Source organism: Streptomyces sp. NBC_01445, from assembly GCF_035918235.1.
In the GTDB taxonomy this organism is placed as follows: Bacteria; Actinomycetota; Actinomycetes; order Streptomycetales; family Streptomycetaceae; genus Streptomyces.
Window position 1 is genome coordinate 5155169 of record NZ_CP109485.1, and the last position, 57671, is coordinate 5212839.

Genomic DNA, 57671 nt, shown 5'->3' on the forward strand with positions numbered 1-57671 from the left:
AACCGGAACGAACACCTCATGCTCCATGCCGCCCGAGCCTACCCACGCCCGGCCCCACGCGTCCCGTGTTCGGCCCGTACTCAGTCGGCGTACCGCGGATGAACCAGGGTCGACGGCGCGAGTCCGGTGATCCTCGAGCGCTCCGCCGCCCGCACCTGCTCGCGCGGCACGGCCCCCTCCGGCAGCGGTCGCGGGCCCGCGAGCTCGAACCCCCAGTCGCTGGGCGCCCGCGTCCCGTCGAGCGTCCGGTCGGGCCCGTCGGCGATCCCGGTGAGCCGGTCCCACGCCCCGTGCTGCCGCCCGGCCGGGGCCGGCGGTTCGCCCGTGCCCACCCAGTACGGCACCGTCCGCAGGCCCGCCGCGCGCAGCGTCGTGTCGACCGTCCAGAACACGCGGGGCCGCGACGACAGCGACCCGGCGTGCACGGCCAGCCGCCCGTCCGGCGCGAGGACCTGGGCCGCCAGGCCGTAGAACTCCTGCGAGTACAGCTTCGTGCTGGCCGTGATCCCGGGGTCGGGCAGATCGGAGATCACGACGTCGTACGGGGTGTGGGGCCCGCGCAGCCATTGGAAGGCGTCCCCGGTCACGGCCCGCACGCGCCGGTCCTCGTACACGTGCCCGTTGAGCGCGCTGAGCGGCGGATCGTTTCTGGCGAGGCGTACGACGCCCGGGTCGATCTCGACGATGTCCACCTGCCGCACCCCGGGGAAGCGCAGGACCTCGCGGGCGGCGAGGCCGTCACCGCCGCCGAGGATGAGCACGCGCGCGTGCGGCCCGGTCATCGCGGGCCGCACCAGGCCCTCGTGGTAGCGCTGCTCGTCCCGGCCGCTGACGCGCAGGCGCCCGTCGAGGTAGAGGTCGAGCGGCTCGTGCCTGCCGCCGGTGAGGACGACCTCCTGTACGCCGGTCTGGACGGCGACGCGTACGTCCCTGCCGTACATGGCCTGCCGGGCGGCCCGCTCGAAGTCGTCCACGCGGGCCGCGGCGCAGGCGAGCAGGCCGAGCACGACGACGTTCGCCACGAGCAGCGTCCAGCGGCCCCGGCGCGTCAGGTCCCTGCGGAACAGGCCGAGTACGAGGGCGCCACCGGCGAGCGCGTTGACCGCGCCGGTCAGCAGCGCGCCCGTCAGCTGCCCGAGCATCGGCAGCAGAAGGAAGGGAAAGGCGAGCCCGCCGACGAGCGCGCCCACGTAGTCGGCGGCGAACAGGTCGGCGACGGCGCCGCCGGGGTCCTGCCGCCTGATCCGCTGGATGAGCACCATCAGGAGGGGCACTTCGGCGCCGATGAGCACACCGATGGCGAGGGAGAACCCGACGAGCATGTAGCGCGAGCCGCCCGCCCAGGACCCGCCCCAGTCGCCGGTCCACGCGAACACCGCGTACAGCGCCATCGCGCTGCACCCGCCGACCAGCGCGAGCGCGGCCTCGACCGCGCCGAACCCGGCGGCGGCACGCAGCCGCAGCCGCTTGGCCCCGAGCGAGCCGATGCCCATGGCGAAGACCATCACGGACAGCACGACGGACGCCTGGGTGACGGAGTCGCCGATCAAGTACGAGGCGAGCGCGACCAGTTCGAGTTCGTACACGAGTCCGCAGGCCGCGCAGAGGAAGACGCCCGCGAGGACGAGGAACCGCCCCGTCGCCGGTTTCACGGGAAGGGGCGCCACGGGAAGGGGCGCCCTGTCCTCCTCGCTCCGGGCGCGCGGGACGCCGGTCTGGACGGGGGTGCGCGGCTCGATCACCTTGCGAACGCTACGTCACCACACCACTCCGCCCAGTCACCCACACGTGTGGAAGTGGGTCCGCGCGCGCATGAGTTGCAGCCCATGGCGTCACAGCACCGCAGCCGGGGTCCGCACGCCCACCCGGGTCCGGGTGACGACGAGTTGACCCTCCTGCGGATAGGCGTGCCAGGTACGCCAGTGCACCTGGCCCTCCTGCCGGTGGGCGAGCAGTGCGGTGAAGGCGTGCGGGCTGCCGGGGAACACCCCGGCGAGACCGTTGGGATGGTCGGACACCAGCGCGATGAGCTCCTGGGCGCGGCCCGCGAACGAGCCCTTCGAGAGGGTCTCGACGTGTGCCGCGAATTCGTACTCCCAGTCGCCCATGCGCTTGGCGACGCCGAGCGGCAGCGGGGTGCTGCTGCCCGGGATACAGGCGACGGTCTCGGAGCAGGTGCCGCGCTCCTCCTCCAGGAGTACCTGGTGCGAGGCGCCGAGGAGCCTCAATTGGAGCTGGGCACCGGCGAGTTCGAGGTCGAGCGTGGCGAGCGCGGGCAGCGGTTCGCGGCCGAGAGCCCAGGCCAGGTCGTCCGCGCGCGTGTCGGTGTAGGCGGTGTTCAGGGTCGTGAGCATGGGTCGGCTCCGCTAACACGCAAAAGGAGGTGAGGCCGGCGCTGAAGGGGGAGGGCCGGCACGTGCCCACGCGAACACACGAGGGCCGCTTTGACGGTTAAGAGAGAATCATGAACAGTGGCGCCGCAACAGGGTTTTTACCCAACTTCGCCGGGTTTCCATCCCCTCCGGGGACCCCACAGCTCAACTGTTCAACTTCTCTCGGCAACTTGCGTACCGTTCCCGCGCAACGGACCTTTCCGGGCGCATATGGCGCCCCGTTCGTCGCACGTCTCTCCGGCTGGCTCACACATACGTACGGCCCACGCGGACCGGCTGCCCCGTGTCAGCCGCCTCCCTGTGAGCCGTACGTGTCCTCGTGGCGCGGTCAGCTTCCGCCGCCGCACCCGCCCCCGCCGCCGCAGGAGGACCCGCCGCCGCAGGAGCTGCCGCCCCCGCACGAGGATCCGCCGCCGCAGGAGTGCCCGTGGTGTCCGCCGGAGCTGCCCGACGAGCAGGAGGCCCCGCCCGCCGCACCGCCGCCGCCGGCCCACCAGCTGCCGCGGGAGCGGGACGACCGGCCCTTGCTCAGTGACGTCTTCCCGCTCCGCGCCTTGCCCGAGCCGCCTGCGGACGACACGGCCACGACGATGCCCACGATCACAAGTACAAAGATGATGGCTCCGATGATCACGGCCCTCACCTTCCTCTCATTCCCCCGAGAACGCCCCCGTCGGGCGTGATTCGGGGATTCCCGGACCCGCGCCCCGTCAAAGCAGAGTTGAGGAACTCCAGAGGTTTCCCCTTCCGCGAAAGTCCCCGGCCTGCACCGGAAGCAGAACCAGGGGCGATCGGCGGTCGATCGGGCCGTCTATGGGCCGTGATCTTCGACGTGGGGCATCCCGAGGGCCCCGTCTCAATGGCTCGCCGGGACCGCTCGCGACTGTCGGGCATCAGGTGGGCGTACACCCGAAGGGTCATGGCCGGGTCGGCGTGTCCCATGTACTCGCGGGCACGGTAAGAGCGGCTAATGAGGCCCTGCCGGTGCGGCGTTGCGTGACTCACTGATCGTTTCAGAACGTGGACACGGCGTCATCTGAGGGCGCCCGGCCCGTGCCGCGCGCTCGCCGCCTCGGCCGTGAAAATCACTGTCCGATTGTCGGAACACGGTGATAGAGAGTCCATGTGACAACGACACTTACGTTCCCCGTTCTGTTGCGACTGATCGACGAACGGTCGAGCGCCTTCCGCGCCGCGGTCGCCTCCGCGCCAAGCCTCGACGTACAGGTGCCGACCTGCCCCGAGTGGACGCTGTTCGATCTGGCGCAGCACATCGGCGAGGGGCGCCGCGCCTGGGCCGCCACCGTCGCCGCAGGGCCTGCTCCGGCCAAGTCCGCAGCGGAGGGCGCCCCGGCTGCGCCTCGGGAGCGCGAGGCCCTGCTGGCCTGGTTGGCGGAGTCCACGGAGCAACTGCTGGACGCATTGCGGGAGGCCGGCCCGGATCGCGGTTGCTGGACGTGGTGGGGTGCGTCCCAGTCGCCGCAGACCTGTGGCGCCGTCGCCCGGCACCAGCTCCAGCAGATCGCGGTGCACACCTACGACGCCCAGGTCACTGTGGGTGCCCCGGAGCCGCTGCCGGATGAGGTGGCACTCGACGGTGTCGAGGAGTTCCTGTTCACCTGCGTCGCAACGACGGGTGCCTGGCCGCACAAGCCCACTGCCTTCGACTTCCACGCCACCGAGGGCCGTTCCTGGCGCCTCACGGTCGACGGCGACGGCGCACGCTCCACCCGTATCTCCGCGCCCGGCACGACGCCTGTCGCCGCTGCCGACGAGGGCCCGAACGCGGCTGGCGTCTCCGTTCGCGGCACGGCCAGTGAGCTGGTTCTCTTCGTGTACGACCGTATCCCGGCGGACTCCCTGCAGATCGAGGGAGACGCAGGTCTGTTCGACCTGCTCCGCGCGTGGGACCCGGAGGAGTAGGACGGGTGCTGTAGAGCGGCGAAGTAAGCCTTGCCAAGACTGAGAAGTGGGTCGACGCGCGGGAGGGCGACTTCCTGCACGTTCCGCTCGAGGGGCACACCGCGACACCCCCGCTCGGGCCGTCTCTGGGCCGTGCGGGGATGCTCAACGATGACAGACGACGACGGTCGACGACGGCTCTTCCCCTGCTCAGAGACGGTGCTTCGGGTACCGGCCCAGGTGCTCATCAGTGGAGCAGAGTTGAGGAACTCCAGAGGTTCGGCGCAGGATGGCGGCCATGACCTCCAGCGCGCGCCCCCTGCTCAACCGCCGTCTCGCCGAGTTCGGGACCACGATCTTCGCGGAGATGTCCGCGCTGGCCACGGCGACCGGCTCGATCAACCTCGGCCAGGGCTTCCCCGACACGGACGGCCCCGAGGAGATCCGCGAGGCGGCCGTGCGGGCGCTGCGCGACGGCCGCGGCAACCAGTACCCGCCGGGCCCCGGCGTCCCCGAGCTGCGCACCGCGATCGCGGCCCACCAGGAGCACCGCTACGGTCTGACCTTCGACCCGGACCGCGAGGTCCTCGTCACGGCCGGCGCCACCGAGGCCATCGCCGCCTCGCTGCTCGCCCTCGTGGAACCCGGCGACGAGGTCGTCGCGCTGGAGCCGTACTACGACTCGTACGCGGCCAGCATCGCGCTGGCGGGCGGCACCCGCGTCCCCGTCACCCTGCGCCCCGACGGCGGCGCCTTCCGCCTCGACCTGGACGAGCTGCGCGCCGCGGTCACCGACCGCACCCGCCTCCTTCTGATCAACACCCCGCACAACCCGACCGGCACCGTCCTCACCCGCGAGGAGCTCACCGCGATCGCGGCCCTCGCCGTCGAACGCGACCTCCTGGTGATCACGGACGAGGTGTACGAGCACCTGACGTTCGGCGACGCCGGGCACATCCCGCTCGCCACGCTCCCCGGCATGCGCGAGCGCACGGTGACCATCGGGTCGGCCGGCAAGACTTTTTCGTTCACGGGCTGGAAGGTCGGCTGGGTGACCGCGGGCCCCGAACTGGTCACCGCGGTCCGCTCGGCGAAGCAGTTCCTCACCTACGTCGCGTCCGGCCCCTTCCAGTACGCGATCGCCGAGGCGCTCTCGCTGCCGGACTCGTACTACGACGCCTTCCGCGCCGACATGAGCGCCAAGCGCGACCTGCTCGCGGACGGTCTCGCGGCGGCGGGCTTCGAGGTGTTCCGGCCCGCGGGCACGTACTTCGTCACCACCGACATCCGCCCGCTCGGCGAGAGCGACGGCTTCGCGTTCTGCCGCGCGCTGCCCGAACGCGCGGGCGTCGTCGCCATCCCGAACGCGGTGTTCTACGACCACCGCGACGCGGGCGCCCCCTTCGTACGGTTCGCGTTCTGCAAGCGGATCCCGGTGCTCGAAGAGGCGGTCGACCGCCTCAAGAAGCTCGCCTGAGGCCGGCCGGGCCCCGCTTCCCGAGGAGTGACGCGATGCGCGCGTGATCCAAATGGGACGGTTGTGACCGTACCCACGCGCGGCTCTTCGTCATACCCTTGCTGGCTCGGGCAGCGACAGTACGACCGCTGCCGCGGGACGCGTGAGGGGGACACGTGGAAGTGGCTCGACCAACTGCGGACATCCATCCGGCGGACGCCACCCGGTGGCAGAACCGCTCCGACGGCCATGCCTGAGCGCCCGTCCCCGTACCCGGCCTTTCCCGCGAGCGAAGAGCAGCTCGTGGAGGCGCTGATGCGGGTGTCCGTCATGGAGGAGCGGCTCAGCCGCAGGATGTGCGTCGAACGGGCGCTCCACCGGCTCGGACAGCGCCTGTCCGTGACCGAGTTCGGCGAGAAGAAGCCGCACATCGTCGAAATGGTCCGGGTGTTCGGCGCAGTGCCTCACGGCTGGCTCCGGCTGGTGGAGGCCGTCCGGTATCTGGCGGACGACGATCTGGCCTCGCTCCAGGCGTCCGCCCTCGTGGAGTCGCCACTGCCGCCGGCAGGCGACCCGGCGCAGCGGGCCGCGCTCGACCCGCTCCTGAGCGGCCTCGACCGGGGCTCCGTCCCGGAGCTCGCCGACCTCTTCCGCCATGTGGCCGGGGACAGCTTCGGGCCGCTGCCGAGGACGACCAGCACGGCACGCGAGGCGTACGAGCTCCTGGAGCAGTGCAACGTTCCCCCGGACGGGATACCGAGGAGCGTGCGCTTCCTGAACGAACTGGCGTATCTGGTCGGCCCGGAGCGCGGCGACCCGCTCAGGGTCTGGCTCAGCAGCCACATCCGCTCCCTCGCCGCCCCCGGAGTCGAGGGGCAGCGCCTGCTCGACGCCGTCCGCACCTCCACCGGGACCTGGCGAAGAGACCCCGGCCGTGAAGCCTTCCTGGTGATCCGGCTCCAGCCGTTGACCGAGTCACCCGACCGTGTCGCACTCACCTGCTGGACGAGCACCGGCAACGCCTGGGAGCCGCGCCAGCGGGACGACCGGGAACTGCGCCTGACGGAGGTGCCCGACTGGGTCGCCACCCTCGTCGACCGGGAGGAAGAGCGGCTGCGCAACCACCACGGCGGCATCGTCGTCGAGTTCATCCTCTCCCTGGCGATGGCGAACACACCGGTGGAGGACTGGACCCGGCCGACCCCCTTCGGGCCGCGGCAGCCCGGCCTCGGCAGATCGACCCCGTACACCCCTCCGCTGGGCATGGACTACAAGGTCGTCATACGCAGTCTGGAGCGGATGGAAGCACGCCAGGTGCACCGGGTGTGGAACGCGCGCTGGGAGGTACTGAGGAGCGGGGGCGAGGGGCGCGTGCACCGGTGCGAAACCGGCGCCGGATCCCAACAACAGGTGCTCTACGCCAAGTTGAAGCACAATCAGGCCATTGTGCTGATGACTCTGGGGTCGTCACCGGACGAGGAACACGGGCTCAGCGAGCTGACGCTCGGCCTCCAGGCGGGCCTGCCGGTGCTGCTCTGGGCTCACCAGGGACCGCTCGACGACAGCGAACACGCGGAACTCCACAGGGTCGCCGAAACGGGTGCCTGGGACGACTTGTTGGAGACCGTCACGCGCTTGCGCTTCTCTCCCGGAACACGCGACGATGGGACAGAGGGTTCCATCGACTCTCGTATCGCTGTGCTGTGGGACGATCCGAGCCGCCTTCCCGAAGTACCGGAATCAGCGAGTTGAACTTCCAGTCCAACCAGGTGTTCGGGACAGGGCAGTTGGGGAGTACGGACGTGCACCGACCGGGCACGAACCAGGGTGAGGGGGAACGGTCGATGGCCGACAGGGATCCGCACGTTCCGGCACAGGCCGACGGCGCCGCGGCCGACCCCGGCGCATGGCGCATCTACCGAGGCACGGCGAGGCCCCGCGGCAAGGACCCCGTGTCCCGCGAGTTACCTCCGCCCCCGCCCTGGCGCCGCTTCACCGGCGCACCCCTGATCTCCGGTCCGCCCCCGGGCGACGAGGACGAGTTCACCCGCCGCCTCGGCCCGCCCGACGGCGCCGTCGTCCGCAAGGCCTCCGAGCAGGAACTCGATCTGGTCAATGCCGCGCTGTTCCTGCGCAGGCCGCTGATCGTCGCGGGCCCTCCCGGCATCGGGAAGTCGAGCCTCGCCCACTGCATCAGCCGTGAACTCTCCCTCGGCCGCGTCCTGCGCTGGTCGATCACCAGCCGCAGCACCCTCAAAGAGGGCCTCTACGCCTACGACGCCATCGGCAGAGTGCAGGAAGCGGCCACCCGCGGCGCCCTGCGCGGCGCGGAACCCGGCTCCGACCCCGGCGATCCGGCACCCGACCCGGACGGCCTGAACAACCTCGGCGACTACGTCCAACTGGGCCCACTGGGCACGGCGTTGCTGCCCCGCGAGATCCCCCGCGTCCTGCTCATCGACGAGTTCGACAAGTCCGACACGGACCTCGCGGGCGACCTGCTGAGCGTCTTCGAAGAGGGCGAGTTCCGCATCCCCGAGCTGGCCCGCGTGCGCTCCAGGCTCCCCGACGCCGAGGTGCACACGGACGACCCGGACGGCACGGCGGTCATCCACCACGGAGCGGTGCGCTGCGCCGCGTTCCCCGTCGTCGTGATCACGAGCAACGGCGAGCGCACGCTGCCGCCCGCCCTGCTGCGCCGCTGCCTCTACCTCGATCTCCCCGCGCCCGACGCGGGCCAGCTCGCCGCCATGCTGGCGGCGCAGCTCTCGCAGGACGACGAGGGGCGCACGGCGATGATCCGCGACTTCCTCAACCACGCGAGGACCGGCGGCTCGCTCGCCGCGGACCAGCTCCTCAACTCGGAGTTCCTGCGCACCACGCCCGCGGGCCCCGACCAGGGGTCCATGAGCACGCTGTTGCACGCGCTGTGGCGACGGCTCGACGAGGTCGGCACTGGATGAACCGGTCGCCCTCCCACGGCGGCGTGGCGGGTGACGGTATCGGGCCGGGTGCCGCATCGCTGGCCGAGGCGTCCCCGCAGCCGCACTGGTACGAGGCGGGCGAGGTCCTGTGGCTCGCCGCGCAGCGCTGGCTGCGGCTGAAGGACGCCCGGCGCGGCAGGCCACAGCCCGGCGCGCCGCCCGAACTGCCCGAAGCGCCCGAAGGGGGGCACCCACGCCCCGAGGACGTGGACGCCCCCGTGCCGGAGATCACGGAGGAACCCGTAGAGCAGCCGGCGCCCCCGCCCGGGCCGCCCGCACCGGCCCCGGACCCGGGTGACCATGTGGACTCGCTCCTCATGAGCCTCGGCAACGGCTTCGCCCTCGACCGGTCGCGGGAGATCGAGAAGGCGCTGAAACCGCTGAAGCGGCGCATCGCCTCCCGGAGCCAGGTCTTCCTGAACGAGGAGGCCACCGCCGAGCTGCACGCCGAGACCGGCATGTGGCTGCCCCAGCTGGAGCCGGGCCAGGAACGCTGGCTGACCGTGACGCTCCTCGTGGACTCCGGCGACTCGATGCGGCTGTGGTCGCACACCGCCCAGCGCCTCGCCGAGACCCTGCACTGCTCCGGCGCCTTCCGCGACGTACGGACCGTGCGCTGGCAGGAGGACGGCGCGGGTTCCGAGGTCGCCGGCGACACCGACGGCCGGCATCTGGTCCTCGTCCTCACCGATCTGCACGCCGACCACTGGGGCGACGGCAGCGCCCGGCGCAGGCTCGCCCGGTGGGCCCGCACGATGCCCGTCGCGATCGTCCATGTGCTGCCGGAGCACGTCTGGGCGAGGGCGGGTACGCAGACCAGCAGCCTCCTGCTGACCAGCCCGCGCCCCGCGTCCCCCAACAGCGCCTGGACCGCCGAGCCCGTGGGCCTGGTCCTGCCCAGTGCCGAAGCCGACGGGCCCGACGGCTTCGACGGGGTGCGGCTGCCGGTGGTGACGCTGACCCCCGAAGGGCTCGGCGGCCTCGCCCGCTTCCTCGCGCACGACAGCACGAGCGGTTACACCGTGCGCGTCCTGGACCGGACGCCCGGTGACGAGACGGCCGTCGCGCGCAGGCCCGCCGCCGCGCTCCCCGCCGACGTCCAGGTCAAGACCGTGCGGGCCCAGCTCTCCCCCACCGCCTACCACCTGGCCCGCCTCTCCGCGGCCGTCCCGCTCAACCTCGACGTGCTGCGCCTGCTCCAGGAAGGGCTGATCCCCGGGGCGCGGAACTGGCACGTGGCGGAGCTGCTCCTGAGCGGACTGCTGCGGCGCACGGAGGCGGAGCCGGGCGAGGCCGCCGGGCCGGGCGTCGAGCTCGAATTCGACGACGGCGTGCGGCGGGAGCTGCTCTCGGACGGGACACGCGGCGAGACGGCCCGCGCGCTGATGCTCGCCTTGGACCATTTGGCGGTCGCCGTACCGGCGTACGGGGAAGGCGTCGCCCTTCTGCGCGAGCCGGATCGCGCACGGAGTGTCTCCATGGAAGGTTTACGGCCATGGATTTCGTCTATTCTGCCCGCATTCGCGGCCATGGCAGGACCGCACGCCACCGCCGCCCGGGAGCTTGAGGCACGCCTCGACGAACCTCCACCCCGGGTGACCACAACCTCCGGAGAACACAGTCGGTCAGGCGGTGGGGACGAGCCCACCGCCCCGGAAGACACCGGCAACGAAGAAAGGGTCGAAGTAGTGAGCGGCTTGCAGTCCACCCAGGCCGGGGCAAGGGGTGACGCGCTGCAGAAGCCGCCCCCCGTCTGGGGCAACGTCCCTCCCCGAAACCGTGCCTTCACCGGCCGCGTCCAGCTCCTGGACGACCTGCACCGCAGGCTCCAGGAGGGGACCACGGCGGTGCTCCCCGAGGCGCTCCAGGGCATGGGCGGCGTCGGAAAGTCCCAGCTCGCGGTCGAATACGTGTACCGGCATCTGCACGAGTACCAGATCGTGTGGTGGATCCCCGCCGAACAGCCGCAGCAGATCCGCCAGTTCCTCGTCCAGCTGGCGGGCCGGCTCGGCCTGAACGTCGGCAGCGGCGAGGCGAACACAGCGGTGCCGGCCGTCATCGAAGCCCTGCGCGTCGGCGAGCCGTTCAAGAACTGGCTCCTCATCTTCGACAACGCGGAAGACCCGGAGTCCGTAAGAGAGTTCTTCCCGACCAACGGTCCGGGCCGCATCCTCGTCACCTCACGGAACTCGCAGTGGGCCTCGTCGGCGCGTCCCCTGGAGGTCGACGTGTTCACCCGCGAGGAGAGCCGTTCGCTGCTCCAGATGAGGGCGCCGAGCCTGGACAACGCGACCGCGGACCGGCTCGCCGAGACCCTGGGCGACCTGCCGCTGGGCATCGAGCAGGCTGCCGTATGGCTGGCCGAGACGGGCATGCCCGCGGACGAATACCTGCGCATGTTCGAACAGCAGGCCAACGAGCTGATGGTCAGCGAACCGCCCGTGGACTATCCGCTGTCCGTCGCCGCCGCCTGGAACGTGTCCCTGGACCGGCTGCGCAAGCACCACCCCGCGGCTCTTCAGCTCCTGCAGATGTGCGCCTTCTTCGCGCCCGAGCCGATCTCCCGGCGCCTGCTCACCGGCGTCCGCGACGCCCCCGTGCCCCCGGAGCTCAGCGCGGCACTCAGTGACCCGATCCGGCTCAGCCGCGCCATCCGCGAGATCAACCGGTACGCGCTGGCGCGCATCAACCACGAGACCAACACCATCCAGCTGCACCGACTGGTCCAGCGCGTCCTCATCAACCAGATGACGGAGCCGCTGAAGTCGCAGATGCGCGCCGGCGCCCACCGGCTGCTCGCCAAGGACGACGCCGGCGAGCCCGACAAGTCCCACCGGTGGCAGCAGTACGGCGACCTGCTGCCGCACGTCCTCAACAGCAGGGCCGTCGAGTCGACGGACCCGTGGGTGAGGAATCTCGTCCTGAACGAGATCCTGTACATGTACTACTGGGGCGACCACCAGGGCTCCCTCGACCTGGCCAGGGAGACGTACACCACCTGGCGCGAGGCCGACGGGGACACCGCCGAGCACGTACTCAACGCGGCCCGGATCTACACGAACTCCCTGCGCATCCTGGGCCGCTACTCGGAGGCGTACGAACTCGACCAGAGGACACTGGCCGGGATGACCCAGGTCCTCGGCCCCGAGCACGAGTCGACGATCGACATCACCAGCATGCTCGCCTGGGACCTGCGGCTGCGCGGCGACTTCCAGGCGGCGCTCGACCTCGACAAGCACGCCTTCGAGACCTGCGAGCGCCTCTTCGGGCCCAACGACCCCTCCACCCTCCTCAGCGCCCACCGGCACGCGCTGAACCTGCGGTTCATCGGGCACTTCCGGGCGGCGCTCGCGCTCGACCGCATGACGCACGGCCGCAAGGTCGCCGAGCTCGGCGAGAACGCGGTGTCGACGCTGTCGACCCTGGCGGCGGTGACGTTCGACCTCCAGGAGGGCGGCGAGTACCTGGCGGCCCGCGACCAGGCGCGCGACGTCGAGGAGCGCTTCCGCAACACCGTCGGCGACAGCCACCCGAACACGATCTCCGCGATGCGGGTCCTGTCGGTGGCCGAACGACGCGCCGGACAGCACGCCCTGGCCCTGGAGCTCTCGGGCCGGGCCCTCGTCATGTTCCGCACCCGCTACGGCGACCTGTACCCGCAGACGGTGAACGCGCTGGCCTCGCACGCCATCGACGTACGGCACAGCGGCGACCTCGCCCGGGCGCTCGAACTCGGGCGGGAGGGGTACGAGGGGTACGAGGCGCTGCTCGGCCCGCGGCATCCGCACTCCGTGGCGGCACACGTCAACCACGCGATCTGTCTGCGCCTCGCCGGGCGGACCGAGGAGGCCCGCGCGAGCGACGTGGACTCGCAGGAGAAGCTGATCGAGCTGATCGGCGAGGACCACCCCAACACCCTTTCCTGCACCGCGAATCTCGCCGCCGACCTGTTCGAGCTCGGCGAGATGCAGGCGTCGGCGGACGTCGCCACGAGGGGGCTCGACCTGTGCCGCACCCACCTCGGTGAGGACCACCCCATCACCCTCGCCACGGCCCTCAACCTCTCGCTCGGGCTGCGCCAGCTGCGGCGTGACGACGAGGCGGACGAGCTGTACGCCGACACGGCCGAGCGCTACGGACGCACCCTCGGCGAGGACCACCCGGCGACGGTGGCGGCCTCGGACGGCAGGCCCGCGAACTGCGACATCGACCCGCTGCTGATGTGACGTCGGCTGTATCGCGCTGACCCCGCCCGGGACCCTTCCGGGCGGGGTCAGCGCTGTGGCACGTCCGTCGCGGCCTGCGCGGTGAGTCCGGGGATCCGCGCGGTCCAGCGGGCCAGTACCAGCGGGTCGGGCGTCTGCGCGCCGCGGGCCCGCGCGTCCAGGGCGAGCGCCCGCACCAGCTCGGGCCGGTGCAGCAGGGCCGTGGCCGGGCCGTCCTCGCCGGATGCCTCCAGGGCGAGGCCGAGGCCGACCCAGGCCGGGCGGGTCCCGGGGGCACCGGTCAGGACGGCGCGGTAGCGGTCGACGGCCCGCGCCGCGTTCGCCGACCCGCCGCGCAGGAGGCACATGTCCGCCTCCAGGAGGTCCGGGGACCGGTCCACCCCGGAGAGCCGGGCCCGCGTGTCCGGAGTGAACGTTCCTGCGTCGGCGAGGTGCAACCGCCGCATCTCACAACGGAGTTCGGGCAGGCGCGGCGGCGGGTCCGTGCGCAGCCGGGACAGCGGGGCGGTCGCCTCCTCGCCGGGGCCGCCGCCGAGCCGGTGGTCGGTGAGCAGGCGGGTGGCGGCCGGGTCGGGCGCGAGGTTGTGGCTGCACCACGTGGCGCGCAGATCGGCGAGTTCGGCTTCCGCCGGGGCGAGGGCCTCGGCCGGTACGTCCTCGTCGGCCCACGAAGCGGCCTGGCGCGCCATCCCGTCGACGAAGCGGCGGCCCCACGGGGTGAGCCCGGACTGGGCGGACAGCGTGCGCAGGGCGATGGCCACCGCCTCGCGCCACACGGCGAACTCGAAGTGCGCGAGGGCGGCCCGGGGTCCGGTCAGGGCGTGCCGTTCGGTGCGCCAGAAGCCGGCGACGCCGGTGAACGCGTACGTGCCGTGCAGCAGGCCCCACGGCGGGCGCGGGTCGCTGCGCCAGGGCGCGTAGAGCAGCGTGTCCTGCCGTGGTCCGCGCGCCGCCCTGTCGACGAGCTGAATCTGGTGGCTCAGGGCGTTGAGCACGGAGTGCCGTGACTCGTGGACGAGGGTGACGGCGAAGTCGACGGCGTCGCGCGGCAGGGAGACCATCGCGCTCCCGAACGCCTCCGCGTACGAGGCGCTGGAGGCGCGGAAGCGGGGTGCGCCCGGCAGGGGCACGAGCGAGCTCAGGACGAGCGGCACCGTGCGGGCCGCGTCCGGGTGGCGGGCCCCGAGAAGGCGTGCCGCGTCGTGCAGATGCCGCTGCCAGGTATCCGACTCCGCGTCGGTGAGCGGGGCCGGGGGCGGCCAGGGGGACCGGAAGTCGCGGTAGGGGTCGGCGTCGTCCAGGAGGACGCCGGGGCCCGGCTCGCGCGGGGTCCAGCTCAGCAGGCGCGCGGGGTGCCAGCCGGGGGCGGGCAGGTGCGGGGCGGCGGGCAGTTCGAGGGTGTGCGGGCCGAGCGTGACGCGGGCCGTGCCGTGCCCGTCCGTCTCGAGCGTGGCGACGTCGTGGCCGCGGGGGGCGTCGTCCAGTACGGCGTGCCCCACCGTCGGCAGGATCACCCTGCCCGCGCGGGCGGGTACGCGGACGCGCGCGGGAAGTCCCGCCCGCAGCGCGGCCGCCGCGGCGAGCGCGTGCGCGTAGCCCGCCTCCCGCCACAACGGGGGCTCCCCGGGCCGGGGCCCGGCGCCGCCGGCCCGCAGCCGCCCGAGCAGGCGGACCGCCCAGACCCCGACCGGCGGGTGCCCGAGCACGCTCGCCACCGCCTGCGGATCGTGGGCCTCCGCACCGGCCAGCAGCTCGAAGGCGTGCGCCAGCGGGGGCAGCGGTCCTGCGCTTTCTTCCGTCTCGCGTTCCGCGGCGGCCAGGGCCCGCAGCATGAGCATGCGGCGGCTGCGCTCCGCCGCCGCGATACGGGTCGCGGTGGGTGCGGTGATGCGGCCGGTGGCGATGGCCTCCAGGTCGGCGACCGGCACGTGGTGCCGCGTCAGCACGGCAGGGCAGGACGGTCGGGCTCGTCAGACAGGTCGCACGGGGATGCCGGCTCGGGCGGCTCGGGCGGCCCGTGTTCGTGCCGAGGCTCCTGGGGAGCCGTGCCGACGTGCCGTCGCGGGCTGAAGTACGGATTCCCGTCCCCGCCGCCCACGACCTGCCCGACAGCGTCCTCCGTCAAATGCTCGAGCAACGCGTTCTGCGCCGCCGCCACCAACGGGTCCCTCAGTGCCATGGCCTCCTGAAGGCCCCAACGGCTGAGATCGACAAGTCCGGTCTCGATGTCAGTCGTAGAAGTCCTCACGTCAAACTTCCCCCTGTCGGCTCCCGCTCGCGGCCCCGCGGCGCAGACCCACCTCCTTCCCATAGTGGCCCGTGGTCAGCCGCGCCGAAAGGGGCCCCGGTGGCCATCAAGGCTTGAATTGTTCGATTCATGTCCGGGGGAGACGGCATCCGGTGCCGCGGCCGGCGGTTGGTCGGGGGCTCAACTGACGTGTCCTGTGGGGAAATTGGTGCGTTACGACGGTACGGGTCCCTGCCTCGGCCACTTACACCGTTTCTGCCGTACAGAGGCACATTCCTGACGGACCGACATGAGGCCTCTCCGCGCCCCGTTGTCACGCAGCCGCGCCGACCGTCCGTCATCGGCACCCGTGCGGACCCTCCCGGCTCGCGCGCCCCGCGCGGTGCCCGCAGGGTGCGGAGATGTGACCCAGCAGCAACTTGCCCCGGCCCCCGCCACCGTCCCCGTCGCGGAGCCCGGCGCCGGACCGCGTTCCCGCTCGGCCCGGCTCAGGGCTGCCGCCCCCCTGCTCACCGCACTCGGTCTGTTCGCCATGGTCCGGCTCACCGGTGTCGCCGCGATGAGCCTCGCCGCCTCACTGACCGGAAAGCGCTCCGCCGTTCTGCTCGGCCGGTCCTGGGACTCGCTCTGGTACCTCAGGATCGCCGCGGACGGCTACGGCCGCTCCGTCCCCTACAAGCCGGGCATCATCTTCAACGACCTCGCGTTCTTCCCGCTCTACCCGGGCCTGGTCCGCACGGTACGGACCGTGCTCCCCCTCAGCGGCGGCGCCACCGGGATGCTCATCGCCTGGACCGCGTCCCTGGCCGCCGCGGCCGGGATCTACGCGATCGGGGTCCGCCTGCACTCCCGGCCGGTCGCCATCCTCCTCGTCCTGCTGTGGGGACTGCTGCCGCACTCCGTGATCCTCACGATGGCGTACACCGAGCCGCTGCTCACCGCCTTCGCCGCGTGGTCCCTGTACGCGGTCCTGACTCGCCGGTGGATCTGGGCGGGCACGCTCGCCTCGCTGGCCGGGGTGTCCCGCCCCAACGGGTTCGCGGTCGCCGCCGCGGTCCTCGTCACGGCGGCGTACGAGGTGATCGACAAGCGCGGCAGAAACGTTTCCCACAGGCTGTGGACAGGCGCGGCGATCGCCCCGATCGGCTGGACCGGGTACGTGCTGTGGGTCGGTGTCCAAAGGGACGATCCGCTCGGCGGCTACTTCGCCGTGCAGCGGGACTGGGGTTCGCGCTTCGACTTCGGCGTCGGCGCGCTGCGCGTCGTACGGCATCTGCTGCTCAAGGGCGGCCCCCTCGTCTTCCCCATGACGGTCCTGATCGTCGCCGCCGCGGTGCTGCTGTTCGCGCTGCTCATCGCCGAGCGGGCGGCCCCGCTGCCACTCATCGTCTACAGCGGCGTACTCCTGCTCATCACGCTCGGCGGCGCCGGCTTCTTCCCGTCCAAGCCGCGCTTCCTGCTGCCCGCGTTCCCGCTGCTGCTGCCGCTGGCCCTCGCGCTGGCGCGAACGGCGAAAGCCCGGCCGCGCAGCGCCCTCCTGGTGGTGGGCGCCCTGGCCGGGCTCTCACTTGCGTACGGGACGTATCTGGTCGCGTTCGCGCACAGGCCCCTGTAGGCAGTTACGGAAACTGCCTACTCGTCGTCGGACGGCTTCTCGTCGTCGGCGGCGGAGTCCACGGCCTGCTCCAGGCCGAGCTGCTCGACCAGCCAGCGGTCGAACTCGATGGCGGCGCGCACCCAGCTGACCGTCGACGACACGAAGTGCTCCAGGCTGACGCCCGTACCGATGAGCATCTGCGCCTCACCGATGAGGCGGACCGTGCCGTCGTCGTGGGTGTGGCTGTAGACCTTGGGCCACAGGGTGCGGCGGTTCCAGTCGTCGATGGTCTCGAGGAGCGCCGGCTTGGTCTCGAGCTCGTGCGGGCGGTCGTAGAACGTCCGCACCGAGAAGACCTGCTGGTCGTCCTCGCCGCGGAACATGAAGTACGTGCGGAACTCCTCCCACGGAGCCGCGAGGTCACCCTCTTCGTCGGTGACGTACTTGAGCTCCATCTGCTCCAGGAGCTGCTTGACGAGGTCCTGATCGGGGACGACGGGGCCCGCCGGTCCTGAGCCCTGCGGCTGCTCGGGCTGTCCCCCGAAGTTCGGAATCGAGGACGGGTCGATGCTCACGTGCTTGGTCCCTTCGTACGGATTCCGCCATCCTCCCCCATGCCGGGTGGGAAGTGACAACCCCCGACCGGTTGGATCGGCCGAGTTGTGTCCCCGACCCGGCCCGGCATCGGCGTTCGCCCTGCGTCACAGCGTCTTTCCGGTGGCCGGGCCCACGATCAGGCCGTCGCCGAAGGCGTCCACGCGGACCGTGTCGCCGTCGGTGACCTCGCCGGAGAGGATCTCCTTCGCGAGCCGGTCGCCGATCGCCGTCTGCACGAGGCGGCGCAGCGGCCGCGCGCCGTACGCGGGGTCGTTGCCCTCCTCCGCGAGCCAGGCCAGGGCCGCGTCGGAGACGTCCAGGGTGAGCCGCCGCTCGGCGAGCCGCTTGGCGAGCCGGCCGATCTGGAGCTTCGCGATCCGTTCCAACTCCTCCTTGTTCAGCGCGGAGAACACGACGAGGTCGTCGAGCCGGTTGAGGAACTCCGGCTTGAAGGACGCCCGTACGACGTCCAGGACCTGCTGCTTCTTCTGCTCCTCGCTCGTCGTCGGCTCCGCCGGGCTGTGTCCGCTCAAGAATTGACTGCCGAGGTTCGAGGTGAGCACGAGGATCGTGTTGCGGAAGTCGACCGTGCGGCCCTGGCCGTCCGTGAGGCGCCCGTCGTCGAGCACCTGGAGCAGGACGTCGAAGACCTCCGGGTGCGCCTTCTCCACCTCGTCGAGCAGGACGACGCTGTACGGGCGCCTGCGCACCGCCTCGGTGAGCTGGCCGCCCTCCTCGTACCCGACGTAGCCGGGAGGAGCGCCCACGAGACGCGCCACGGAGTGCTTCTCGCCGTACTCGCTCATGTCGATGCGGATCATGGCCCGCTCGTCGTCGAACAGGAAGTCGGCGAGCGCCTTGGCCAGCTCGGTCTTGCCGACGCCGGTCGGTCCGAGGAACAGGAAGGAACCGGTGGGCCGGTCGGGGTCGGCGATCCCGGCGCGCGTACGGCGCACGGCGTCGGACACCGCGCCTACGGCCTCGCTCTGCCCGATCAGGCGCTTGCCGAGCTCGTCCTCCATCCGCAGCAGCTTCTGCGTCTCGCCCTCCAGGAGCCGCCCGGCCGGAATGCCGGTCCAGGCCGCCACCACATCCGCGATGTCGTCCGGGCCGACCTCCTCCTTGACCATCGTGTCGGCCTTGGACGCCTCCACCTCTTCCTCGGTGGCGGCCGCCAAGTCCCTTTCCAGGGTGGGGATCTCGCCGTAGAGAAGCTTGGAGGCGGTGTCGAAGTCACCGTCGCGCTGTGCGCGCTCGGCCTGGCCGCGCAGCTCGTCGAGCTTCTCCTTCAGCTCACCGACGCGGTTGAGGGACTGCTTCTCCTTCTCCCAGCGGGCGGTGAGGCCGCGCAGCTCCTCCTCCTTGTCGGCGAGGTCGCGCCGCAGCTTCTCCAGGCGCTGCTTGCTGGCCGGATCCGTCTCCTTGGAGAGAGCCAGCTCCTCCATCTTCAGCCGGTCCACGGCGCGCTGGAGCTCGTCGATCTCGACAGGTGACGAGTCGATCTCCATGCGCAGCCGGGACGCGGCCTCGTCCACGAGGTCGATGGCCTTGTCCGGCAGGAAACGGGACGTGATGTACCGGTCGGAGAGCGACGCGGCGGCGACGAGCGCGCTGTCGGCGATCTGGACCTTGTGGTGGGCCTCGTACCGGCCCTTGAGGCCGCGCAGGATCGCGATCGAGTCCTCGACCGTCGGCTCGGCGACCAGCACCTGCTGGAAGCGGCGCTCCAGGGCCGGGTCCTTCTCGATCCGCTCGCGGTACTCGTCGAGCGTGGTCGCGCCGACCATGCGCAGCTCGCCGCGCGCGAGCATCGGCTTCAGCATGTTCCCCGCGTCCATGGACGAGTCGCCGCCCGCCCCGGCCCCGACGACCGTGTGCAGCTCGTCGATGAACGTGATGACCTGCCCGTCGCTCTCCTTGATCTCGGAGAGAACGGTCTTGAGGCGCTCCTCGAACTCACCGCGGTACTTCGCGCCGGCGACCATCGCGCCCAGGTCCAGCGAGACGAGCCGCTTGTTCTTGAGCGACTCCGGCACGTCCCCCTTCACGATCCGCTGGGCGAGCCCCTCGACGACGGCGGTCTTGCCGACGCCTGGCTCACCGATCAGGACGGGGTTGTTCTTCGTACGGCGGGACAGCACCTGCACCACACGCCGGATCTCCTGATCGCGCCCGATGACGGGGTCGAGCCTGCCCTCGCGCGCGGCGGCGGTGAAATCGGTGCCGAACTTCTCCAGGGCCTTGTACTGGCCCTCGGGGTCGGGTGTGGTCACCCGGCGCCCTCCCCTGCTCTTCTCGAAGGCGGCGAGCAGCTTCTCGGCACTCGCCCCCTGTTCCGTCAGTACGTCGGCGACAGTGCCGCCCTTCGCGGCGATGCCGATGAGCAGATGCTCGGTGGAGAGGTACTCGTCCCCGAGCTCCTCGGCGCGCTGCGCCGCGTCCGCGATGACCGCCAGCAGGTCCCGGTTGGGTCCGGGCGGCGCGACGGTCGAGCCGGTCACGCTGGGCAGCGCGCCGAGGACCCGCTCGGCCCCGGACCGCACGGCGGCCTGATCGGCTTCGACGGCCGTCAGCAGATCCGTGATGTTCTCGTTTTCCCGCCCCTCAAGGAGTGCCAGAAGCAGATGCGCGGGAGTCAGATCCGCGTGCCCTCCGGACACGGCCCGACTGGTGGCCGCGTTGATCGCGTCCCGGCTCCGGTTCGTCAGCTCGGCGTCCACGTGCGCACTCTCCTCCTTGCGTATACCTCTCCAGCACACTGACCCTGTCAGCATACACAAAGTTGAGTCGAATCCACTCAAGGGACGAGCCGGGTACCCCCGGGCGGGATATGTCCTGGAACGGGGATATCTTCCGGAGCATGGCCAAGCGGAACGACCCCCTGAACCCAGACCCGGCCTTCCTCGGCTTCTGGCGGGAACGGCACCTGTGCACGCTGACGACCCTGCGCCCCGACGGCACCCCGCACGTGGTGCCGGTCGGCGTCACGTACGACCCGGAGGCGGGCCTCGCGCGGGTGATCGCGAACAAGTCGAGCGCGAAGGTGTCGCACGTGCTCGCGGGGTCGGCAACGGCGGAGGGCGGGGCCCGGGTCGCGGTCTGCCAGGTCGACGGCCGGCGCTGGGCGACGCTGGAGGGCCTCGCGGTGGTCCGCACGGAGCCGGACCGCGTCGAGGAGGCGGTACGCCGGTACGCGGAGCGCTACGAGCGCGTGCCCGCACCCAACCTGGACCGGGTGGCCATCGAGATCACACTGACGCGGGCGACGGGAAACGGGTCGCCCGCGCAGCGGTGACACAAAGCTGCAGCGGCGCCACCGTGTTCAGGTCCACGGTGGCGCCGCTGCGGGGGGAAGCACCTGCGCGATCTACAACGACGGGGGAATCGCGTCAGGCACTGCGGGGGGTGGCTGAGGCAGTACGCGGAACTTCTGGTCCCGCCTCCCGATCCAGCTGGTGGTCACGCTGGTCGAGGTTAACGAAGACCATTCCGTACCTGACGGCACACCGCACGGGCTGCGGGGCGCCCCGAGGGCGGCGAAGACACCGGTAGGCCCGGATCTCCTCGTCGTCGAACTCGTCCCGCACGACGACGATCGGCTCACCGAACAGGGTGACCATCAACGAATCGCCGCGATGAGGAATCGCCGTGGCGAGGTCGATGAAATGCCACCCGGACCGGTAGGCGGTCGCCATCTCACGGCGAAATGTTCTGTCGTCGGGGGGTGTCGTCATACGGCCGCGTCCACGGGAGCGACACTCCAGGAAAGATCCGGAGGCGCGATGTTCTTTCCGGCGGACGCGTGAGTGGCGGGTGTGCCACTCCAGGAGAGGTCCTGGGTGCTGAGCACACCGAAAGCCAGACCGGCGGAGAAGGCAACAGCCATCACCGAGCGAAGCATTTTCTTGCACATAGTGGGCTTCGTCCTCACTTCCATGGCGTCTCTCCCCCGACTCACTAGACGATGGCTCATTCGGCCATCCAAACACCACAGGATCGATGCATCATGTTCCTGCACGTTCAGGACCCTGGGGGGTGGATCTATGACCACGAATGACGCACATCGGACACATCCTCATGCCACGACTGAACTGTGCGACGAGGGCAGGCGGTTGTACGCCAATGCTCTGCGTTCCGGACGCATCGCCCGAAGCGAAGTGACGGCCGCTCCCTGCCTGATGGATTTCGCCCTTCTCCACCCAGACCCGGATGACGCCAACTGGCTCCGCCCGCTTCCTCCCGCCGCCGCCCTGGCACAGCGCCTCCACCCCATCGAACGGGAAATCCAGGAGCGAAGAAGCCTGGCGGTCGAACTGACCGAATACTTCGAGCCATTCATGGCCATCAGCGCGCAGGATCGGCCCACGACGCACGCCGTCACCGTGCTCGAAGGAATCAACAGGATCAATTCGGCCATCGAACTCGCCATCGCAGAGTGCCAGTCGGAGATCCTCACGGTCCAGCCCGGCGGCGGCCGCAGCGAGCATTCCCTGACGGAGGCGCTCGAACGGGGCCAGGCGGTCATCGCGCGCGGCATCACGATGCGCACGCTCTACCAGCACACGGCCCGGCACAGCCAGGGAACTCTCGTGTACGCCGAGCACATGGCCAAGGGGAACGTAGAGATACGCACCCTTGAGGAACTCATAGAGCGGCTGATGGTCTTCGACCGGACCGTCGCGTTCATACCGGTCCCCGGAGACCACCCGGTCGCCCTGGAACTCCGGCATCCGGGCCTCGTCGAATACCTGGCCAAGGTCTTCGAGCAACTGTGGCGGCGTGGGGTCCCCCTCCTGGAGGAGACCCCCTACGCACCCCCGACCGACGGCATCACCGGAGTCCAGCGGTCGATCGCCAAGCTGCTCATCGAAGGCCACGTGGACGAGGCGATCGCCCGACGCCTCGGCATGAACGTCCGCACCTGCCGCGCCCACATCGCCAAGCTCGCCGCCGCGCTCGGCAGCGGAAGCCGCGCGCAACTCGGCTTTCTGATAGCGCAGTCGGGGATCCTCGACCAGGATCACTGAATGTCGAAGGAGGAGAGCCACACGTGACCGCCGAGGTCCATCCCCATGGAGTCGAGGAGCTGTGCGCGGCCGGCTCGCAGCTGTACGCGCGCGCCCTGCGAGAAGGCCGCATCCACCGCGAGGACGCCGACCCCACGCCCTGCCTTCTCGAATTCGGTCTCCTGCACACCGCCGCCGACGACATCCAGTGGCTCACACCCGTCGCGCCGGCCGTGGCCCTGCCCGGTCTCCTTCGCACCATAGAAGACGAGATCGCCCAGCAGCGCCGCCGCGAAGCCCGCCTGGCAGAGGCGTTCGCGCCGCTGATGGCCCTCGACGCACAGCGCGCCGCCGTCCCCCACGCCCCCATGCTCACGGTGCTGCTCGGCTTCCAGCGCATCAACGACGCCATCGGCGAAGCCATGGCGGAGTCCGAGGCGGAGCTGCTCACCATCCAGCCCGGCGGGAACCGCCCCCCGACACTCCTGGCCGCGGCCCTGCCGCGCGAACAGGAAATGCTGGCCCGCGGCTGCCGCATGCGCACCCTCTACCAGCACACGTCCCGTCACTCGCCCGCGGTGCTCGCCCACTACGAGCAGTTGGAGGGCGACGTCGAGGTCCGCACCCTGGACGAGGTCACCGAACGGCTCATCCTGCTCGACAGGAGCGTCGCGTTCATCCCGGCGAACCCCGACCGCACGGTCGCCCTGGAGATCCGGCACCCCGCCCTGATCGCGTACCTCGTCACGACCTTCGAACGGCTGTGGCGCCTGGCCACCCCCATGTTCCCCGAAACGGGCCAGGGGACCCCGGTCACGAGCGGTGTCCCCACCCGTCAGCGGACCATAGCCGGGCTGCTGATCGAGGGTCACAACGACGCCGTCATCGCCGAACGCCTGGGCATGAACATCCGCACCGTCCGCGTCCACATCGCCAAGCTCGCCAGCACACTCGGCAGCGACAGCCGCGCCCAACTGGGCTATCTCATCGGTCAGTCCGGAATACTGGAACAGGACCGCTGACCTCAGGTCCAGGACTCCGGGTCAAGGCCCACGTCGGTGTGGAGAACCGCGGCCCGGCGTGGGTGGCCTGGATCGGCGCGGGCGAACCCGTCGCTGCGTTCGACGCGCGCCTCCCGGAGGGCACGACCGTCACCGGCAAGCCCGCCGGCTGCGACGAGACGGGCACCCACCTGCACACGTGCCGGACCCCGAGCCTGCCCCTGGAGAAGACCGGTTCGACGTCCGGCTTCGTCCCGCGCGTCGACCGCGCCGTGGACGGCGGCGCGAAGGGTCCGGTCGCCACGCGGAACGACGACCCGGACCTGCGCGTCTCGACGCTCGCCCCTCAACCGGCCGACCTCACGGACGAGTTCACGATCTGCCACAGCTGAGCGGACACGGCGCCCCGCACCAAGGGGAGGGGCGCCGTACGATCTGCCGATCCGCCGGCCTACTTCAGCCCGATCCGCGCACAGTCCGCCGCGTATTTCGCCGTGCAGATGTCCCCGACCTTGTAGATCCCGTCCTTGACCACCGTCGATTTGATGTTGCTCTGCGTCATCGGGACGACCTGGACCAGGAGCGAAGGGACATCCGGGGTGGTCGGGCTGTCGACCCGGTCCTTCGTGAGTGCGTCGAACTCGATGTTGCGCTGCTGTGCGATGAGGACGGCCATCTGCGCGGCGGTGGACGCCTCTTCGGGGTACGGCTTGTAGACCGTCATGTACTGGTCCCCCGCCACAATGCGCTGCACCGCGGCGAGCTCGGCGTCCTGACCGGTCACCGGCGGGAGGTCGGTGACACCGGCGGCCTTGAGGGCGGTGATGATGCCGCCCGCCATGCCGTCGTTCGCGGAGTAGACACCGGCGATGTTCTGCGCGCCGATGGCCTGGATCGCGCGCGCCATGTTGGCCCGCGCGTTCTCCGGCTTCCAGTCCTTGGTGTCGTACGACTTCGAGATCGTCACCTGGTCCTTGAGCTCGGCCAGGGCGCCGTCCTTGTAGAGCGCGGCGTTCGGGTCGGTGACCGAGCCGTTCATCATGACGATCCGGCTGTTCTTGGACGCCTTGCTGCCCAGCGCCTTGAGGAGCGCCATGCCCTGCACATGGCCGACCTGGTCGCTGTCGAACGACACATAGCCGTCGACGGGGCCCTCGGCCAGGCGGTCGTAGGCGATGACGGGGATGCCCGCGTCCTTGGCCTTCTTGACCGATCCCGCGATGGACTTGGAGTCGACCGCGTCCAGGATGAGTACGTCGACCCGGTCGGCGATCATCTGGTCGACCTGTCTCTCCTGGCGCTTCGCGTTCTGTTCCGCGTTGGCGTAGAGGACACGGCCCTTGCCGCTGGTGAGGCCCTCGACTTCCTTCTTGATGTGCGGATAGTCGAACTTCTCGTAGCGGGCGGTCTCCTTCTCCGGCATGAGGACGCCGATCTTCAGGTCCTGGTTCTGCCGGGCGGACGCCTTGGCCGCGGAGTCACTCTCCGGCTCGAGCCAGCTGCTCCCGCACCCGGTGAGAGCCACTGCCATGGCGGACGCAACGCCGACAACGGCGGCGCGCTTCGTACGCGGATTCACTTTCCATACCTCCCTGAAGTGACCGCGTCGTTGCGGCCGAGGTGGCTGGAAGCCAACTCCGCCTGAAACACAGCGTCAAGAGGTGAATCCGTAACGACTCGTAATCGGGTCCATGCGTTCCGGAGATGAACCCGCCCATACTCCGGGTAACCCCAGTAGCCGCAACCGTCACAGTCGTCCGCCCCGACCGCGCCCGGCCCCTTCGGTGAGCAAAGTCACGGTTCCCCCATGCTTCCTCCGCACCCTGTTCACGCCACCGCCGCTTCGGCGTCCCGCGCTGACCCAACTGCAACCTCGTGTCCCAAATCTGCCCGTCACTGTCCTCCGGGCAGCAGACCCGGCCATCCCCTTCACGAACGCGCAGGTCACCTACGTGACGCCCTGCCGAGGGCCGCACAACTGACGGACATAGGCGGGCGATCGGCAGAATGCGGCCATTGCGCTCCTCCCTCTCGCGGGAGGGCAGCGTTTCGCGCCGCACGCGGGGTCTGAGCGTGCGACGGGCACCGCCACTGCCACCGCGCAGCTCGACCGGAAGGACAGGGGCGGGGCGTACCTGAGCACGACGTCTGCCGCCGGGACGAGCGTCACCGCCACCGCGCTCAGCGGTCCCGGCGCCGCCGGTCGGGCTCGCCGTACGCTGCCGGCCTTCCACGGGACCGTACGGTCCCGCTCCGCCCCGTCCGGCGGCGGCACCGTCACCGTGCAGGCCCTCGACGGCACGGAGCGGCTGCGCGGTCCCCGCGCCGGCCCCTGCCGTCCCTGGCGGCGATCACCTCCTGCGCGGCCCTCGCCCTCGCCGTGCGGGAGGTGTCGGGGCGGCGCCGAGGGACACAAGAAGGGGCCTGGAGGCCGACGACTGTCGGCCTCCAGGCCCCTTCACGCATGCGCGTATCCGTAGTGCTTACTGCTCCGGCGCCCGCTTGGGCCGCCACACCACCAGCGCGCTCGTCTGCTGGACCTCCTGGTACGGGACCAGGTCCCGTCGGTAGGAGGCGTGAACGGCCGCCTCGCGCTGCTGCATCGCCGCCGCCGCTCCCTCGACCGCCGTCGAGAGTTCCGCGACCCGCTGCTGAAGCGCCGCGACCTGGTTCTCCAGTTCGATGATGCGCTTGATGCCCGCGAGGTTGATGCCCTCGTCCTGCGACAACTGCTGCACCTGGCGGAGCAGTTCGATGTCGCGGGCCGAGTAGCGCCGGCCGCGGCCCGCCGTGCGGTCCGGGGAGACCAGGCCGAGACGGTCGTACTGGCGCAGGGTCTGCGGATGCAGCCCGCTGAGCTGGGCGGCCACCGAGATGACATAGACCGGAGACTCGTCGGTCAGCTCGTAGGCCCTGCCAACAAAGGAACTCTGTCGTCGACGGCCGTCCATACGCTCATGCTCCCTTCGCGGCCTGGAACAGTTCTGCCCGCGGATCGGCCTCCGCAGTCGCCTTCCGGTACGCCTCGAGGGCGTCCTTCGCGGCGTCGGTCAGATCCGTGGGGACCGCGACCTCCACCGTGACGAGCAGATCGCCACGGGTGCCGTCCTTGCGGACGGCGCCCTTGCCGCGGGCCCGCATCGTCCGCCCGTTCGGCGTGCCCGGGGGCAGCTTGAGCGTGACCGGAGGCCCGCCGAGCGTGGGGACCTTGACCTCGCCGCCGAGCGCGGCCTCCGGGTAGCTGACCGGGACCGTGACCGTGAGGTTGTCGCCCTTGCGGCCGAAGACCGGGTGGGAGTCCACGTGCACGACCACGTACAGGTCGCCCGCGGGGCCGCCCCGCTCGCCCGGCGCGCCCTTGCCGCGCAGCCGGATGCGCTGGTTGTCCGAGACGCCGGCCGGGATGCGGACCTGCATCGTCCGGGAGGACTTCGCACGGCCCGACCCCTTGCAGACCTCGCAGGGGGTCTCCGCGATCAGGCCGCGGCCCTTGCAGTCCACGCACGGGTCGGTCAGCGAGAAACCGCCGCCGCCGCCGCGCGAGACCTGGCCCGTGCCGACGCAGGTCGGGCACACGCGCGGTGTGCCGTTCTTGTCGCCGGTGCCGGAACAGGCCTTGCAGGGCGCCTGCGACGACATGCGCAGCGGCACCGTCGCCCCGTCGACCGCCTCGGTGAAGCTGAGGGTGACCTCGGACTCGATGTCCTGACCGCGGCGCGGCTGCGTGCGCGTGCCGGCGCCCGCGCCGCCCCGGTTGAACAGGCCGCCGAAGACGTCCCCGAGTCCGCCGCCGAACCCGCCGGCACCCCCCGCCGTACCGCCCTGGGCGCCGCCTCCGAAGAGGTCGCCCAGGTCGAAGTTGAAGGAGCCGCCGCCCGGCCCGCCCGGCCCCGGACGGAATCCGCCGTTGCCGAACAGGGTGCGCGCCTCGTCGTACTCCTTGCGCTTCTTGGGGTCACCGAGGACGTCGTTCGCCTCGGAGATCTCCTTGAAGCGCTCCTCCGCCTTGGCGTTGCCCTTGTTGGCATCGGGGTGGTTCTCACGGGCGAGCTTGCGGTACGCCTTCTTGATCTCGGCGTCGGTGGCGTCCTTGGGGACGCCGAGGACCTTGTAGTAGTCCTTCTCGATGAAGTCCTTCGTGCTCATCCTCGACGTCCCTCCTCTCGCTGCTTACTGACGTCAGCCCTCGTCCGGGCCACCGCTCTCCTCGTCGTCGGCCGCGCCGTTGTCCTTGGCGGACTCGCCCTTGGCCGGCTGGGCCCCGGGCTGCGGCTCGGCCACGGCCACCCGCGCGGGGCGGATGGTGCGCTCGCCGATCCGGTAGCCCGGCTGCAGGATCGCGACGCAGGTCGTCTCGGTGACGTCCGGCGCGTACGAGTGCATCAGGGCCTCGTGGATCGTCGGGTCGAAGGGCTCGCCCTCCTTGCCGAACTGCTGGAGCCCCATCTTGGCGGCGACCATCTCGAGCGACTCGGCGACCGACTTGAAGCCGCCGACCAGCTCGCCGTGCTCGCGGGCACGGCCGATGTCGTCGAGTACGGGAAGGAGCTCGGTCAGAAGGCCCGCGACCGCGACCTCCTTGACCGTGACCCGGTCCCGCTCCACCCGGCGACGGTAGTTCTGGTACTCGGCCTGGAGCCGCTGGAGGTCCGCGGTGCGCTCGCCGAGCGCCATGCGTACCTGGTCCAGCTGGGCCGTCAGGCCTACGTTCTGAACCGCCGAAGCGGCTCCTGCTGCTGCGTCCCCGGCCGGGGCCGCCCCCTCGCCCTTGTCGGGCGAGGGAGCGGCCTTCGGCTCGGCGTCGTCGGAGGTGGCGCCGGAGGGGACGTCAGGCTCGTCGCTCTCGCTGAAGCCCGGGGTCTCCTCCGTCACGCGGCACCGTCCTTGCGGTCCTCGTCGACGATCTCGGCGTCGACGACGTCGTCATCAGCGGCCTTGTGCTCGTCGCCCGGGGCTCCGGCCTCGGGACCGCCCGCGGCCTGCGCGCCCTGGGCGTCGGCGTACATGGCCTGGCCCAGCTTCTGCGAGACGGCGGCGACCTTCTCGGTGGCGGTGCGGATCTCGGCGGTGTCCTCGCCCTTGAGCTTCTCCTTCAGCTCGGCGATGGACTCCTCGACCTCGGTCTTGACCTCGCCGGGGACCTTGTCCTCGTTGTCCTTGAGGAACTTCTCCGTCTGGTAGACGAGCTGCTCGCCCTGGTTACGGGTCTCGGCGGCCTCGCGGCGACGGTGGTCCTCGTCCGCGTACTGCTCGGCCTCCTGGCGCATCCGGTCGACCTCGTCCTTCGGCAGCGAGGAGCCGCCGGTGACGGTCATCTTCTGCTCCTTGCCCGTGCCCAGGTCCTTCGCGGTCACGTGCATGATGCCGTTGGCGTCGATGTCGAAGGCGACCTCGATCTGCGGGACACCACGCGGGGCCGGCGGCAGACCGGTGAGCTCGAACATCCCGAGCTTCTTGTTGTACGCCGCGATCTCGCGCTCGCCCTGGTAGACCTGGATCTGCACGGACGGCTGGTTGTCCTCGGCCGTCGTGAAGATCTCGGAACGCTTGGTCGGGATCGTGGTGTTGCGCTCGATGAGCTTCGTCATGATCCCTCCCTTGGTCTCGATGCCGAGGGACAGCGGGGTCACGTCGAGGAGCAGGACGTCCTTGACCTCACCCTTGAGGACACCGGCCTGCAGGGCGGCGCCGATGGCGACGACCTCGTCCGGGTTCACGCCCTTGTTGGCGTCCTGACCGCCGGTCAGCTCCTTGACGAGCTCCGCGACGGCGGGCATACGGGTCGAGCCACCGACGAGAACGACGTGGTCGATCTCCGAGAGCTGGATGCCCGCGTCCTTGATGACGTTGTGGAACGGCGTCTTGCAGCGCTCCAGAAGGTCGGACGTGAGCTGCTGGAACTGGGCGCGCGTGAGCTTCTCGTCCAGGTGCAGCGGGCCCTCGGCGGACGCCGTGATGTAGGGCAGGTTGATCGTGGTCTCGGTCGAGGACGAGAGCTCGATCTTCGCCTTCTCGGCGGCCTCGCGCAGGCGCTGGAGCGCCATCTTGTCCTTGGAGAGGTCCACGCCGTGGCCGTTGTTGAACTGCTTGACCAGGTAGTCGACGACGCGCTGGTCCCAGTCGTCACCACCGAGGTGGTTGTCGCCGTTCGTGGCCTTCACCTCGACGACGCCGTCGCCGATCTCGAGCAGCGAGACGTCGAAGGTGCCGCCACCGAGGTCGAAGACGAGAATGGTCTGGTCGTCCTTGTCGAGACCGTAGGCCAGGGCAGCGGCCGTCGGCTCGTTGACAATACGCAGGACGTTCAGACCGGCGATCTCGCCGGCCTCCTTCGTCGCCTGGCGCTCGGAGTCGTTGAAGTACGCCGGGACGGTGATGACCGCGTCCGCGACCTTCTCGCCCAGGTACGCCTCGGCGTCGCGCTTCAGCTTCTGCAGGATGAAGGCGCTCATCTGCTGCGGGTTGAAGCTCTTGCCGTCGATCTCGATCTTCCAGTCAGTGCCCATGTGGCGCTTGACCGAACGGATCGTCCTGTCGACGTTGGTGACCGCCTGGCGCTTCGCGACCTCTCCGACGAGCACCTCACCGTTCTTGGCGAAGGCGACGACGGACGGCGTGGTCCTGGCGCCCTCGGCGTTGGTGATGACGGTGGGCTCGCCGCCTTCGAGAACGCTGACGACGGAGTTAGTCGTGCCCAGGTCGATGCCGACCGCACGTGCCATTTCAATTCCTCCAGCATGACTACTTGAGTGGATCTGGCTCAAGGATGCATGACGACCGCTGTTCAGTCAACAGAGCTGAGTCGGGCCGACTCAACTTTTATGTGGCCCTTATGGAAGCCAGGGGATACGCGCAGGTCAGCTACCGCGTCGGGGCCTTCGTCATGAACCTGCGACGTCCACAACAGCGGTCCGTACGGGCCGGCGAACCCGCCGCCGCAGCCCGTAGACCGGCACCCGCAGCAGCCCGGCGACCGACCCGGCCGCCGCGCAGAGCGGCCACAGCGCGGCCAGCGGATCCAACGTCCCGTCGTGCAGCAGGAGTCCGGTCACCGCACCGGCGAGCGACGCGACGCCGAGCACCACCGCCACGCCCCGCGGGGTGAGGCCGAGCAGGCGGAGCCGGTGCGCGATGTGGTCGGCGCCGCCCTGGAAGAGCGGCCGCCCCGCGCGCCGCCGCGACACCGCGACGAGGGCCGCGTCCGCCGTCACCACGACCGTCACGGCGAACAGCGAGCCCGCGCCGGGCAGCGCCTCGTGGCCCGCGTTCACCAGGACCGCGGCGGACGCCAGCAGGAAGCCCGTGAACAGGGACCCGCAGCTCCCGAGGTGCATCCGCGCGGGGTACCAGTTGTGCATGAGGAACCCGGTGAGCGCCGCCGCGAGCACCCCGAGAGTGGCGGCGAGCGGGCCGAGCCCCTGGGTGGTGGCGCAGGCGCTCAGGCCGAGCGCGGCCACGACGGCGACGGTGCCGAGCGCCCCGTCCGAGGTGTCGAAGAGCCGGCAGGCGTTGGTGACGAAGACGATCCACAGGACGGCCAGCGCGCCGACCAGAAAGCCGAGTTGAGCGGTGTGCACGACGAAGGTCGCCGCCCCCGCCTCGACGACGACGCGGGCCCGCGCCCCCACCGGCCGCACGTCGTCGAGGAACCCGAGCGCGGCGACGGCCCCGGCCGCGATCAGCAGCGTCAGCGCGCCGGAGCCGAGCGGAAGGAGTCCGGTGCAGGCTCCGACGGTGGCGACCACGGCCGTCACCGTGGCGACGGCGGCGCCGCCCAGGCGCGGCGTCCTGCGCCCCGTGCGGCCCACCCGCCGGACGGTGAATCCGGTGCGCAGGGCGACGAGACGGAGCAGGGCGGTGAGGGCGGAGGCCGCCGGCAGGGCGGTCGCGGCGGCGGCGATCCCGTAGGACACGGCGGACGTCCCGTCAGCTCGGTTTGCGGTATCGGGGTGACACCGGAGGGCACGCCCGGCCGGAGACCTTCATAAGCTAGTCGCTTATGTCGCAATATGGAGTGAATAACACGATTTGCTTTCGCTGTCGACCGAGGGTTGCCTCAGCGACGCAGATCACCGCCCGGCTGGCTACAGTGCGGCCACACAAGTGGGTAGTCTCAGCATGGACTGAAATAAGTTACCGCTTAGTAATCGCTGAATATCCACCCTCGCAGGCCCGAGGAGCCCCCGAATGCAACTCGCCGCGATCATCGTGTCGCTGGTCCTGATCGTGGTCGGCGTCGCACTGTTCGTCCGAGCCATCGCGCAGATCTACCGCTTCATGCGGCTCGGCCAGAACGTCCCCGCCGGCACCCGCACCGACGAACCCGTACAGCGCACCGTGACGGTGGCCAAGGAGTTCCTCGGCCACACCCGGATGAACCGCTGGGGCATCGTCGGCGTGGCGCACTGGTTCGTGGCGGTGGGCTTCTTCTCGCTGCTGCTGACGATCGTGAACGCCATCGGCCAGCTCTTCCAGGCCGACTGGCTGCTCCCGATCATCGGTGAATGGGCCCCGTACAACGTCTTCGTCGAGTTCCTCGGCACGATGACGGCCCTCGGGATCCTGACGCTGATCGTCATCCGGCAGCTGAACCGGCCGGACCGGCCGGGCCGCAAGTCCCGCTTCGCCGGGTCCAACACCGGGCAGGCGTACTTCGTCGAGGCCGTCATCCTCATCGTCGGCATCTGCATCTTCACGCTGCACGCCCTGGAGGGCGCCCAGCACCATGTGGACAGCTACGAGGCCTCGTTCTTCGTCTCGTACCCGGTCGTCTCCTGGTTCCGCGGCATGGACGTCTCCACGCTGCAGAACCTCACGTACTTCTTCGCCGGGCTGAAGATCGCGACCTCCTTCATCTGGATGATCACGGTCGCCCTGAAGACCGACATGGGTGTCGCCTGGCACCGCTTCCTCGCGTTCCCGAACATCTGGTTCAAGCGTGAGGCGGACGGCGACGTCGCGCTGGGTGCGCTGCAGCCGATGACCAGCGGCGGCAAGGAGATCGACTTCGAGGACCCGGGCGAGGACGACGTCTTCGGCGTCAGCCAGGTCGAGCAGTTCTCGTGGAAGGGTCTACTGGACTTCTCCACCTGCACCGAGTGCGGCCGCTGCCAGTCGCAGTGCCCCGCCTGGAACACCGGCAAGCCGCTCTCGCCGAAGCTCCTGATCATGTCGCTGCGCGACCACGCGCACGCCAAGGCCCCCTACCTGCTCGCCGGTGGCGGCAAGTCGATGGAGGGCGAGGAGAAGGCGACCGAGGAGCAGCTGGCGGACGTCCCGGCCGGGGCGCTGGCCGAGGCCGAGCGCCCGCTGATCGGCACCCTCGAAGAGAACGGCGTCATCGACCCGGACGTCCTGTGGTCCTGCACCACCTGCGGCGCCTGCGTCGAGCAGTGCCCGGTCGACATCGAGCACATCGACCACATCGTCGACATGCGCCGCTACCAGGTGATGATCGAGTCCGCGTTCCCGTCCGAGGCGGGCACGATGCTCAAGAACCTGGAGAAGAAGGGCAACCCCTGGGGCCTGGCGAAGAAGCAGCGCCTGGAGTGGCTCAAGGAGCTCGACTTCGAGGTCCCGGTCGTCGGCAAGGACATCGAGGACCTCACCGAGGTCGAGTACCTCTACTGGGTCGGCTGCGCCGGCTCGCTCGAGGACCGCGCGAAGAAGACCACCAAGGCCTTCGCGGAGCTGCTGCACATGGCGGGCGTCAAGTTCGCGATCATGGGCGGCGACGAGAAGTGCACCGGTGACTCCGCCCGCCGCCTGGGCAACGAGCCGCTGTTCCAGCAGCTCGGCCAGGAGAACGTCATGGCGCTGAACATGGCGTTCGGCGAGGAGCTCGACGACGACGGCAAGGTCGTCGCCGAGTCGGCGAAGCCCAAGTCGGCGAAGAAGATCGTCGCAACCTGCCCGCACTGCCTCAACACCATCGGCAACGAGTACCCGCAGCTCGGCGGCGATTACGAAGTAATCCACCACACCCAGCTGCTCCAGCACCTCATCGACGAGGGCAAGCTCATCCCCGTCACGCCGGTCGAGGGTCTGATCACCTACCACGACCCGTGCTACCTGGGCCGTCACAACAAGATCTACACGCCCCCGCGTCAGATCATGGACGCCGTCCCGGGCCTGCGTCAGCAGGAGATGCACCGCCACAAGGAGCGCGGCTTCTGCTGCGGCGCCGGCGGCGCGCGGATGTGGATGGAGGAGCGGATCGGCAAGCGCATCAACAACGAACGTGTTGACGAGGCGCTGTCGCTGAACCCCGACATCGTCTCCACCGCCTGCCCGTTCTGCCTCGTCATGCTGACCGACTCGGTCAACGGCAAGAAGAACGACGGCCAGGCCAAGGAGTCCGTCACGGTCGTCGACGTGGCCCAGCTGCTCCTCGACTCCGTGAAGACGCCGGCCGACCCGGCGGGTTCGGAGGAGACCGAGGACGCGCCGGAGCCGGAGCCGGTGAAGTAGCGGTCCGGTAGCCGGGCCGGGGTTCCGTACGCGAATCCGACGTCGTACGTGGAGGGGCCGATCGGGGAGACCCGGTCGGCCCCTCCGGCGTTCCCGGAGAGGCGTGTGACGGGCCACCGGAGGGGCGTTTTCGGGACAGAGAAAGGGCGTTTACGGGACAGGGGCCGCGCTCCGTGACCAAACCGGCAGGCCCCGCCCCTACCCCCTCCCTCACCCCGGCGGCATCATGAACGGGTCAAGTGGCGCATGAGGCGGGCGGGTCAGAGGCGATGGTGGGCATACGGGGCGGCCGCAGCGCCGCGATACGCAGGGCCGCGGCGGGGTGCACCCTGCTCATGGTCGCCGCCGTCACCGGCTGCGGCGGCGACGACAAGCCCGCCGCCGCCAAGCACCGCCCCGTGGCCATGGCCGGCAAGTCCGGCGCCGCGCTCCCCGTCCCGCACGGCCGCGGCAGCAAGGTGGCGCACGACTTCAACGGGGACGGCGCCCCCGACCTCGTACTGGACGATCTCGTGCACGACGGGCTCGGGGACGACGCCGGGATCGGGGTCGTGTACGGGAAGAAGGGGCACGGACTCGTGCCCGGGGCGCGGCAGTTGCTGCGTCCCGCGAAGTACGCGGCGCCGACCAAGGGCGAGACGCCCGCCGCGTTCGACTCCGAGGCGAGCTGCGACCTCGACAAGGACGGCTTCACCGATCTGGTGGTGTCGACCGATCCGCCGTTCGACGGGCAGGGGCAGCCACCGGTGCCGCTGCAGATCCTGTTCGGCGGCCCGGGCGGGCTCACCCACCAGGGCGTGAAGCTCGTCGTCCCCGCCCAGGCGCGGTTCGGCAACGACTGGCCGGACCAGCCGGTGTGCGGCGACTTCGACGGGGACGGCTCGGTCGACCTCACGGTCCACGCGAGCGGCGGGCGGCTGAGCTTCCTGCCCGGCCCCTTCACGCGCAAGGGCACCCCGCGCGCGGCCGGCAAGCCGCTGACCGCACCCGGCAACGTACCCGTGGGCCCCGCCTTCGACGTCGACCGCGACGGGTACGACGACCTCCTCGTACGCCGCACCTCCCGCGGCTCGTCACCGTCCCGGATCGTCCTGGGCGGCCCGCAGGGACCGGCCCGCTCCGGCGCCGCGCTGCCGTCCGGCCTCGGCCTCGCGGTGGGCCGTTTCACCAAGGGCGCCGGCGCGGACACCGCGCTGCTCACGGCCTCCGGCGTCACCCTCTCGCGGCCGGGCGCCGCCGCCCTCAAGGCCACCGGAACGGCCATCACCGCGGGTGACTTCGACGGGGACGGCGTGGCAGAACTCGTCGTGTCCGGCGGCACGTCGAAGGCCCCGAAGGTCCTGCCCGCGAACGGAAGAGCGGCCGTGACCGTCACCCCCGGGGCCGCCGGCACCACCCAGGTCCTCGAGGCGACCGACTTCGACGGCGACGGACGCGCCGACCTCGTGGTCCGCACGTACCGCGGCGAGAGCACGGACACGATCGCCGTGTACCCCGGGGTCAAGGGCGGCGCACTCCTGGCCGGAAAGCCTCAAGTCACCTTCTCCACAGCGGAGTTCTGAGAGCTGGCGGGCCGGCGTGCGCCGCACTCGGTGCCGCCGGCGTCCACCCCGCCTCCCGTATCCGCTGTTCACCGCACAGCCACCCGGACACAACCATCCCCTCACCTCACGAGTCACACCCCCGGAACCCCTTCCCCCCATTTCCCGGGAGTGCTTCTCGTGCGTATGCGCAAGCTCGTCATCGCCGCGGGTGCCGCCGTCGTCGCGGCGGCCGGACTCACCCTGCCGCTCGCCGGAACCGCCTCCGCGGCCACCACGCTCAAGGACGACTTCAACGGCGACGGCTACCGCGACCTGGCCGTCGGCACCCCGGGCGCGAACTCCGTCACGGTCACGTTCGGCTCCGCGAGCGGCGTGAGCCCGTCCCACGCCGTGACCGTCACCCAGAGCACGGCCGGGGTGCCCGGGGTCACCGAGCCGGAGGACGAGTTCGGCGAGAACGTCACCTCGGGCGACGTCGACGACGACGGCTACGCGGACCTGATCGTCGGCGCGCCCGGCGAGCGGGTCACCGGCAACACCACAGGCTCCGTCACCATCGTCTGGGGAGGCCCCAAGGCCTTCGACAAGGGCGCCAAGGTCCTCAACTCCCCCACCACCGACACCGAACGCTTCGGCGAAGGCACCTCCTTCGTCGACATCGACGGGGACGAGGCCGAGAACCTCGCCGTGATCAGCGCCGACGGCTGGTGGTACTACGCCGAGAGCGAGGACCCGACCCGCGCGATCGCCCCCGAGGTCGACTTCTTGCCGGACGGCGTACGCCTGGAGGGCATGGAGGCCGCCCACTTCCTCTCCAAGGACGGCTACACGTACGTCCTCTACGGGGAGCGCGCCGACGGCAAGCCCTACACCGTGTACATGAAGGGCGGCGTCGGGGACATCGGCTACTACTCGGGCGTAGTCGCCGAGGGCGACGACCCGCGCGCCACCCGGGAAGCGGCCGCGGCCGCCGACGTGAACGGCGACGGCTACACCGACCTCGTCACCGGCAACGCCGCCGCGAACTCGGTCACCGTGCGCTACGGCGCGCAGGGCTCCTTCGGGACCACGAAGACGTACACGCAGGACTCCGCGGGCGTGCCCGGCGCCGACGAGCCGGAGGACCGCTTCGGCGCCGCCGTGAGCGCCGGCGACCTCGACCACGACGGGTACGCGGACGTCGCCGTGGGCGCGCCCGGCGAGAGCGTCGGCACGGTCACGGGAACGGGCAGCGTCACCGTCCTCAAGGGCGGCACCGGCGGGCTCGGCGCGGGCCGCGCCTACCACCAGGACACGGCCGGGGTGCCCGGCGTCCCGGAGGCGGGCGACCACTTCGGCTCGTCCCTGCGCTTCAAGGACATCAACAAGAACAGCCGGGCCGACCTGGCGATCGGCGCGAACGGCGAGGACATCGGCACTTCGGCCGACGCGGGCGCCGTCTGGGTCCTGCGCGGCGCGGTCCCGTACCTCACCACGTCGTACGCCACGTCCTTCAACGGCGCGGACTTCGGAACGTCGACGAGCGGAGCGGGCCGCGCCTTCGGGACGGTCCTGCGCTGAACGGGCCCCGAGAACACCGAAAACCCGGGCGGCCGGAAATGACTGTGAACCACATACAACCCTCCGGCCCCACTACGAGTCTCCTGTTCGCCAACCGCAGGGCCACGCCTGGGACAACTCCCGGCAAACACCGGCGGAACGCACCCCATTGACTGCGGATGCCCGCCAGGCATCCCCGCATGCTGCAGGAGAATCCCGCATGCACAAGCACATACGTATCGCCCTCGCCTCGGCCGCCGCGGTCGCGCTGACGGGCGGGCTGCTCTCCCTCTCCACGGGCTCGGCCCTCGCCGCCGACTCCGTCCACCATCACGAGGCCGACTTCAACGGCGACCACATCGGGGACGTCGCGTTCTCCGCCGGCTGGTCGACGGTCGGCGGCAAGAAGGGCGCCGGCCAGTTCGTCGCCCTGTACGGCTCCGCGAACGGCCTGAACGCCGCCACCCGCAAGACCGTCAGCCAGAACACGACGGGCGTCCCCGGCACCGCCGAGACCAACGACGGCTTCGGCTGGGTCAGCGCGTACGGCGACTTCAACGACGACGGCTACGACGACCTGGCCGCGTCCGCGCGCTACGAGGACGTGGACGGCGACACCGACGGCGGCACCGTCATGATCATGTGGGGCTCCCCGTCGGGCCTCACCGGCGGCACGACGATCGCGGACCCCGCCGTCTCCTCCCACGACCAGTGGGGCAAGACGCTCGCCGCCGGCGACTTCGACGGCGACGGCAAGGACGACCTCGCGGTCGGCTCCACGGCCGCCACGGTCTACGTCTACAAGGGCGGCATCGCCAAGACCGGTACCGCGGGCGGCCGTTACACGCTCAAGCCCCCGATCCAGTCCGGCGACGGCACCGGCCCGCTCACCCTCACCGCGGGTGACGTGAACGGCGACGGAGCCACCGACCTCGTGGTCGACGGCTTCGAGACGAACACCAGCGAGGGCTGGAACACCAACTACTACATTCCCGGCAGCGCGTCCGGCCTCGTCGCCTCGTCGGCGCAGACGCTGAAGCCCGGCGTCATCACCGACATCGGCGACGTGAACGGCGACTCCTTCGGCGACATCGTGACCGGCCAGGAGTGGGACGAGCCCACGGACGGGTCACCGGACCCGACCAACTCGACCGACGGCGGCAAGGTCAACATCACGTACGGCTCGGCGAGCGGCCCCGCCACCACCACCGCCATCAGCCAGGACACCGGCAACGTGCCCGGCGGCTCCGAGCGCGGCGACGACTTCGGCGGCGAGCTGTCCCTCGGCGACATCAACGGCGACAACTACCAGGACCTGGTCGTCGGCGCCGCCGGCGAGAACCTGGGCGGCGTCACCGACACCGGTTCGGTGACGGTCCTCTACGGCTCGGCGAGCGGCATCAACACGCAGTCCGGCGGCCAGTTCTTCGCCCAGTCCACCGCCGGCGTCCCCGGCTCGGACGAGACGAAGGACTACTTCGGCAACGAGGTCAAGCTCACCGACGTCACCGGCGACGGCAAGGCCGACCTGACGATCGGCGCGTACGGCGAGAACAGCGGCAACGGCGCGCTGACGTACCTCCCGTCGAACGGGACGAAGATCACCACGACGGGGTCGCGCTCCGTCTCGGCAACGTCGGTCGGCGTCTCGACGGACGCCTCCCCGATGCTGGGCGGGAACGCGGCGAACTGACGCCCTTTTGCTCCAGGTTGGGCCCGCGCCTCTTCGGCGCGGGCCCATGCACCACCCCCAGCCGGCCGGGCCCGCGTCCCCGTCGCGGGCCCGGCCTCCCCTGACTCCAGGAAAGCCCGACACCATGCGCAAGCGCGCCCTTGCCCTGGCAGCAGCCGTGACCTCCGGCCTGCTCGCCCCCGCGGCCCTCACCACCCCGGCGACAGCCGCCACCGCTGCGTCCGCGGACGACTTCAACGGCGACGGCTACCGCGACCTCGCCGTCGGCGACCGCGGTGCCACGGTCGGTGGGGCCTCGAAGGCGGGTGCCGTCGTCGTCGTGTACGGCTCCGCCACCGGCCTCGGCCCGGCGTCCCGGCACACCACCGTCTCCCAGAACAGCGCCGGCATCCCCGGCTCGGCGGAGGCCGGCGACGGGTTCGGCACCGACATCACCACCCGCGACCTCAACAGCGACGGCTACGCCGACGTGATCGCCACGGCGCCCGGCGAGAACGACGGCAGCTACCACGGCACGTTCACCGTCCTGTGGGGCTCCGCGTCCGGCCTGACCAGCGGCAGCGCGTACAAGAACCCCAAGTACCCGGACAAGGGGTTCGTCAAGGACCTCGCCGTCGGTGACTTCAACGCCGACGGCAAGCAGGACGTCGTGACCGTCGACGACGACAACATCTGGTACCTGCGCGGCCCGTTCACCAAGTCGGGCTCGCGCGGCAGCGCCACCAACCTCGACCCGACCGACGGCGAGAACATCTCCCCCGACCGCGTCGTCGCGGGCACCGTCACGAAGGACGGCACCGCCGACTTCGCGGTCCTCGGCGACGACTGGGACACCGACAGCAACCGCGTCTGGTTCTACAAGGGTTCGTCGAGCGGCCCCACCAAGACCAAGAAGGTCAGCCTGCCCTCCGCTGCCTCCCTCATGGAGGCCTCGGTCACCATCGCCGACTACGACAAGAACGGCTACGGCGACCTGACCGTCGGCGCCCCGCGCACCGGCACCGGCGGCGCGGTCTACATCCTGCCCGGCACGTCCACCGGCCCCAGCGCCTCCGCCAAGAAGATCACCCAGTCCACGTCCGGCATCGCGGGCTCCCCTGAGTCCACGGACTCCTTCGGCAGCGACGTCTCGGCCGCGGACACCAACGGCGACGGCTACCCGGACCTGGCCGTCGGCGTGAAGGGCGAGATGATCGGCGACGGCCCGTTCCGCGCGGGCGGCATCACCGTCCTGCGCGGCACCTCCTCCGGCGTCACCGGCACGAACTCCCGCTGGTACGACTACGCCACGCCGGGCGTCGAGGGCGAGACCACCGAGGAGGGCTGGCTCGGCGCCTCCGTCCAGCTGCGCGACTTCAACCGCGACGGCCGCGCCGAACTGGTCGCATCCGCCCCTGAGGTGAACCGCCTCTACCTTCTGCCCGGCACCGCATCGGGCCCGACCGGCACGGGCTCCTTCCTCGCCCAGGCCCCGGAACTCGCCGGCTTCTACTGGGCCGAACTCACCGACTGACCCCATCCTCCCGGTCTCACCCACAGGAGCCCGACGTGCGCCTGCGCACCATCACAGCCCTGACGGCCCTCGTAGCGGCCGCCCTGACCCCCCTCACCCTTCCCACAGCACCCGCCTCCGCCACCGGCGCCAAGTACGCCGACGACTTCAACGGCGACGGGTACCGGGACTACGCGTCCACGTCCTGGAACAGCCCCGGTGGCGCGCTCCTCATCACCTTCGGCACCGCCACGGGTCCGGGCACGAAGACCCAGGTGATCGACCAGGACAGCGCCGGCGTGCCCGGTGAGGACGAGGCCGACGACATGTGGGGCGAAGTCAGGACGGCTGCCGACTTCGACCAGGACGGCTACGGCGACCTGGCGGTGGCCGCCCGGGGCGAGGACGTCGGCAGCAACGAGGACCAGGGCGCCGTCATGGTCCTCTGGGGCTCACCCACGGGCCTGTCCGGCGGGACATCCGTCACCAACAAGGCCAAGCAGGAGTTCGGCTACTTCGCGAACGACCTCGCGACCGGCGACTTCAACGGTGACGGCAAACCGGATCTCGCGGCCGTCAACGCCGGCAAGACATACGTCTACCGCGGCCCCATCACCCGCTCAGGAGCGACCGGTTCGGTCTCGACCCTGGACAAGACGGGCTTCGACTCCACCGCGCTGATCGCGGGCAAGGTGAACGGCGACTCCAAAACCGACCTCGTCATCGTCGGCGACACCTTCTCCGGCGGGGTCACGGCCGCGGACGCCTGGTTCGTCAAGGGCGGCTCCACGATGACGTCCGGCCCGTCGCTCCACGTCAACACGAAGAGCTACGGCGGCGACGGCGTCATCGCCGACTTCAACAAGGACGGCTTCGGCGACGTCGCCATCGGCACTCCCGCCTACTCGGGCTACAAGGGCCGCGTCTCCCTCTGGTACGGCTCTTCCACGGGCCCCGGCACCAGCTCCCGCATCACGCAGTCGACGAGCGGCGTCGCGGGCACCCCCGAGGCGGACGACTCGTTCGGCGCGTCCCTCTCCGCAGGCGACGTCAACGGCGACGGCTACCAGGACCTGGCCGTCGGGGCCTACGGCGAGAAGATCGACGACAAGGAATACGCGGGCGGCGTCCACGTCTTCAAGGGCCGCGCCGCCGGCATCAGCGGCACCGGCTCCCAGTGGTTCGCCCGCAACAGCCCCGGCGTCACCGGGGCGCTCGACTCGGACGACTCGTTCGGCTCCGCGGTGCGGCTGCGGGACACCGACCGCGACGGCTACGCCGACCTGTACGTGGCGGGCACGGTCGGCTCGCTCCGCCTGCCCGGCTCGGCCTCCGGAATCACCACCACGGGCGCCGCATCGGTCCCGTCGGACCTGATCGAGGGCTTCCTTCAGTAGGGCACACCCGCGTGAACGAGCCCCGTCGGCCCGCCCCGGCCGACGGGGCTCGTTCATGTCCGGTGGCGCACCGCCCCCGCCCGCGCATCCCACAGATTCCCACTCGCTCCGTACAACCCTCCACCCCCACTAACCGTCTCCTGTAAGCCAACCGCAGGCCCACGTCCGGGACAACTCCCGGCAAACGCCGACGGAACGCACCCTTACTGACTGCGGATGCCCCCACATCCCCCGGTTGACGCAGGAGTCACACGCATGACCAGGCACGCCAAGCACAAGCGCACGCCCGACCCCTCCCCCGCCCGGATCCGGCTCGCCACGGCCACGGCGGCCGCCGCCGCGCTGACCGGGGGCCTGCTGGCCACCTCGGCCGGGGTGGCGTCAGCCGACACAGTTCCGGCCGGTGTCGCCCAGGGTGACGCCGACTTCAACGGCGACGGCTACGCGGACGCCGTCGCCTCCGCGTCCGGCGCCTACGTGAACGGCAAGGCGAACGCCGGCCAACTCGCCGTCATCTACGGCGGAGCCACCGGCAACCACTACGCCACCGTCAGCCAGAACACGGCCGGAATCCCCGGCACCGCCGAGAGCGACGACTTCTTCGGCGCCGACTCCGCGTACGGCGACTTCGACGGCGACGGCTATGACGACGTCCTGGTCGCCGCGCCCGGCGAGGACGTCGGCACGGACAAGGACGGCGGCACGGCCGCCATCCTGTGGGGCTCGCCGAACGGGCTGACCAGCGGCACCACCGTCGCCGACCCGCGACCCACCAGCCACGACCAGTTCGGCGGCCCCGTCGAGGCGGGCGACTTCGACGGCGACGGCAAGGACGACCTCGCCATCGGCGCCTTCGGCTCCACCAAGGTCGACGTCTTCTCCGGCGGCTTCACCCGCAGCGCGAGCGCCGCGAGCCGCGCGACGCTGAGCACCGGCGTCCAGACCGGCGACGGCATCAACAACCTGCACTCCGGCGACGCCAACGGCGACGGCAAGGACGACCTGATCGTCAACGGCTACGACCCGTCGGACAACCTCAACGCCAACTACTGGATCCCCGGCAGCGCCACGGGCCTGGCCGCCTCCGGCTCCCAGAAGCTCCCCGCCGGCATCATCACCGACCTCGGCGACACCGACGAGGACGGCTACGACGACATCGTCATCGGCAACGCCTGGGACTCCGGCATCGCGGGCGCCACCACGGGCGGCTCGGTGTACGTCGTGCACGGCACGGCGAGCGGCCCGTCCGCCGGCGACACCGAGAAGTTCACGCAGAACACCGCGGGCGTCCCCGGCTCCAGCGAGAAGGGCGACCACTTCGGAGCCGAAATCGACCTCGGCGACGTCAATGGCGACGGCCACCTCGACCTGGTCGTCGGCGCCCCCGACGAGGACCTGACGGGCGGCGCCAACGCGGGCGCGGCCACGGTCATGTACGGCTCCGCCGACGGCTCGGGCATCACCGGCACGGGCGCCCTGTTCCTGGAACAGAACAACGCCTACGTCCCCAACACCAACGAGAAGAACGACGCGTTCGGCTCCGACGTGCACCTGGACGACCTCAACCACGACGGCCGCGACGAGATCCTCATCGGCGCCGCCGGCGAGAACGGCCACAACGGCGCCGTCTACCCGGTGAAGGTGAAGGCCGACGGCACGCTCGCGGCGTCCTCCGGCATCTACACCTCCACGCTCGGCATCTCCGCGTCGGGCACCCCGGTCCTCGGCGCCAACTTCACCGACTGACGCCCCACCCGCCCCGGCCCCCGGGAACACCCTGAAAGTTCCCTTAGGGGATGTCACAGCTCGGCAGCAAAGCCGGGCCCGATCCACCGGGCCCGGCACCTCACTCCCCGGGACCAGGTACGTTCGATGACGTGGCTGGATTCAGGATCGGACGCGGCCGGGACAACCGCGCCTCGCAATCGCGACCGTACGGACAGGGTGCCCCCCAGGGGCAGGCCCCGTACGGCTACCCTCCCGCGCCCCCGAACGGGCAACAGCAGCAGCACCGGTACGGCGGTCGGCAACCGCAGCAGCCGTACGGTCAGCAGCAGCAGTGGCCCCAGTCCGGAGGCCACGGCGAGCCGGAGTACTTCGGCGACCCGAACGGCCCGCAGGGGCACGGTCAGCAGGGCCAGGGCTACGACCCGTACGCGGCGAACAACCCGGGGCACACCCAGGCGTTCTCCGTGGGCGAGGACCCGTACAGCCAGGGCGACACGTACCGGGCGGGCTCGGCCCCGGCCGCGCCCGTCGGTCCGCGGCTGCACTGGAAGCAACTGCTGTCCGGGGTCGTCCTGCGCCCCGGCCAGACGTACCTCCAGATGCGGGACTACGCGATGTGGGGCCCCGCCCTCATCGTGACGCTCCTCTACGGGCTGCTCGCGATCTTCGGCTTCGACTCGGCCCGCGAGGACGTGATCAATGCCACGCTCTCGGCGGCGGTCCCGTACGTCCTCACGACCGGCGTGGCGATCACCCTCAGCTTCTTCGTGCTCGGCGTGGTCACGCACACGCTGGCCCGCCAGCTCGGCGGTGACGGAGCGTGGCAGCCCACGGTCGGCCTCGCGATGCTGATCACCGCGATCACGGACGCCCCGCGCCTGCTCTTCGCGATGTTCCTGGGCGGCGACGCCCCGTTCGTGCAGATCATCGGCTGGGCGACGTGGGCGCTCGCGGGCTTCCTGCTGACGCTCATGGTCGGCAGGTCGCACGACCTCCCGTGGCCGAAGGCGCTGGCCGCCTCCGCGATCCAGCTGATCGCGCTCCTGTCGATCATCAAGCTGGGCACGTTCTAGAGACCTGGGACACCTGAGCGGGGCCCGGCACACACTGTGCCGGGCCTCACTCGCGTTCACCGCCACCTCGCCGCCGCCAACGGGTGACGCCGGTGGCGGGTCGGAGCACCGGCCTCCGGGGCAGCTGCCACCATGCGCCCATGGCACCTGCGGCAGGCACGGCTGAGAGTTCGACGACGGCGCGACTGGTCCTGCTGACACTCGCGGCAGGTCAGTTCCTGATGGCTCTCGACAGCTCGGTCATGAACGTCTCGATCGCCACCGTGGCCGAGGACGTGGGCACGACCGTGACGGGGATCCAGGGCGCCATCACGGCGTACACCCTCGTGATGGCGATGTTCATGATCCCGGGCGGCAAGGTCGGTGCGCTGATCGGCCGCAAACGCGCCTTCATGATCGGCTGCGTCATCTACGGCTGCGGCTCCCTGACCACGGCACTCGCGCCCAACCTCCCCGTACTGCTGCTCGGCTGGGCGCTCCTCGAAGGCGTCGGAGCCGCGCTCATCATGCCCGCGATCGTGGCGCTCGTGGCGGGCAACTTCGTCACGGAACGCCGTCCCGCCGCGTATGGACTCGTCGCGGCCGCAGGGGCCGTGGCGATCGCGGTGGGGCCGCTCATCGGAGGCGTCGCGACGACGTACTTCTCCTGGCGCTGGGTGTTCGCCGGTGAGGTCGTGGTGGTGCTCGGCATCCTCGTACTCGCCCGCCGCATCGCCGACGCGCCGGTGGGCGAACGCTCCCGCATCGATCTCCTCGGCTGCGTGCTCTCCGCCCTCGGACTCGGGATCTTCGTCTACGGAGTGCTCCGCTCCGACGAATGGGGCTGGTTCCAGCCCAAACCCGGCGCGCCTTCCTGGCTCGGGATCTCGCTGGTCGTGTGGCTGGCGCTGGCCGGTCTGCTGCTGATCTGGCTCTTCCTCCGCTGGGAGGCCCGCCTGGTGAAGCAGCGCAAGGAGCCACTCATCGACCCGGCCCTGCTGCAGAACAAGCAGCTCACCGGTGGCCTGACGATGTTCTTCTTCCAGTACCTCGTGCAGATGGGCGTGTTCTTCGTCGTCCCGCTGTATCTGTCGGTCGCCCTGGGCCTGTCCGCGCTCAAGACCGGTGCCCGTATCCTGCCGCTCTCGCTGACGCTGCTGGCCGCCGCGATCCTGATCCCGCGCTTCCTCCCGGATGTCTCACCGCGCCGGGTGGTGCGGCTCGGGATCCTCGCGCTGCTCGCCGGCGCGGTGGCCCTGATGGCCGCACTCGACGCGGGAGCCGGTGCGGAGATCGTCACCCTCCCCCTCCTGCTGATCGGGCTCGGCATGGGCGCGCTGGCGTCCCAGCTCGGGTCGGTCACCGTGTCCGCGGTGCCGGAGGCACAGAGCGCGGAGGTCGGCGGGGTCCAGAACGCCGTCACCAACCTGGGTGCCTCGCTCGGTACAGCACTCGCCGGGTCGATCCTCATCGCCGCGCTCACGACCTCGTTCGTCACCGGCATCGAGCAGAATCCGGCGGTCCCGGCCGACGTCAAGAGCCAGACCTCCGTCGAGCTCCAGAGCGGCGCGCCCTTCCTCTCGGACGCTCAGCTCAAGACCGCGCTCGACGAAGCCGGCACGAGCACGGAGGTCTCGCAGGCGGCGCTCGACGCGAACAACGAAGCACGGCTCGACGGCCTCCGCGCCGCACTGGCCGTACTCGCCCTCGCCTCGCTGCTCGCCATGTTCTTCACCTCACGGATCCCGACGACCCAGCCCCGCTCGGCAACGCCTTAGCCCGCCGGAAACGCGCGTGGGGCCCGGCACTGTGTGTGCCGGGCCCCACGCTGTATGCCGTGCCGCCTGCTCAGGCGTCCAGAACCTGCCCGGCCCGGCTCACGACGGGCGGCTCGACGGACCAGGCGTAGGGACCCCTGATCACGCACGACCTCAAAGCGAAGCGGGCAGGACACCGACCAATGCCGCTCCGTAGCTGTTCGGCGGCCCGGGAGGCTTAGGCGGGTTAATCGAGTGAAATGGGCGTTTCTCGCGTCGCTTGCCGACCAATGGGTCGTTCCCGGGTCAGTACGTTCCCCACGTCGGCTCCTCCACTCGCTTCCGGAGCTGACCGCAGCGGACCCTCACGGACTGGAGAAACCGTAGATGAAAAGACACGGGTTGAGGCGGCGGATGTCTGCCCTCGGCACGGTGGTGGGGCTGGGCGTCGCGTTGCCGTTTGCCCTAGCCGCACCCGCCCACGCTCAATCGAATTTGAGCGTCGCCAAGAGCCACGAAGGGAACTTCGCACGGGGAGGGCAAGGCGTCTACACCATCACGCTGAAGGCCACAGGTGCGACCGGCCTTCTGGACGTCACGGACAATCTCCCCACGGGTGTCAGGGCCACGGCCCTCGGAGGCCTTCTCGCGCAATTTTGCGACATCACTAACGGCGGTACGACGGTCCACTGCGGGGACGGCCTTAACTTCATCGGCGCTCTCACTGCCCCACTCGACGTCACCGTCAGCATCGCCGCCGACGCACCGTGCTCCGTCAGCAACACCGTCACGGTCATCGAGACCGAGACCGAGGAGCAAGGCGGAGAAACTTTCACCCACTCGGCCAGCGACCCGACGACGATCACCGGCGGCGACTGCGACGGCGGTGGCGGTGGCGGTGGCGGCGGGGGCTCGATCCTGCCGATCAACCTCAACGGCGTCATCCCGATGTTCAACAACATCACCACGAACAGCAACATCAACAGCCCTGGTGCGAGCAACAACAGCCACCAGAACTTCGGGCTGAACGCGCCCTGAGCTGTGGCGCCACACCCCGGACTCGTCTTGAGCTGAGTCACTGTCACGCAGGCGCGAAGCCCCAGTCGCATAGACGCCGGCTGGGGCTTCGCTGACCGTTCTGCATAGAGCTACGGATCAGAAGGCGAGTCTCTCGAACAGCACAAGGCCCCTCGGTGATCACCTGAGGGGCCTTGGCGCATCCGTCATGTTTTAGACGTGCGAAGAATCGCAGGTCAGAGCGCTTCCCGGTTCTCCTTCGGCGCCTCTCCCGACTTATGTACTGGAGGCAAGACACTCCACGGGAAGTTGATCCATTCATCCGTGCGCTTCCACACGTACTCGCACTTCACCAGCGAGTGCGACTTCTCGTAGATCACGGCGGAGCGCACCTCGGCCACGGTGTCGAGGCAGAAGTCGTGGACCAGCTTCAGGGTCTTCCCGGTGTCGGCGACGTCATCGGTGATGAGCACCTTCTTGTCCGAGAAGTCGATCGCGTTGGGCACGGGCGCCAGCATGACGGGCATCTCGAGCGTCGTTCCCACGCCCGTGTAGAACTCGACGTTCACGAGGTGGATGTTCTTGCAGTCGAGCGCGTACGCGAGGCCGCCGGCCACGAAGACGCCACCGCGCGCGATGGACAGCACGATGTCCGGCTCGTACCCGTCGTCGGCGATCGTCTGCGCCAGCTCGCGCACGGCAACGCCGAACTTCTCGTACGTAAGGTTCTCGCGTACGTCACTCATGCTGCTGCTCACACCTGCGTTCGATGGAAATTGAGGAAGGAACGGGAGGCCGTCGGGCCGCGCTGGCCCTGGTAGCGGGACCCGTAGCGCTCGTTGCCGTAGGGGAACTCGGCGGGCGAGCTCAGCCGGAACATGCACAGCTGCCCGATCTTCATGCCCGGCCACAGCTTGATCGGCAGCGTCGCGAGGTTCGACAGCTCCAGCGTGACGTGCCCGGAGAACCCGGGGTCGATGAAGCCGGCGGTGGAGTGCGTGACGAGCCCGAGCCGGCCGAGGGAGCTCTTGCCCTCGAGGCGCGAGGCGAGATCGTCCGGCAGCGAGATGACCTCGTACGTGGAGGCGAGCACGAACTCACCGGGGTGGAGGATGAAGGGCTCGTCGCCCTCCGGCTCCACGAGCCGCGTCAGGTCGGCCTGCTCCACCGCGGGGTCGATGTGCGGGTAGCGGTGGTTCTCGAACACCCGGAAGTAGCGGTCGAGCCGCACGTCGATGCTCGAGGGCTGCACCATGGATTCGTCGTACGGATCGATGCGGACCCGCCCGGCGTCGATCTCGGCCCGGATGTCCTTGTCTGAGAGAAGCACGTAGCGAGGATACGCAGAGCGCGCGGGCCCGCCACAATCCGGCCATTGCACCGCGACTGTGGCGCACCCGCGCGCCTGCCTTCCGGCTATGTGCCGGCTACCGCTTCTCGAACTCCACAGGAACCGCGTTCCTCAGCCGCGCACACCGCGGACATCGGATCAGCCGGCCGGGTCCGAGCCGGTCGGCCTGCTGCATCGGGAACGAAGCGGTGCTGAACACGTGCCCCTCGGCACAACGGACGAATGTGCGCTCCATCGAGTCCCAGAGTCCCTTCCCCACGAGCCACTACGCCATTTCTGGCCGACAACGATGGGTCACATTACGGGATGAAAGGGACGCCACTCCAGGCGGCACTCCGCACACGGAAGGACCCTCGAAGCCGGCCCCACCGTACGCCCCAACTCCCTTCACCCGCAGTCACTTCCAGCACGCGCAACGCATCCGGGCCCCACGGCGAAAGCACCGGGGGCCCGAGGTGAGGTACAGTGTGCGACGTTACGACTCCGGCTCAACCGGCGTCTTACGCGGGTGTAGTTTAGTGGTAGAACATCAGCTTCCCAAGCTGAGAGTGCGAGTTCGATTCTCGTCACCCGCTCCACATGTGAGGCCCAGGTCAGCGACCTGGGCCTTGTTCGTTGTCTGGACCTGTTCAGCTGCCGCGCAGCACATCCGCACCATTGCGGCTGTCGGGCGGATCCTTGTGGCGCTTCGCACGTTGAGCCCGCACCCTCTCGTCGAGTTGACGTTGCCGGACGTGACGGTCGTGGTGCCGCCTCCGATGTCGGCGACACCTCCGACCCGCTGGGCATTGGTCTCGTTGATGCTGGTGCGCGAGATGTGCAGGCTGCCGTCCATGTGGAGGACGCGGAAGGGGTGCCCTCCCCCAACTGCGGAAGGGCACCCCCAAGGACGGTCAGCGGTGGTCGTAGCGGTGGTGGCCCCAGCGGCCGTCGCGGTGGTGACCCCAGCGGCCATCGCGGTGGTGGCCCCAGCGGCCGTCACGGTGGTGACCCCAGCGGCCATCGCGGTGGTGGCCCCAGCGGCCGTCGTGGTCGCCGCCGCGCCTGTAGTCGTCTCCGTGGCCGTCGCCACGGTCGTGCGCGGCATGAGATGCCACCGGAGGCGCGGCGGCGGCGCTGGCGCCGGTGGCGCCGCCCACCAGGATGGCGCCCGCGACGCCCAGCGCGGCGACAAAACGGGAAACCTGCATTCCATGCTCCTTTCACGGCAGGTGCCTCATGCGCCTGCCTGGGTCGGACATATGCATGGTGGCGTCCGCAATGCGCCGTTACGTCCGACTCGCCATCAAAGGAGCCTTATATAGCGAAAAAACGTTGAATCAGGAACCGACGCCTGGCGTGTCGGCGTCACGCGCGCGCGTACGCGTGGATCCCCGCCCATCAGGGTGAACTTGCGCCTCACGATCCCGCCACTGTTCGCCCTCATCTCCGCGGTACTTCGTGCCGAGATCAGCCCCTGAACGCCCTGTCAGAGAATGGGTCGGGTTCAGTTCTCGGCGATACGGCAGGCGTTGGCCACGAGGCTCCGAGGCAGCCCTGGCCCCGCGCACGCGTAAATGGTCTCCGAGCCGGCCGTCCACTCACACGTTGAAGACCGAACTCCACAGCGGTCCCTGTCAGTCGCGCCTCGTACAGCCACCGAGCCGCACAACCTTGAGGGCTTCTCGTGTGTCCAGTGGGGCGGCTGAGCTTCAGGTGCTGTCGCTCCAGTCGTTCCGCGGTCCCTGCAGTCCTCGTCCTTGCGTCAAGGAGTTCCGTTGCGCAGAGCAGCCACGGCCGCCGCCGTGCTCGCACCCCTCATCGCCTTCGCCCTCACCCCGACGACGGCTTCCGCCACCAGCCCTTACAAGGGGGCCAACACCGCAGCCGTCCAGGACGACTTCAACGGTGACGGCTATCGGGACCTGGCTGTCGGCGCGCCCTACGCCGCCAATGGCAGCGTGGAGGAAGCCGGTGCCGTCGTCGTCCTGTACGGGTCGGCCTCATCAGTGAGCACCACGCACCGGACGGTCATCACGCAGGCGACCTCCGGTGTCCCCGGCGACCCCGAGGAATGGGACGCCTTCGGCACGACGGTCGCCAGCGCCGATCTGGATCGGGACGGGTACGCGGATCTGATCGTCGGCACCCCGAGGGAGCAGGTCGGCGACAAGGAGTCCCGGGGCTCCGCGACCGTCGTATGGGGTGGGCCCAGCGGGCTGACGGGCGGTGCGACCATCTCTCCGCCGGCCGGGTACGGGGACGGCCGCACGTACTGCGGCTTCGGGAACTCCCTGGCCACAGGCGACATGAACGGGGACGGCGCCCCGGAGGTGACCATCGGCTCGCGCTGCGAGGGCGCCTCCTACAGCGGTCCCTTCACCCGCACCGGAAAGGCCGCCTCCCACTACCGGGAAGGCCGCCTCGGCGAGACCCGTGGCGTGGTGATGGGAGATGTGAACGGCGACGGCAGAGCGGAGCGTTTCTGGCTGGTCGGGCCCGCGGACGACGACCTTCGTGGACCTGTGTACGCCGACAACGGCCCTCCGACCGACGACTATCTCGCCAATTGGCCCACCGAACTTCCCCACGCCGACGGCCACGCCGGCCAGATCGGTGACATCAACGGTGACGGCTACGGCGACCTCGTCACGGGTGTCGCGGATGACGATTCCCTTATGAACGCGACCGGCGCGGCGCACCGCGGTGGCGAGATCCAGGTCCTCTACGGCAGCGCGCAGGGCATCACTGTCGACCAGCAGCCACAGGTCTTCCACCAGGGCACGGCCGGAGTCCCGGGAACAGCCGAGGACGGCGACCAGTTCGGACAGTCGCTCAGCGTCGGTGACGTCGACGGCGACGGGTACGCCGACGTCCTCGTCGGCTCTCCCGGTGAGGCGGTCGGCACGCTCAAATTGGCAGGCACGGCCGTTTTGCTGCGTGGCTCCGCCTCCGGCCTGACCACAACCAAGGCGGTCGGGTACACCCAGAGCACGGCTGATGTACCCGGTGCCGCAGAGGCCGGCGACTGGTTCGGCGCGACCGTCCACCTCGCCGACCTCAATAAGGACGGCAAGGCCGAGACGGTCGTCGGCGTACCCACGGAGAACAGCGACGGTTGCCTGTGGACCGCCCGCGGCTCGGCCTCCGGCCCGGTCCTGAGCGGTTCGCTCAACCTGTGCGGCAAGAGCGCGGGAATCACCGTCCGCAATACCAAGGGCTACTTCGGAGCCGCCCTGCCGAGCCCTCACGTCTCCAACTAGGCAGGGCGCGCACAACCACCCTGGCACCTGGGCCCCGCACCACAGCGATCACCCCAGCTTCCCAAGCGGAGAGGCGAGTTCGATTCTCGTCACCCGGATTCAGTGGCGGCAAGACCTCTGCCCCTGGTGGACCCCGGATTTGAAGCCGTCCTTGAAGCCGCGCCGGTAGTCCTGCTGGGCGTTCTTGTGGTGGACAGCGGAGGTTTGCTTGCCGTCCACATGCCCGTTTTTCCCGTTGTCCTGCCTGTTGCTGTTGTGCCCGTTCCCGTGCCTGCAGTTGTTCTGCCCTTGGCGGAGCCCGGATTTGAAGCCGTCCTTGAAGCCGCGCCGGTAGTCCCGGTCCGACTTGGGAACCTTGACGCTGGCACTTGTACTGACGTGGGTCTCGTTCGGTGTGGCCGCAGAAGCCTGCGTCCAGCCGACGGGCGCGAGACCAATGGATGCGGCGATGAAGACCGAGCTCAGAATGACCCTTTTTCTCTTCATTGCGAGCATAACTATCCCCTTGGACTAGTTACTCACATAAGTTCTATTTCACTGTAGCCGCCCCTATGGGCGCCGCAACTGCACCTGCCATGCACCCTCCGTGCCCGGTCCGGCCGCGCGTCATCGCCCGGCCCGGTCGAGTTCTTCGTCCAGGGCCAGGGCAGCGGTGATCAGGGCGAGGTGGGTGAACGCCTGGGGGAAGTTGCCCAGTTGTTCGCCGGTGGGGCCGATCTCCTCGGAGAAGAGGCCGACGTGGTTGGCGTAGGTGAGCATCTTGTCGAAGGCGTACCTGGCCTGGCCGAGGCGGCCGGCGCGGGCGAGGGCGTCGACGTAGAAGAAGCTGCACAGCGAGAAGGTGCCTTCGCTGCCGCGCAGGCCGTCGGGGGAAGCGGCAGGGTCGTAGCGGTAGACCAGGCTGTCGGAGACCAGCTCGGTGTCCATGGCGTCGAGTGTGGAGAGCCAGCGCGGATCCCGTGGTGTGACGAAGCCGACCCCCGGCATCAGCAGGAGCGAGGCGTCGAGGACGTCGCTGCCGTAGTGCTGGACGAACGCCCGCCGCTTCTCGCTCCAGCCGCGGTCCATGATCTGCCGGAGGATGGTGTCGCGGGCGGCGGTCCACGCGGTCAGGTCGGCGGGCCGGGCCAGCTCCTGGGCGACCCGGATGCCCCGGTCGAAGGCCGTCCAGCACATCAGTCGGCTGTAGGTGAAGTCCTTTCGGCCGCCGCGCGTCTCCCAGATGCCCTCGTCCGGGCGGTCCCAGTTCCGCGCCAGCCAGTCGAGTACGTCGGAGACTCCGAGCCAGCCGTCGTACCCCATGACGTGGGCGAGGTCATCGGTGTGGGTGAGGGCATGGACCGCTTCGCCGTAGATATCCAGCTGGAGTTGGCAGGCGGCGCCGTTGCCGATGCGGACGGGGGCTGAGCCGCGATAGCCCTCCAGGTGGTCCAGGGTCTCCTCGGCCAGGTGCGGGTCGCCGTCGATGCGGTACATGATCTGGAGCGGCTCACCGGTGACCGTGCGGTCCGGGCCCTCGAGCAGCCGGCCGGCGAGCCAGCGCCGGAAGGCGTGCGCCTCCTCGGTGAAGCCCAGTCCGAAGAGGGCGTGCAGGGAGAGGGAGGCGTCGCGGACCCAGGTGTAGCGGTAGTCCCAGTTCCGTTCACCGCCGAGCTGCTCGGGCAGGCCCGCCGTCGCGGCGGCGACCGGAGCACCGGTGGGGGCGTAGGTGAGCAGCTTGAGCGTGATCGCCGACCTGTGGACCGTCTGCTGCCAGCGGCCCCGGTAGCGGCTGCGGCTGATCCACCGGTACCAGAACGCGCAGGTCGCGTCGAACTCCTCTTTCAGGCTCTCGTGGGTCGGGGGCGGGGGCGCCTCGCCGCCCGTCGCGGACACCGTCAGCACGGCGGACGCCATTTGCTCCTGCTCCAGCTCGACGATGGCCCGGACGGCCTCACCGTCCCGCTCCAGCTCCACCGGTCCCAGGGTCTGGAGGTGGGCGTCGGTGCCGGGGCCCGCGAAGTGCGCAGTGCCCTCGTCCACGGTGAGTCGGTGGACCGCACGGGCGTAGTCGAAGCGGGGGCTGCAGGTCAGCGCGAAGCGGATCCGGCCACGCGTCACCCGCATCACCCTGATGAGCCGGTGACGGTCGGTGGCGGTCTCCGGGCGGTCCAGCGGCATGAAGTCGACGACTTCGCCGACTCCGTGCGGGGTGAGGAAACGGGTGATGAGGACGGCGGTGTCGGCCAGGTAGAGCTGGCGCGTGGTCACGTCCGGACCCTCCACGGTGATCGCGAAGTGACCGCCGCGGTCGTGGTCGAGGAGGGAAGCGAAGAGGCTGGGCGAGTCGAATCGGGGCGCGCAGAACCAGTCGACCACGCCGTCGGAGGAGACGAGGGCCGCGGTCTGGAGGTCTCCGACCATTCCGTGGTCCGCGATGGGCGGGTAGCGCCGCATGGTGATCCCTTCCGGTCCGGTCACTGACCGGCGGATGCTCAGCCGACCTGCTTCGACCTTCCGCGCCGTGCGCGGGACCGGCCACGCCGGTTGAGCTGTTCGGGTGCCCTGGGCTCAGGCAACGGGGGGCCGCGCACGCCTCCCTTTCCCGCTGCCGAATACAAGCTGGATGCAAGAGGGCACAGGGTCGAGGAACGAAGACGGGGGGTCGTTGTGGTGGAACGGACTCCGGCCGCGCAGTCGCTGCGCCGCTCGTACGTCACCGCTGACGGGTGCCGGTTCGACGTCATCGAGATGTCGGTCGAGCACCATGCGGACCGCAGCGCGACGTTGACGTACTGGCTGACTGTGGGCTGCCCAGGGCACCCGGATGAGCACTGGGTGGTCGCTCTGCCCTGGGGGGACAAGTCCTGGGCGGATGTGCTTACTTCGCCCGCGCCCCCGCCCGACCGGGTTCGGCAGCTCGTACACCTCGTCCGTGCCCATCTGGAGGAGTGGTGGGACACGAAGGGACACAACCGGCGGTCGGCGAGGATGGGGCGGCGGATTGCCTGATCTCGCGCCCGACGCCGGCGTATGTGCGTGACGGGTCCGGGGCGCTGATGTGGTCCGGGACGCTGGTGCGGTCCGGGACTCTTCCGTCACAGGAATCACAGGCGTCACACATCTTCGCAAGAGCATCACATCGTGCCCGCATTGCCTTCGGAAAGCGTCGATAGCGTTGCTGGCCGCTCGATCTCGCGTACGAACGTGACCAAATGCCCGGCGTCCCGGCGGCGCAGTCAGCCACAGAAAGATCGAAGATGGACTACTGCTCCTCATGCCGTCGGACCCTCAACGGAGCGCTGGTGTGCCCGGGTTGCGGCGCGTACGCCCCCGACATAGCCCCGCCCGCGACGACGTCGTTCTCGTCGCATGCGTCGGTCTCGTCGCAGTCGGCTCCCCCGGCCTCCTCGTCGTTCTTCGGGGTATCGCCCGCCGACGACCTTGGCCACAGGGGCGGCTCTGCCGGTGCCGCCGACTCGTTCGACGACTTCGACGCCTTCTCCGCCGCCAAGGCCTTCGACCTGGACGACACGGGCGGCGAGGCCGCCGCCGCTGCCGTCGATGTCTCCGCGCCCGTGGCCGCTTCGCAGGGTGGCCGCGCCGCCCGGCGGCGGAAGCTGGCGCAGTGGAAGAAGAACAAGCGCCGGGCCGTCGCCGCGACCGCCGTCGCCATCGTCGGTGGCGGGCTCACCATCGCCGCGCTGCCGAACGACGCCTCTCCCGACCGCACCCACGCCTCCGCGGCCCCGGACCCGGTGACGACCTCGCCGGCCCTGGCCAACACGGACTCCTCGACGGACACGCCGGACGACCGCGCCTCGCGGAGCGGCGGCGACCGCGCGCACAAGGCCACCGGCCCGCGCCACGCCCGCCCGGCCAACGCGCCTACGCCGGCCGCGACCGCCGCGCCGACCGGAGCCCCGCGCCACGCAGCCCCGGCCCGGAGCACCGCGCCGCACACCACCTCCGCGCCGGCCGCCGCCGCGCACACCGCCGCCCCTGCCCCGCAGACCTCCTCGCCCGCACCGGCCCACCAGTCCGGCAGCGGTACGAGTACGGGTTCCGGCTCGGGTACGGGTTCCGGCTCGGGAACGGGTTCGGGGTCGTCCGGCGGGGACCAGGCGACGACGCCCGCGCCCGCCCCCTCCACGGCGTCACCCGAGCCCATCTGCGTGCTCGGCCTTCTCTGCATCAGCTGAGCATCGCCGCAACGACCGAGGCCCGGCCCGGGGTTCTGACCCCCGGGCCGGGCCTTCGCACGAACCGACGTGAACGACTCCTCAGGCGCCGCCCTCGGACTCCCACAGGGTCTCCAGCGCCCTGGTGGGCCCGCCCAGCGAGCGCACATGCTCCAGCGCGGCACCCACGAACGCCCGCAGCCGGCCCGTCTCGTGGTCGGTGGGCCAGATGAACGCGTACTCGATGCGGGGGGCATCACTGAACGGCCGGAACACCAGGCCGGGGCGTGCGTAGTACCGCACGCCCGCCGCAGCGACCGGCGTCACCCCCTTGCCCGCGAGGACCAGCGACAGCGCGTCCTCCCAGTGCGTGATCGCCTGGCCGTGCGGAATGGGCCGCCCCGACGGCGTCTGCCGCGGGAAGTGATGGTCCAGCCAGTGGGCCGGCACCGGCCTCGTCACCGTCAGCAGCGTCGACTCCGCCAGATCCTCCACGCTCAGGGTCTCGCGCCGCGCGAACGGATGCGTGGACGGCATGAGCAGCACCCGCGGCTGCGACAGCAGCACCGGACCTGCCGTCAAGTCGGCCTCTGCCAGCGGGAGTTCGGTGACCTGGAGGTCGATGTCCCCGGCGCGCAGCGGCCCGTACGGGTCGGATATCTGCACCTGGCGTATCTGTACGTCCACGCCCGGATGACGGCGCGCGAACACCGCTGCGACGCTGTGCAGCAGATGGCCGGTGAACGCCCCCGAGAAGCCGATCCGCAGCGTGCCGGTGATCCCCCGGCCGGCCGCTGTGGCCTTGGCGATCTCCTCCTCGATACGGCGCTGGGCCGGGCCGATGCCGTCCCTCAGCTGCTCCCCGATGGCCGTCATCGTCACGCGCCGGCTGCTGCGCTCGAACAGCTTCGCGCCGATGCGGCGCTCGACCCGGGCGATGGTCTGGCTGACACGGCTCTGCGAGACACCCACACGTTCGGCGGTCCGGCCGAAGTGCAGTTCCTCCGCCAGCGTCAGAAAGATCTCGATCTCCTGGCGTTCCATGGCCTCCCCGTCCCCGGCCTCGTGCCCCTCGCCAACCCGCTCACCTCGAACCATGAGCCCGGCGAATCGATCGTTGCACAGATCGTTCTTGTTGCGCAGGTGCCCCGATTCGATGCTGGTCAGGCCCGATCGCTTACGAAAGGACCCCCCTGATGGCTGTCGCCGAGTCCTCTCCGCCGACCGAGACCGACGTCCTCGCCCCGCCACCGCCGGTCGCCGATGTCGGCCCCGCCGACAGCTCGTTCAGCACGCGGGAGCTGCTGGTTCTGATCACGCTGTGCTGCGCGACATTCATGTGCGGCCTGGACTTCTCCATCGTCACCGTGGCGCTGCCCGACATCGGCGGCAGCCTCGGCTTCTCCTCGCCCGGCACGCTCCAGTGGGTCGCCACCGCGAGCCTGCTGCCCTCCGCGAGCCTGCTGCCGCTGTTCGCCCGCGTCGCCGACCTGGTGGGCCGCAAGAAGCTCTTCACGTTCGGCGTCGCCCTGTTCACCCTGTTCTCGCTGGGCGCGGCCCTCGCCAACAGCCCCGGCGTCCTGATCGCCACCCGCGCCGGCCAGGGCACCGCCGCCGCGATGATCGCCCCCGCCGCCATCGCCCTGATGACGGGCTACTTCCCCGAGGGCCCGCAGCGCGCCCGCGCCCTGGGCCTCAACGGCGCCGTCATGTCGCTCGGCTTCGTGCTCGGCGCGCTCGGCGGCGGCGTCATCACCAGCGGCTTCAGCTGGCGCTGGACGATGGTCGTGCTGTACGTCATGGGCGCCGTCGCCCTGGC

44 protein-coding genes and 1 tRNA gene (2 of these 45 running past the window's edge) are annotated in these 57671 nt (G+C 70.4%); 25 read left to right on the forward strand and 20 right to left on the reverse strand.

Annotation, left to right across the window (positions count from 1 at the left end):
* From OG574_RS23565 to OG574_RS23580, 4 genes are all read right to left on the reverse strand, one after another.
* Positions 1-27 carry the 5' end (the start) of an SRPBCC domain-containing protein gene (locus tag OG574_RS23565; RefSeq protein WP_326774826.1) on the reverse strand. 816 nt of this gene lie to the left of the window's left edge, so the window shows 27 of its 843 coding nt (coding positions 1-27); its start codon is at positions 25-27; its stop codon lies beyond the left edge, outside the window.
* Positions 28-80: 53 nt separating this feature from the next.
* Positions 81-1742: a polyamine aminopropyltransferase gene (locus tag OG574_RS23570; RefSeq protein WP_398378754.1), complete on the reverse strand. Its 1662-nt coding sequence runs from the start codon at positions 1740-1742 to the stop codon at positions 81-83.
* A 90-nt stretch (positions 1743-1832) separates the two neighbouring features.
* Positions 1833-2354 carry a DUF2617 family protein gene (locus OG574_RS23575; RefSeq protein WP_326774827.1) on the reverse strand — a complete coding sequence of 174 codons (522 nt, stop codon included), beginning with the start codon at positions 2352-2354 and terminating at the stop codon, positions 1833-1835.
* Positions 2355-2721: 367 nt separating this feature from the next.
* Positions 2722-3027 carry a hypothetical protein gene (locus OG574_RS23580; RefSeq protein WP_326774828.1) on the reverse strand — a complete coding sequence of 102 codons (306 nt, stop codon included), beginning with the start codon at positions 3025-3027 and terminating at the stop codon, positions 2722-2724.
* A gap of 491 nt (positions 3028-3518) precedes the next feature.
* On the opposite strand from OG574_RS23580, the gene OG574_RS23585 reads away from it, so the two are divergent.
* The 5 genes from OG574_RS23585 to fxsT all read left to right on the forward strand — a co-directional run bounded on the left by OG574_RS23585 (position 3519) and on the right by fxsT (position 12961).
* The gene (locus OG574_RS23585; RefSeq protein WP_326774829.1) at positions 3519-4316 is read left to right on the forward strand and encodes a maleylpyruvate isomerase family mycothiol-dependent enzyme; all 798 of its coding nucleotides are present in this window, start codon (positions 3519-3521) and stop codon (positions 4314-4316) included.
* Between the two features lie 268 nt (positions 4317-4584).
* Positions 4585-5772: a pyridoxal phosphate-dependent aminotransferase gene (locus tag OG574_RS23590; protein ID WP_326774830.1), complete on the forward strand. Its 1188-nt coding sequence runs from the start codon at positions 4585-4587 to the stop codon at positions 5770-5772.
* Between the two features lie 228 nt (positions 5773-6000).
* Entirely contained in the window at positions 6001-7503 is a 1503-nt protein-coding gene (locus OG574_RS23595; protein WP_326774831.1) for a VMAP-C domain-containing protein, read from the forward strand.
* Between the two features lie 92 nt (positions 7504-7595).
* A complete protein-coding gene (locus tag OG574_RS23600; protein ID WP_100596414.1) occupies positions 7596-8714 on the forward strand; it encodes a MoxR family ATPase in 1119 nt (372 codons plus the stop codon).
* The gene (fxsT, locus tag OG574_RS23605; protein ID WP_326774832.1) at positions 8711-12961 is read left to right on the forward strand and encodes an FxSxx-COOH system tetratricopeptide repeat protein; all 4251 of its coding nucleotides are present in this window, start codon (positions 8711-8713) and stop codon (positions 12959-12961) included. The genes OG574_RS23600 and fxsT overlap by 4 nt, the downstream gene beginning before the upstream one ends.
* 47 nt (positions 12962-13008) lie before the next feature.
* Here fxsT and OG574_RS23610 read toward each other — a convergent pair whose 3' ends face one another.
* Entirely contained in the window at positions 13009-14907 is a 1899-nt protein-coding gene (locus OG574_RS23610) for an HEXXH motif domain-containing protein (RefSeq protein WP_326774833.1), read from the reverse strand.
* Between the two features lie 705 nt (positions 14908-15612).
* Here OG574_RS23610 and OG574_RS23615 point away from each other — a divergent pair.
* Entirely contained in the window at positions 15613-16824 is a 1212-nt protein-coding gene (locus tag OG574_RS23615; RefSeq protein WP_398378757.1) for a hypothetical protein, read from the forward strand.
* Between the two features lie 17 nt (positions 16825-16841).
* On the opposite strand, the gene OG574_RS23620 is transcribed toward OG574_RS23615, so the two are convergent.
* Both OG574_RS23620 and clpB read right to left on the reverse strand, forming a co-directional pair.
* Positions 16842-17381: a YbjN domain-containing protein gene (locus OG574_RS23620; protein ID WP_326774834.1), complete on the reverse strand. Its 540-nt coding sequence runs from the start codon at positions 17379-17381 to the stop codon at positions 16842-16844.
* Positions 17382-17507: 126 nt separating this feature from the next.
* Positions 17508-20123, reverse strand: a complete 2616-nt coding sequence (clpB, locus tag OG574_RS23625; RefSeq protein ID WP_326774835.1) for an ATP-dependent chaperone ClpB — start codon at positions 20121-20123, stop codon at positions 17508-17510.
* Positions 20124-20263: 140 nt separating this feature from the next.
* Between clpB and OG574_RS23630 the strand changes: the two genes are divergently transcribed.
* Positions 20264-20698, forward strand: a complete 435-nt coding sequence (locus tag OG574_RS23630) for a pyridoxamine 5'-phosphate oxidase family protein (RefSeq protein ID WP_326774836.1) — start codon at positions 20264-20266, stop codon at positions 20696-20698.
* Between the two features lie 94 nt (positions 20699-20792).
* On the opposite strand, the gene OG574_RS23635 is transcribed toward OG574_RS23630, so the two are convergent.
* On the reverse strand, positions 20793-21137 hold the full coding sequence (locus OG574_RS23635; protein WP_100596421.1) for a hypothetical protein: 345 nt from the start codon (positions 21135-21137) through the stop codon (positions 20793-20795).
* Between the two features lie 309 nt (positions 21138-21446).
* Between OG574_RS23635 and OG574_RS23640 the strand changes: the two genes are divergently transcribed.
* Genes OG574_RS23640 through OG574_RS23650 form a run of 3 tightly spaced genes read left to right on the forward strand, consistent with a single transcriptional unit; the run spans position 21447 to position 23802 of the window.
* Entirely contained in the window at positions 21447-22430 is a 984-nt protein-coding gene (locus tag OG574_RS23640; RefSeq protein ID WP_326774837.1) for a helix-turn-helix transcriptional regulator, read from the forward strand.
* 23 nt (positions 22431-22453) lie between these two features.
* Entirely contained in the window at positions 22454-23431 is a 978-nt protein-coding gene (locus tag OG574_RS23645) for a LuxR C-terminal-related transcriptional regulator (RefSeq protein ID WP_326774838.1), read from the forward strand.
* Between the two features lie 38 nt (positions 23432-23469).
* On the forward strand, positions 23470-23802 hold the full coding sequence (locus OG574_RS23650; RefSeq protein ID WP_326774839.1) for a hypothetical protein: 333 nt from the start codon (positions 23470-23472) through the stop codon (positions 23800-23802).
* 59 nt (positions 23803-23861) lie between these two features.
* Here the strand turns inward: OG574_RS23650 and OG574_RS23655 are convergent, their stop codons facing one another.
* The 6 genes from OG574_RS23655 to OG574_RS23680 form a co-directional block, all read right to left on the reverse strand.
* Positions 23862-24989: a sugar ABC transporter substrate-binding protein gene (locus OG574_RS23655; protein WP_326774840.1), complete on the reverse strand. Its 1128-nt coding sequence runs from the start codon at positions 24987-24989 to the stop codon at positions 23862-23864.
* Positions 24990-25893: 904 nt separating this feature from the next.
* Positions 25894-26361, reverse strand: a complete 468-nt coding sequence (locus tag OG574_RS23660) for a heat shock protein transcriptional repressor HspR (protein WP_100596427.1) — start codon at positions 26359-26361, stop codon at positions 25894-25896.
* A gap of 4 nt (positions 26362-26365) precedes the next feature.
* Positions 26366-27556 (reverse strand): molecular chaperone DnaJ, encoded by a 1191-nt coding sequence (gene dnaJ / locus OG574_RS23665; RefSeq protein WP_326774841.1) that lies wholly within the window; start codon positions 27554-27556, stop codon positions 26366-26368.
* Positions 27557-27589: 33 nt separating this feature from the next.
* Positions 27590-28282, reverse strand: a complete 693-nt coding sequence (grpE, locus tag OG574_RS23670) for a nucleotide exchange factor GrpE (RefSeq protein WP_100596429.1) — start codon at positions 28280-28282, stop codon at positions 27590-27592.
* A complete protein-coding gene (gene dnaK / locus OG574_RS23675) occupies positions 28279-30132 on the reverse strand; it encodes a molecular chaperone DnaK (protein ID WP_100596430.1) in 1854 nt (617 codons plus the stop codon). Before dnaK ends, grpE begins: the two co-directional genes overlap by 4 nt.
* 159 nt (positions 30133-30291) lie before the next feature.
* Positions 30292-31323 carry an MraY family glycosyltransferase gene (locus OG574_RS23680; protein ID WP_326774842.1) on the reverse strand — a complete coding sequence of 344 codons (1032 nt, stop codon included), beginning with the start codon at positions 31321-31323 and terminating at the stop codon, positions 30292-30294.
* 274 nt (positions 31324-31597) lie between these two features.
* Between OG574_RS23680 and OG574_RS23685 the strand changes: the two genes are divergently transcribed.
* The 10 genes from OG574_RS23685 (at position 31598) to OG574_RS23730 (ending at position 47120) form a co-directional block, all read left to right on the forward strand.
* Positions 31598-33880, forward strand: coding sequence for a (Fe-S)-binding protein (locus OG574_RS23685; protein WP_326774843.1), 2283 nt, complete (start codon positions 31598-31600; stop codon positions 33878-33880).
* A gap of 335 nt (positions 33881-34215) precedes the next feature.
* Positions 34216-35442 carry an FG-GAP repeat domain-containing protein gene (locus OG574_RS23690; RefSeq protein WP_442816934.1) on the forward strand — a complete coding sequence of 409 codons (1227 nt, stop codon included), beginning with the start codon at positions 34216-34218 and terminating at the stop codon, positions 35440-35442.
* Positions 35443-35607: 165 nt separating this feature from the next.
* Positions 35608-36984: an FG-GAP repeat protein gene (locus OG574_RS23695; RefSeq protein WP_326778595.1), complete on the forward strand. Its 1377-nt coding sequence runs from the start codon at positions 35608-35610 to the stop codon at positions 36982-36984.
* 199 nt (positions 36985-37183) lie between these two features.
* Positions 37184-38656 carry an FG-GAP repeat protein gene (locus OG574_RS23700; RefSeq protein ID WP_326774845.1) on the forward strand — a complete coding sequence of 491 codons (1473 nt, stop codon included), beginning with the start codon at positions 37184-37186 and terminating at the stop codon, positions 38654-38656.
* 124 nt (positions 38657-38780) lie between these two features.
* Positions 38781-40169: an FG-GAP-like repeat-containing protein gene (locus tag OG574_RS23705; RefSeq protein ID WP_326774846.1), complete on the forward strand. Its 1389-nt coding sequence runs from the start codon at positions 38781-38783 to the stop codon at positions 40167-40169.
* A gap of 35 nt (positions 40170-40204) precedes the next feature.
* Positions 40205-41545, forward strand: coding sequence for an FG-GAP and VCBS repeat-containing protein (locus OG574_RS23710; RefSeq protein WP_326774847.1), 1341 nt, complete (start codon positions 40205-40207; stop codon positions 41543-41545).
* Between the two features lie 255 nt (positions 41546-41800).
* A complete protein-coding gene (locus OG574_RS23715) occupies positions 41801-43291 on the forward strand; it encodes an FG-GAP repeat protein (RefSeq protein WP_326774848.1) in 1491 nt (496 codons plus the stop codon).
* A gap of 50 nt (positions 43292-43341) precedes the next feature.
* A complete protein-coding gene (locus OG574_RS23720) occupies positions 43342-44346 on the forward strand; it encodes a Yip1 family protein (RefSeq protein WP_326774849.1) in 1005 nt (334 codons plus the stop codon).
* Positions 44347-44486: 140 nt separating this feature from the next.
* Positions 44487-46103, forward strand: a complete 1617-nt coding sequence (locus OG574_RS23725) for an MFS transporter (RefSeq protein WP_326774850.1) — start codon at positions 44487-44489, stop codon at positions 46101-46103.
* A 393-nt stretch (positions 46104-46496) separates the two neighbouring features.
* Positions 46497-47120, forward strand: coding sequence for a hypothetical protein (locus tag OG574_RS23730; RefSeq protein WP_266562042.1), 624 nt, complete (start codon positions 46497-46499; stop codon positions 47118-47120).
* 215 nt (positions 47121-47335) lie between these two features.
* Here OG574_RS23730 and OG574_RS23735 read toward each other — a convergent pair whose 3' ends face one another.
* Both OG574_RS23735 and dcd read right to left on the reverse strand, forming a co-directional pair.
* Positions 47336-47845 carry a phosphoribosyltransferase gene (locus tag OG574_RS23735; RefSeq protein WP_326774851.1) on the reverse strand — a complete coding sequence of 170 codons (510 nt, stop codon included), beginning with the start codon at positions 47843-47845 and terminating at the stop codon, positions 47336-47338.
* An 8-nt stretch (positions 47846-47853) separates the two neighbouring features.
* Positions 47854-48429 carry a dCTP deaminase gene (dcd, locus tag OG574_RS23740; RefSeq protein WP_100596440.1) on the reverse strand — a complete coding sequence of 192 codons (576 nt, stop codon included), beginning with the start codon at positions 48427-48429 and terminating at the stop codon, positions 47854-47856.
* Between the two features lie 525 nt (positions 48430-48954).
* Between dcd and OG574_RS23745 the strand changes: the two genes are divergently transcribed.
* Positions 48955-49028 (forward strand) — tRNA-Gly (locus OG574_RS23745).
* 315 nt (positions 49029-49343) lie between these two features.
* On the opposite strand, the gene OG574_RS23750 is transcribed toward OG574_RS23745, so the two are convergent.
* Positions 49344-49640 carry a hypothetical protein gene (locus OG574_RS23750; protein ID WP_326774852.1) on the reverse strand — a complete coding sequence of 99 codons (297 nt, stop codon included), beginning with the start codon at positions 49638-49640 and terminating at the stop codon, positions 49344-49346.
* 567 nt (positions 49641-50207) lie between these two features.
* Here OG574_RS23750 and OG574_RS23755 point away from each other — a divergent pair.
* Complete coding sequence (locus OG574_RS23755) at positions 50208-51692, forward strand: hypothetical protein (protein WP_326774853.1); 1485 nt, start codon at positions 50208-50210, stop codon at positions 51690-51692.
* A gap of 99 nt (positions 51693-51791) precedes the next feature.
* On the opposite strand, the gene OG574_RS23760 is transcribed toward OG574_RS23755, so the two are convergent.
* Both OG574_RS23760 and OG574_RS23765 read right to left on the reverse strand, forming a co-directional pair.
* A complete protein-coding gene (locus tag OG574_RS23760; RefSeq protein WP_326774854.1) occupies positions 51792-52187 on the reverse strand; it encodes a hypothetical protein in 396 nt (131 codons plus the stop codon).
* 111 nt (positions 52188-52298) lie between these two features.
* Entirely contained in the window at positions 52299-54128 is a 1830-nt protein-coding gene (locus OG574_RS23765; protein ID WP_326778596.1) for a glycoside hydrolase family 15 protein, read from the reverse strand.
* 216 nt (positions 54129-54344) lie between these two features.
* Between OG574_RS23765 and OG574_RS23770 the strand changes: the two genes are divergently transcribed.
* Positions 54345-54683: a hypothetical protein gene (locus tag OG574_RS23770; protein WP_326774855.1), complete on the forward strand. Its 339-nt coding sequence runs from the start codon at positions 54345-54347 to the stop codon at positions 54681-54683.
* 248 nt (positions 54684-54931) lie between these two features.
* A complete protein-coding gene (locus OG574_RS23775; RefSeq protein ID WP_326774856.1) occupies positions 54932-55873 on the forward strand; it encodes an SCO2400 family protein in 942 nt (313 codons plus the stop codon).
* An 81-nt stretch (positions 55874-55954) separates the two neighbouring features.
* On the opposite strand, the gene OG574_RS23780 is transcribed toward OG574_RS23775, so the two are convergent.
* The gene (locus tag OG574_RS23780; protein WP_326774857.1) at positions 55955-56896 is read right to left on the reverse strand and encodes a LysR family transcriptional regulator; all 942 of its coding nucleotides are present in this window, start codon (positions 56894-56896) and stop codon (positions 55955-55957) included.
* Between the two features lie 152 nt (positions 56897-57048).
* Between OG574_RS23780 and OG574_RS23785 the strand changes: the two genes are divergently transcribed.
* Positions 57049-57671 carry the start of an MFS transporter gene (locus OG574_RS23785; RefSeq protein ID WP_326774858.1) on the forward strand. 850 nt of this gene lie beyond the right edge of the window, so only the first 623 of its 1473 coding nucleotides appear in the window; the start codon lies at positions 57049-57051; its stop codon lies beyond the right edge, outside the window.

Bases quoted from the DNA above. Each gene is read 5' to 3' on its own strand.
- OG574_RS23575 (WP_326774827.1), bottom strand. From the start codon at position 2,354: ATGCTCACGACCCTGAACACCGCCTACACCGACACGCGCGCGGACGAC.
- OG574_RS23590 (WP_326774830.1), top strand. From the start codon at position 4,585: ATGGCGGCCATGACCTCCAGCGCGCGCCCCCTGCTCAACCGCCGTCTC.
- OG574_RS23595 (WP_326774831.1), top strand. From the start codon at position 6,001: ATGCCTGAGCGCCCGTCCCCGTACCCGGCCTTTCCCGCGAGCGAAGAG.
- OG574_RS23600 (WP_100596414.1), top strand. From the start codon at position 7,596: ATGGCCGACAGGGATCCGCACGTTCCGGCACAGGCCGACGGCGCCGCG.
- fxsT (WP_326774832.1), top strand. From the start codon at position 8,711: ATGAACCGGTCGCCCTCCCACGGCGGCGTGGCGGGTGACGGTATCGGG.
- OG574_RS23630 (WP_326774836.1), top strand. From the start codon at position 20,264: ATGGCCAAGCGGAACGACCCCCTGAACCCAGACCCGGCCTTCCTCGGC.
- OG574_RS23635 (WP_100596421.1), bottom strand. From the start codon at position 21,137: ATGACGACACCCCCCGACGACAGAACATTTCGCCGTGAGATGGCGACC.
- OG574_RS23640 (WP_326774837.1), top strand. From the start codon at position 21,447: ATGACCACGAATGACGCACATCGGACACATCCTCATGCCACGACTGAA.
- OG574_RS23660 (WP_100596427.1), bottom strand. From the start codon at position 26,361: ATGGACGGCCGTCGACGACAGAGTTCCTTTGTTGGCAGGGCCTACGAG.
- dnaJ (WP_326774841.1), bottom strand. From the start codon at position 27,556: ATGAGCACGAAGGACTTCATCGAGAAGGACTACTACAAGGTCCTCGGC.
- dnaK (WP_100596430.1), bottom strand. From the start codon at position 30,132: ATGGCACGTGCGGTCGGCATCGACCTGGGCACGACTAACTCCGTCGTC.
- OG574_RS23685 (WP_326774843.1), top strand. From the start codon at position 31,598: ATGCAACTCGCCGCGATCATCGTGTCGCTGGTCCTGATCGTGGTCGGC.
- OG574_RS23690 (WP_442816934.1), top strand. From the start codon at position 34,216: ATGGTCGCCGCCGTCACCGGCTGCGGCGGCGACGACAAGCCCGCCGCC.
- OG574_RS23695 (WP_326778595.1), top strand. From the start codon at position 35,608: ATGCGCAAGCTCGTCATCGCCGCGGGTGCCGCCGTCGTCGCGGCGGCC.
- OG574_RS23700 (WP_326774845.1), top strand. From the start codon at position 37,184: ATGCACAAGCACATACGTATCGCCCTCGCCTCGGCCGCCGCGGTCGCG.
- OG574_RS23705 (WP_326774846.1), top strand. From the start codon at position 38,781: ATGCGCAAGCGCGCCCTTGCCCTGGCAGCAGCCGTGACCTCCGGCCTG.
- OG574_RS23715 (WP_326774848.1), top strand. From the start codon at position 41,801: ATGACCAGGCACGCCAAGCACAAGCGCACGCCCGACCCCTCCCCCGCC.
- OG574_RS23720 (WP_326774849.1), top strand. From the start codon at position 43,342: ATGTCACAGCTCGGCAGCAAAGCCGGGCCCGATCCACCGGGCCCGGCA.
- OG574_RS23725 (WP_326774850.1), top strand. From the start codon at position 44,487: ATGGCACCTGCGGCAGGCACGGCTGAGAGTTCGACGACGGCGCGACTG.
- OG574_RS23730 (WP_266562042.1), top strand. From the start codon at position 46,497: ATGTCTGCCCTCGGCACGGTGGTGGGGCTGGGCGTCGCGTTGCCGTTT.
- OG574_RS23735 (WP_326774851.1), bottom strand. From the start codon at position 47,845: ATGAGTGACGTACGCGAGAACCTTACGTACGAGAAGTTCGGCGTTGCC.
- OG574_RS23750 (WP_326774852.1), bottom strand. From the start codon at position 49,640: ATGCAGGTTTCCCGTTTTGTCGCCGCGCTGGGCGTCGCGGGCGCCATC.
- OG574_RS23760 (WP_326774854.1), bottom strand. From the start codon at position 52,187: ATGCTCGCAATGAAGAGAAAAAGGGTCATTCTGAGCTCGGTCTTCATC.
- OG574_RS23765 (WP_326778596.1), bottom strand. From the start codon at position 54,128: ATGCGGCGCTACCCGCCCATCGCGGACCACGGAATGGTCGGAGACCTC.
- OG574_RS23775 (WP_326774856.1), top strand. From the start codon at position 54,932: ATGGACTACTGCTCCTCATGCCGTCGGACCCTCAACGGAGCGCTGGTG.
- OG574_RS23780 (WP_326774857.1), bottom strand. From the start codon at position 56,896: ATGGAACGCCAGGAGATCGAGATCTTTCTGACGCTGGCGGAGGAACTG.